Below are 53038 nucleotides of genomic sequence, written 5' to 3'. Positions count from 1 at the left end.
GCGCCTCGCGCGAGGCCGGCCACAGCCGCGTGCCTGCGCCGCCGCACATGATCAGGGGGATAATTCGTCGGTCCATTTGGTGCCTCTAGTTGCGCGCTGGTGCTGCACGCTGGATCAAAATCAACCTGGCGCCCTTTGCTTTTCCTTGAGATTCAAGCAAGAACGATGCCACCAAGATCGTCCGTCTGCGGGATCACCAAACCATTCAGCGGAACACCGATGGACGGCAACGAGGACAACATTATGAACTCGTCAGGACGGCGCCTTGATGACACTCAAGCGCCGCTGCTTATTGAGAAGTTATACTTCCCGAATTGTCCGCAACGGTATTGCCAGCCCTGGATACCTTGATCTCGGCAGCCCCGGATACCTTGATCTGGAGCGTAGAACTGCCCGGGTCGCGTCGATTTTTTCCCACGACAACGAGCGTGAAGCTATCCGATCCAGTAAAGCCTGGCTTGGCGAAATAACGGAACCCCGGCCCAACCAGAACGAGTTCGCCGCTCTTGGGTTTGTCCACGACGGAAACGTTGAAGATTTGCATCGTCGACCAGCGCAATCCCTGAATGCAGTCTGCTCCCGGCGCTATGGTCATTGACCAGTCCATAGTGTCGCCAGCGAGCCGATAAGGCTTGATATCCCGCATACAATTAGGAGTTGCGTTGGCCGGCGCCGATGCGCTCGCAGTCAGCAAGCCACCGATCAACCCATGGATGAAAAACCTGTACATTGCGCCTGCCCTTTGTTTTTTTGATGCTCAAGCATGCAGCACGGGAGTGAATGCACGGTTATGGGCGGAACGGCGCAGTTGAAATTGGTGAACGGTGGACTAACATCCCCGTGAACCCACTCGCCCCTCCGCGCCTCTCATTGACTGAAGTTTGGCCGGTTCGGCTCAAGTGGCTGCAATTTGAACGATCTGACTTGGAAGACGCGACATCGGCGTCACATCGCGGAGCTATCAACTGGAAAGCTGCGCCGGCTAACGAGACCTGAGGCCGCTTCAACAATGCGCTCTCCTGGTTTTTTGCGAAGCACCAATTTGCCGCATTTCCGTGGTAGGCTACTTACTGCGATCGGGTCCTCCACGATTTCTACGCATCGCTCAAGTGCACGGGTAACCGCTTATTTGCGCGGTATCACCTGAGTAGCCTTTTTAGTTTGGCGATAGTCGCAAATTCAACGGGGGTGCTGCGTGCTTGGTGTCTTGTTACTCTTGGTTACCGCCGTTCTGTCCTACGGAGCCGGCTACGCGACACGCGCCGCGATCTCACGAAGGCGCCGTAACGAATACCTCAAGCTCGAGCCCTATATACGCCCGAAGCGAATGAACCAGCCGCCGTCCGTCATCGTTCGTGGTCCCGCAAACATGGCCTCTCGGGTGTCACGAGGATCCAATTCGGCGGCGTAACCGGCACACCAAATGTTGCCGTCTCATCAGAGGTCGAATACTAGCCGCAGCAAACAGGCCACATGCTTCGCATATCAAGGATCCTCGATCGCCGCGGAATAGATTTGGACATTCCGCACTGCTCGACACGGCAGATCTGGCGGTAGACCGGACTACAGGACCCCTCTTAACCAACGCAATCGAACCGACAGCCACCCACTTGACGGGCGGTGAAACATTTTGCATCAGCGGGACATTGACGAAATCATTACTATGGTTAACGGGTTTGCATTTATGAACCGACGGCGGCAGGGTTTGATCCTGAAGGCAATTGTCGCGGCTTTGGCGACCGGCATGCTGGGGGAGGTCGCAACCGCAGGTCCCAGTGCCGAGGTCGCGCGCAAATGCATGAGCTTTTCCTACATCGTCTACCCATACAAGCGACCAGGATCAGTCCGCGGCAGCGGTGACCGCCAGGCCTACTTCAAGGATTGCATGGCAAAGGAGGGCAAGGTGGATGCCCCAACCCAGCCCGCGGAGCAGGCCGCAGTCCTGGTCCATCCGGTCGCGACGCCATGACCGATTTGGCCCTATTTTGACTGCCCCTCGTCAATCTTGCCGCCATTGGCAACACATTTGTTGAAGAAGGTCTGCTGATCGCGACCACTCCCCTTCACGCTGCCAGCCGCCGGATTGCCGGGTTCACGAGGCGGAAACTGCTTTGCCATAAGCGCGCTGCACTTCCTTGCGACATCGGCCGTCACTGCGGATGCAGGCTCGGCAGCAAAACCAAAAACAAGGCAAATCAGGCCAATTTGGCATCGGACAGTCATGACGCGCCTCCCTCCCCTGTCTCGGCGTAAATGATCCACACCAGCAACGCCCCCTTAGGAGATATTCCCTAATACCTTAGTTTCTTTTGGGGAAATTTGAACACTCAAATAGGATTGCCACCGTCCACGGGGTTGCCCAAATCGGATGAATTCGCGGGAATTGCGACAGCAGGACAGCGAAGGCGCGAGCCAGACCTCAGACGAGGTTCAGTTTGCGCTCGTAATCGCTCGCATGATCGAAACGGTGAAAGCCGACCCTGAGGTGATGCGTCAGGCCGTCTACGATCTGGCACGCCACAAGCTCCAGGAACAGCTCGTCGGTTCAAGTCCCGCGGATATCCAGACTGCCGAGCGTGCGCTGGAATCGGCAATCCATGGCGTCGAGGAGTTCTCTCGGCAGGACTTGCACCTCCCCGCACCGCCTCCGGTTCCCCAACTGGGTTCGGCCTCGCCACCCCGCAAGATCGGATCCGTTCCGTCGGGTTCGCGCAGCGAGCTGTGGCGGGCGGTCGAGATGGCCCGCCGCGCCCCCCTTTGGCCGGTCGTGACGCGAACCGGCCTGGTGCTCCTGATCGTGGGATTGATTGGAGGTGCCTGGATCGCAGTGCAACAACGCGAGCCGCTGGCTCTGCCGCAGGCAGCTCAGGGCAAAATGGCACCACCGCCGCTCCAGAAGGCCGTGACATCTCCTCCGGCACCAGTCGATAAGAAGCCGCCGATGCCGCCGGCCTTTCCACTGCCGACCGACTACGGCGTTTACGCATTGAGCGACAATGCCCTGACCGAAATGCAACTCCTACCGGGACGCCCGCCAGATGCCAGGGTCGCGATCTCAGCCGCGTTTCGGCTACCTGGTAAGGCTGAACTTCCAAACGGGCATCCCGAGTTTGTCGTCTTCCGACGCGATGCCGCAACCAATATCCCGGAGCGCGTTGAGGTCCGCGTGATCGCCCGGATCGCCCGCGACTTTTCGGCCGAGTCAGCCGGCAAGAGACCAGATGACGGCGATGCCTGGGTCATCCGAAATCTCTCCTACCCCTATCGCGCGTCTCCGATACCCGATAATCCGGAGATGTACCGGCTGCACAGCGAGGATCCCACGGTGCAGCTTCCAGCCGGCCGGTACGCCCTGATTCTCAAGAACCAGGCCTATTACTTCAGCGTTGGCGGCGAGATCACCGATCCCAGACAGTGCATCGAGCGTGTGGTCGCCACCAATGGCACATTCTACTCGGCCTGCAAGAAGCCATGACTTGCCAAGCCATCGATGGAACCTATCTTCCACAATGCCATTAGTTGTGTGCGGCTTGGAATGGAGGCTCTCGTGCGTAGCCTGAGTCTATTGCTGGTCATCTCAGCCCTCATCGCCACTATCCCGATCCTGACTGCTCCAACCCTAGCTCAAGGGACGCAGCAGAACGCATATGGCGGACAGCGACAGGGGCCCTCGCCCCAAGGTAGTTTCAGGGCTCCGGGTGCGCCGGTGGCGACCCGTCCCAGTGACAACCCCTTCCAAAATCCGATCGGACAGGGCGTGCCACCGGCAGTTTCGGCCAATCCTGCGCGGAACAGCAATCTCACATCTGCTCCACGCTAGAAGCAGCGAAGCATTTGCGCAATCGATCGGGTCAGCCCGCATGGTCCGCCAGGTCACGAGACCAGCCAGCTCACTCCCTTGCTGAGCAGCGTACCAAGCAGATACAGCCATCCGCTCATCGCCACGAACACTGCCGTAGCATAGGCAAACATAATCGCCCTTTGCACAAAAGCCGGTGTGGCCTCCACCTCGGCTGATTTGAGCACGTCAACCGGGGCGGGAACGGCATGATCAGATGACGAGAGAATAATGGCGACGCTCCCTCTTGGCTTGGACAAGACGCCAATGGTCTAGTCCAAGGTTGTCGTCGCGATTGTGTCTTGGTTCACTACCGCACCGACAAATCGTGCGTCGTCAGTACAATTCACTGTGAGGACACGCCCACCTCGATCGTCGAAGTGCCCGCGATATGCAGAGACGTTCCCTTGATCGCGATCTTGAAGTGATCATTGCCCTCGGCATCCGGATCGGCGAAATAGCGGAACGCCGGGCCTTCAATGACAAGGCGGCCCAGCTTCGGCGGGTCAACAATCGTGATCGAGTCGATCATGATCGTCGACCAGCGCAGTCCCTGGATACACTCCGCCCCGGGTTTGATCTTGATCGACCAGTAAACGCTATCCGACCTTAGCTTGAACGGCGATGGATGCAGGATGCAGGTTCCTCCCGCAGACACGGAAGCCGGGTACCATGCAAGAATCTGAATAAACAAACCAGGGATCATCAATTTGTGCACAAACGTCTTGCTCCATCGATCCCGTTTCAACTTGCTTCCGACTACCACGCTCCACTTTTGGCACCCGGAGATCCAACTCTCTTGGTTGCGACACCGGACAACTCATCATAGGCCACCCGAGTCCCCGACGAGTTAGCGGGCCGATCGCCGCGGGCTTGATTCGGCGGCTGTCGCACAGAGCAGGCAAGTTATTATTACCTCGAACCGGGAGCAAACCGACGTTTCAGGCGTGGAGGAAAAATCCATCGTGCGGCAGCGCGTGAAGCCCGTTCGCATGGTCGCTCTCAAGCCCCTGATGCAGGCTGGAGACAGGTTGAGTTCCGCCAACTGCCAGCGCGAACACGAACCTGTCGGCGGAGCTTGCAGTCTGAATAGCCGCCGCCGGAGCGGCCTGCGGCGCCGCAAGATGCGTGAAATTGAAGCTGTCGGCGGGCGGATCGATGACGAGTGTGCCGCCGCTATTGTCGCTCGAGAGGTTGAAGGTGGAATGGGTGTAGTCGCCGACCAGCGTGAGGTGCGCGACGTGGTTCTGCGAATCCGACACCGTCAGCACCCCGCCGGACGTCGTGCCGGAGAACGAGGCTTGTGTCCCGCTGCCGAACACGATGTCCTTGAGGTCGAGAATGTCCGAGTTGGTCTTGCTGCCGTCCCCTGACAGTCCCGAGATGCTGCCGGTGAATTGCGTCGCATGATCGAGCACCACCGTCCCGGTCGCGGCTGCGAACTTGACCGTGCCGGACACCGCACCGGTCAGTTCGAGCGTTGCGCCGGCCTCGATCGTCGCGGCCTGATGCATATTGCTGAGCGCGAGCACCTTGTTGCCGGTGATGTCGAGGACGGTCGAGGCCGTGTTGATCACACCGTCACCGTTCAGATCCTGCAGGAAGGTGCTCTCGAGGGCTCCCAACGTGCTGCTGGTCCCCGACACATGCACAAAGGACGTCTCGTTGCCGTTGTTGTCGGTGGTCCAGATCGAGTACTGGCCGCCGCCCAGCGACCACACCACCTCGTATCCGCTCGCGGTCTTCTCCGCCCCGAGCGGGGTGACGCGTCCGGTCGGGTCCACCACCTGGGCGACACCGGCAAAACTCAGTTCGGCGTGGTAGCCGGTCGCGGCGTTGCCGACGTAGAAATTGTTGCCGATCTGGGCCACCCCCGCCGAGCCGTTCGTCGCGAGCAGCGTCATCGGCGCTGCCGAAGCCGCGACCGGACCGATCACACCATCGCCATTGAGATCCTGCTGGAAACTCGTCTCCAGCGCCTCCAACGTGCTGCTGGTCCCCGACACATGCACATAGGACGTCTCGTTGCCGTTGTTGTCGGTGGTCCAGATCGAGTACTGGCCGCCGCCCAGCGACCACACCACCTCGTATCCGCTCGCGGTCTTCTCCGCCCCGAGCGGGGTGACGCGTCCGGTCGGGTCCACCACCTGGGCGACACCGGCAAACCGCAGCATGGCGCTGAAACCAAGGGTCTCGTTGCCGACGTAGAAATTATTGCCCATCTCGATCAGGCTTGCCGAGCCGACGGTATCGATCAACGTTCCGACCACGGGGTCGAGGACGGCGGACAAATTGCTCACATTGCCGGCCGCATCGGTCGCAGTCGCCGTGAAGGCATGTGCCCCGGCGGACAGCGATCCGGTGGTGACGCTCCAGGTGCCATTCGACGCCACCACCGTCGTGCCGAGCAGCGTGCTGCCTTCATACAACTTGATCGTGCTGCCGGCCTCCGCCGTTCCAGACACCACCACCCTGTTGGACGTGGTCAGCGTGTCCGACAGCAGAACCGGCGCGTTCGGCGCGACGGGATTCAATGCGACCGCGAGATCGCTACTCAGAGTGAGGTCCAGTGCCACCGAATCCTGACTTGAATTTCCGGCAACATCGGTAGCTGTCGCGAAGAAGTTGTGCGCCCCGCTCACCAGCGATCCTGTGGTGATGCTCCAGTTCCCGCTTGAGTTGGCGACGACGGTGCCTAACAAGGTGGTCCCGTCATACAACTTGACCGTGCTGCCGGCTTCCGCCGTTCCCGACACCACCGCCGTGTTGGAAGAGGTCAACGTGTCTGACAAGAGAACCGGCGCATTCGGCGCGACGGTATCCACCGTGACGTCAAGGGCACTCGACGCCGCACTGACGTTGCCGGCGGCGTCGACCGCCTCGCTGGTAAAGGCGTGGGCGCCGTCCGCGAGTGTGCCGGTCGCGAACGACCAGTTGCCGCTGGCATCGACCGTTGCGGTGCCGATCTGCGTCGCACCGTCGAAGACCATGACCTTGCTGCCCGCTTCCGCCGTTCCCGTCAGCGTCAGTTGATTGGCGTTGGTGATCGCGTCGCCCACCACGCCCGTGTCCGGGGAGAACGACGAGATGCTCGGCGCGGCAGGCGGCGTGGTGTCGACTGTCACATTCAAGGGAGTCGATGCAGCACTTACGCGGCCGGAGCTGTCGACATCCTGTGACGTGAAGGAGTGCACGCCATCGGCCAGCGTCCCGGTAACGAAAGACCATGCTCCGGTGGCATCGGCCGTCGCGGTACCAATTTGAACCGTACCATCGAACACCTCCACGGTACTGCCCGCGACTGCGGTTCCCGACAAGGTGAGTTGATTGGCATTCGTGATTCCGTCCCCGACGACATTGCTGTCAGGAGAGAACGACGCGACTGTCGGCGTCGCAACTGATACCGCACCAAAATATTTGGCCCATGCCGCCGCCTCGAGCGGCTTCCCATCGGACGCATTCGAGAACTCGTACTTCCCGCCTCCATTTGAGTCCCAGATGTTGACGAAACTGACATTGGCCCCCGACTGCTGCAACGTCTGCGACAGCCATTGCACGAATGTCGGATTGTCGACGAGACCGGCGCCGTCGGCCGTGTTGCCTGCACCTGTTTCTGCAATGGCGAACGGCTTGCCGGTCTCTTTAGCCAGGTCGATGAGTTGCTGAAGGGTCGTCGCATGTCCCACGCTACCGTCGAGCGACCATTGATTGGAGGCGGGATCGCTATAGTAGTGCATCAGGTTGATGGGATCGGACGCCCACTGTTGAAGGCTGGTGTCATAGACAGGATTGGGCGAGTTCAGAACCTGTCCGCTGCGATCCCAATCATACAGATGTGAAAGGTTGCCATAGGGATATACATCGCCGTAGACATCCGCTCCGATGATATCGACATACTGATTCCCGGGGTAGACGGTCTGGATCGCGTTACCCGAGGCGCTGTAGTTCGTTACGTCGGGATTCCACATCACCTGGAGGTTCACGCCATCCGCTGCCGCCGCTGCGTGGAGCACCGTGTAGATGTGCTGATAGGCCTTGACCCAATCAGCCTGCGTCTGGGCATCCGTCCCGGCATATGACGGCATGCTGCTGATGTTCATCTCCCAACCGGGCCGCCAGACCTGAGTCGTGAAGCCCTGGTTCGCCCAGGCCTTGACCATTCCCTGCAGAACGGAATCGTACTGCCCTGCCGCGAAGGCCTGGTAGAACTGGTCGGCGGTTCCCGAGCCCGCGGCCGTCGAACTCATCGGCAGGCCAATAACGGGAATGACATTCTTGAGTGCGGGTGTATTGGCGACGGAGGCGGCATCCCATCCCGCCTGTGAGACCCATTGGGAAATTGGCTGGGTCTGATCACCAAACTGGTCCAGATACTGCGGCCCTGATCCCATCAGAGACGAGAAGGCATTGAGGTTGGCTTCGAAGCTCGCCTGTTGGGTCGGATTGGAAATGTTGGGATTCCCGACGTCGACGCCCAGCGCGAACGGTAAAGCTTGTGACGAAGTCATGATAGTCCCTGCGTTCTCTATGCGAGGCGACCATCAACGAGGGCATTCAACTGCGACTTACAAAATTCCGAAAAAATTGAGCTATCGGGAAAATACGGGGATGCGTCGCTTAAGAACGCCTTAAAACTCGCGGTCGAACGATCGATCCAACTCACGGCTCCCCGTATTTTTGCGTGCTTTTGCAGACCCTCGCCAGCGCAACCGCTGAGTCCTGCTGCATCCACTGCGACGTAAGCTCGGACCGCCCCCAGGGTGATTGTGGCCGCGGTGAGCTGCTCCCCTGCAAAATGCCGCCCGAGCCGTTGAGGGCACCCGTCGATGACAGGATGAATCTGCGTTAAGCAATGCCGAATTGCGATCAAATTGCGATCACAGAACCTCGCGCAGTTCTCGCGAGAAGTCTTCGCCACTCCAGTCCATTACCTGAACACGCGGAAGCCAAAGGAAATTGTTCTCCGGATTGCGGAGGCCCTTCGCTTCAGCAGAGCACGCCCACTCAAATCCGCACTCTCGCGCCAATTGAGCCGATCGCTCGTCGAAATCTCCGTAAGGATAGGCAAATCCGGCAACGCCGCCGTCACTCATCTCCTCGCAGGCGGCCTTGCCATCGGCAATCTCCCTCCTCTGCTCGTCGACGGACAACGAGGGAAGCACCGGATGGTTAACCGTATGGCCGCCCAGCCCGATCGCGCCGTCAGCCAGCAGTTCCGTGAGTTGAGCGGATGACATGGGCAAATCCTGCTCTGACAGTGGCCTCGAACTGACCTTCGTACGCAATAACGTCATCGTCGCCCGGATCTCGGAAATGGGCCGCAGGCGAAGTTTCCCCCACACTTCCAGATAGGCTGCTCGTCGCGGCGTATTCGGTCCGGTCCACGTTCTCCAGTTTGCCGCATCGGTATCCCCGCCCGGCGGAATCCGCACGGCCATTGTATCGGCACCGACAGGGACCGTGATATCGATACCTTCGGAGTTGAGAAGGATGAGCCGGGCAAGCTCATCCCACCAGTACTCGGTGCGAGAGCCGACAGTCCCGGTGGCCAAAAACAATGTCGCCGTAAGACCGTGCCGGCTCAATATGGGCTTGGCCTCAACGAGATTGTCCGCATACCCATCGTCGAAGGTGATCGCGACCGCGTCGGACGGAAGCGCCCGGCGCCTGTATCGATCCACCAGTTCGGGGAGCGGCATCACGCTACGCGACGCACGAAGCAGCGCCATCTGCTCATCAAAATGGGAGGGACTGACAGCCAGCCCCCACGGATCAATCTCCGGCTCAGCCACCCGATGATACATCAGGATCACCGGCTTTGGACGAATCGACCGCAGCGCTCGAGTGAGGCGTTTGCGAATTGCGAGCATGCCAGCGTTCCTCACCGGTGCGCGAACTTCCGAAGGCCATTCTTGACGCGAACCACCACGGACCACATCGAATGTGACACAAACTCGACCAACCTATCGGAAATCCCGTATGCGCGGTCGGAAACCCGCAACAGGTTTCCATGCTCGGGGTAGCTTGCCAAGCACCTGCGCAGAGCCCGATCGATTGCGGGATCGCGCACCCCGCTTTCGGAGAAATGTTGCGCAACCCATTCGAGAAATTTCTTTCGAGCGGCGTGCGGCTCAAATCGATCATATAATCCGGCGTTCGATGCAATCGCGGATGTTGATGCCGGATGCTGGCGATAAACGGCCCGCGCCACGTTCGAAACCAACACAGGATGGCGCAAGAACAATCTCACCCACAGCGTCTGATCCTCGTACAGGGCCAAGCCCTCATCAAATCCCTGCCCGCCCGCAATGGCGCTCCGCCGTATCAGGACGCTGCATGTGCAGGGAACCTCTCCCTTCTGCAGCAGCAAAACATCCTTCAGCAGCTTCGGCGGCCGATGCAGGGTGCCGGCCTGGGCGGACATGTCCTCCACCCAGTCGCGCTGTTCTTCGCCGGGATACCACCAGCGGGTCGGGCCATAGAGCATCATGGCCGTGGGATTGGCGCGTATCAACGCCACATCTTCGGTCAGCTTGGTGGCATCAAACAGATCATCGGCGTCGAGGAATGCAACGAACTCGCCGTTCGCGGCTGCAATCCCCGCATTGCGCGCCGCCGCCGCGCCGCGGTTGGATTGAGCCGCATGATCGATCAACCGAACTCGATTGTCCTGGGCCGCAGCCGCCTGCGCAATGGCAAGGCTGCGATCTGTCGATCCGTCATCAATGAGGAGGAGTTCCCACTCCTGAAACGTCTGGCTCCGAACACTTGCGATCGCATCGCCGAGATATGCTTCGGCATTGAGGAATGGTGTGATGACGGAGACGGTCGGCATCACGGTCTTGATCCAGCCCGGTTTGCCTTGCGCACGTTCAGGGTATCTCGCCAGGCAGCCACAAACACACGCGAGAATCTCAGCCACGTACGAATTCTCACGCCTCGCCGCCGCAGCAGGTATCCGGCGGTCCACCGAAGGAATCTCAGGCGGGCGCTTTCGTCTGCTCCGGCGCTCTGCGACGCGACAGAGGCGCTGTCAGCATGCTGCCGGTATTTGGCCCACACGACATCAGACACGAACACCGGGGCGCTCATCATCACCTTGGCGAAGAACACTTGATCTTCGAACATCCCCTTGAAGGCATCATCAAAGCAGCCGACTTCAATGGCGACGCGCCGCGAAATCAACGCGTTGCAGGTGGTTGGCGTCTGATAGACGTTGCGCAGCAAATTCTCGAACAAGATCGGCGGATCGTAGGCCCGGCCCGGCGTGACGCCAAGTGCATAGTGGAAATCCTCGCCGGACGGCGGCGACTGCCAGGAATACCATATCGTGGTTCGCCCGTAGACCATACCCAGCGCCGGGTTCGCCTCCAGCACGGCAACCTGGTCAAGCAGCTTGTTGGGCAACCATTCGTCGTCGGCATCGAGGAAAGCTATGTATTTTCCGCGCGCCTGCGCAATCCCGAGGTTCCTTGCGGCGCTCATCCCGTGATTACGGCAATCCTCGTGCCGGACCAGCCGGATCTGATCCGGCCGCAACGCGACAAACTCCTCGGCAATCGAAGCACTCTGGTCGGTCGACCCATCGTCCACGACAATGAGCTCCCAGTCTGTCAAGGTTTGACCGACGATACTGGCGATCGCGTCGCGCAGAAACTCCGCCCCATTATAGACGATGACAATGGCGGATACCCTTCGATCAGCCATGGGAACGCAGCCGTCTCCATGCGCGCCGCGGCAGCTCGCGCCAACCGGGACTTTTCGCGGCTCTGATCGTAATCGTGACCGGGAAGCAAGGATCATATTCGGCCAGCTTTTCCGGATCGGCCTCTTCCGCCGCGAGTCCCTGCAGGAAGAGCGTCGCGGCGTAAACGTTGCCGTCGCTTTCGACCTCCACGTGCTTTTTCCCGAACACGTCGGCAAACAGCCGGTATGCCGACACTTCGGTCAGCGACCAGTACCACTCCTTGCCCCACCTTCCCCGATCGATCCTGGTAATTCCCGGCACAGTGACCAGCGCAACGCCGCCCGGCCGAAGTGCACGATACATTTCTTGCACAGCGGCTTGCATGTCGTAGATCAAGTGAAGTGTTTGGGTCAGTATCAGGCAATCGAATGCGGCCTCGGGCAGGACGCGCTTCTGCGAAAGATCACCGATAATGGTCGCGGAGGGATTTCCTTTTGCGACAAACAAGACATCTTGCCGGGTGATGCGGTCGGCCCCGAATCGTCTGGAGTAGCTGTCGTCTCCAACCTCGAGAACGCGTCCTCTGATGGAGACACGATTGCGACGCAGGAAATCCTCGATATAGACTCGATCGATGGGCGTGCCTCGATCAAACCCAAACTCGTCGCTGATGGGGGAGGTTCGTGCAAGATCGCCGACATCGACACTTGCCGGTCCTGGCACCGCCGCACGGCCCCCCTCCATCCTTGACCTGTAGTAGTTTCGCCAGGTCCGTTGTCCCTGGCGCCACGCCTCCGCAAGCCTTGGAGTCTTCGAGGCGACCGGCCATTGCCGCTCGTGGACCTTCGTGACCCACATCAGCATCCGGCGAGCATCATTCGACATGTTGGCGTCATGTTGACGATACTCGGCAACGAGCTCGCGACACACCACGATGGGATGGAGCTGCGCGAGCCGCAGATACACATCGTAGTCTTCGACCCGTGGCAGACTGACATCGAAGCCTCCGCTTTCGAGCAGCCGCTCACGAAAGTACATTACCGTCGCATGCATCGCGATCTGATTGCCGTGAAGCAGATCATGGTAATCGAGCGAGGCCGGAGGCCAGACGTCGTTGCCGATAGGTTTGCCGTCAACGTCGATACGCCGATATCCGCCGACGGAAAAAGCACAGTCAGGTCTCGCTTGCAGCGCCGCAAGCCCCGCTTCCAGCGCCTTCGGCAGGAGCCGGTCGTCGGCATCAAGGAAGACGATCAAGGCGCCGCTTGCGGCCTGCAAGCCGGTGTTGCGGGCCGCCGCAAGGCCCTTGTTCGACTGCCGGATCAACCGAACCTGATCGTAGCGGTCCAGCACGTCCTCGGGACGATCGTCCGATCCGTCGTCCACCACAATGACTTCATCTGCCGGACGGGTCTGCGCCAGCACGCTGTCGAGCGCTCCGGCGAGAAAGCGGGCTTGATTGTAGACATTGATGACGACGGCAATACGATCATATGGGGAACCGGTCTCCATTCGGGGCCGCTCGTGCGCAGTCTCTTGTCCTTCCCCGGTCATTCAAATGCCTTGGTTAATCGGGCCATGTCGCGAAATGAGCCTGCTCTGCTATTTCAATAGAGCACCGGAGCCGGTACTCTTTTCCAAGATTTACTCGAGATCAAAAATACTATGCATATCATACCGATAGGACAACCTGCAGCCAATCTCACCGTGCCAGGACAGTTAACTTGATCAATCGCATCCTGCGCGCCTTCTGGCCCGGAGTCGCGGGCAGCCCGCTCTGGGCGGTTTCCCGGCGCTACGCCTGGGCGGTCCCCGTGGTCGCGCTGCTAAGCTTTCTTGCGACCACGCTCGAGGGCCTGGGCATCGGGCTGCTCATCCCGTTGATGGGAACACTCCTCGCTACCCAGCCGACTGAGCCCACCGGCCTGCTGGCGACGACCATTCGACTGGCCGGCACGACCGACCCCAACACGCGGCTCGTCGTGTTCGGGGTCGTCATCCTCGGCTTCGTAGTTCTAAAAAGCCTCATCCAGGCCATCAACACGATGTTCATCGCGTGGGTCGATGGCCGCGCGGGAAACGACATTCGGTCAGCGCTGTCGCTCCAGCTGTTCAACGTCGGCTTTCCGTTCTTTCTTGACGAAGGTCGCGCTCGACTTTTGAACATCCTGTCAACCGAGGCCTGGCGCGTCTCCGATGCGCTGCGTACGCGCTTCAAGATCCTGGTCGACGCCATCTCAGCGCTCGTCTTTACTGTCCTTCTCCTGATCATCAACTGGAAGCTGACCCTCATCGTGGTGGCCGGCGCCGTGGTGATCCGCACGATTCAAGTCAACTTCGTGCGGCGTGTGCAGACAATGAGCGACGAGGTATCCTTGTCGAACGTGCACCTTGCTGAACGCATGGTGCGCACCATCGATGCGATCCGCGCCATACACGTCTTCAATCAGGAGGAGCAGGAGCACCGGAATCTCGCCGTTGCTTCCGAGGGTGTGCGCCGGTCGCTATTTGAGATCGAGCGACTGTCCGCAATCGCCTGGTCGATGCTCGAAGTGGCGCTGGCGGTGCTGTTCATTGGGCTGTTGATCGGCGCCCATCTCGCGGGTACGTCATTCCCGATCCTGTTCGCGTTCATGGTTGTCCTCTATCGTTTCCAACCACTGATCCGCGGCCTGAGCGGCGCCAACATAGCCCTTGCCGCCACGGAAGGATCCGTCAGGGAGGTCGAGTGGTTGCTCGACCCTTCCGGCAAGCCCGCTCCTCCGCGCGGCGCGCTCTCGTTTTCGAGGCTTTCCGGACCGATCGTGTTCGACAGGGTGAGCTTCACTTACGGTTCGGCCGGCAAGGCGCCAGCTCTCCATCAACTCAGCTTCACCTTGGAGCGGGGCCGTACGACGGCGTTAATTGGCCGATCCGGCTCGGGCAAGAGCACCGTGGTTGCCCTCCTTTGCCGTCTCATCGAGCCTGACGAGGGACGGATATTGATCGATGGTGTTCCGCTGAACGAACTCGATCCGAGAAGCTGGCGGGCGCATCTCGGCCTGGCCGGACAGGACGTCGATCTCATCGACGGCACCATCCGGGAAAATATCGAGTACGGCGAGCCCGGCGCAGCGCTGGATGCGATCGTCGAGGCTGCCCGAATGGCCGACATTCACGAGTTCATCGACGATCTGCCCGACGGCTATCAGACACGGGTTGGTACGCGCGGACTGGGCCTGTCGGGAGGGCAACGCCAACGCGTCGGTCTCGCGCGCGCATTTCTACGCCGACCCGACATCCTGATTCTCGACGAAGCAACAAATGCCATCGACGGCCTGTCCGAGGCCGCGATCCTTTCACTCGTTCGCGACAGCGGATGGCAACCGACCACCATAGTGGTGAGCCACCATGCCTCGACGCTCGCATTTTGCGACGATGGCGTTGTGATCGATCGCGGAACGCTGGTCGAGAGCGGCCCACTGCTGGAACTGGCTGCCAGCCGGAATATGTCGTTTGCGGCAGAGCTGAACGGTGTCCGACAACCGACGTCAAGACAAGCGCAGTAACCCAGGCCCGCCGCCGGTTCAGTGCTTTGCTTGCAGCAGCGTGCCCCGTCCAATCACGCCGGCGAAACATCGGTCGTCGCCGATCGTCGCTCGGCATGATCGATCACCCAGCGCCGATAATCGTCGGAAGCGACCAGAAAGCCGTTACCGAGCAATTCGTCTACGCGCGCGAATCGCACCGCGGAGTCCCGCTTGAGGGTCAACCGCGGCCGCTGCTGGAAACCGTCCAGGTACGACACGTACTCGTCGGTTGTCAGGTAACCATACCTTCCGCTTCTTACCGCCTCAGCAACCTTGGCTCCAAATGACTCGGTGAACGGAAAGTGCAACAAAACGCAAGAAATATCCGCCAAGCGCGCATGCAAGGCATGATGCCACGCGATGAACGGTTTGATCTTTCCGTCCATCAGGAACAGGGACACTTTCGAAAGACCGTTATTGGTTCCAAAGACCGTTTTCCTGATGCCGCCACGATGCGTCATGATCGCCGGATTCGACACCCTCCCGAATTGGTATGGTGTCTTGGCGATGTCGGAAAGATCGTAGAATGGATACTGCTCGATCAGTTCGCCATCCCCGTCGATGCGTGCATCCGAGATGGGACGGTCGCTAAACATATCGAGCATCTGCGTCACGACTGCATTGAAGCCGCGGCTGCTCAAATAGTTGATCAGTGACGTGAGACCGATCCTGGACGACCCCGGAAAATCGAATCGCTCATCGGCATCGACGCACAGGCACCAGCGACTGCTGCAAAAGCGCTCCGCGAGATATCGCTTCATCGTATTCTCATACGCATGATACGGCGCGTCAGTCTGCAGCAAGGTTACGTCCGGCTGCTGCGACAGGAGCCCTACCGAGGCATCAGTCGATCCATTATCGATGATCACGAAATGCCTCACGCCCATCCTGCGATGATGGAACAGAAACGATTTCAGCCATGCTTCGCTATTTCGCATGACGCTGATGACGATCACGTCGTTGGCATCGCCGCCGATCTCGATCGGTCCGTGAAGATGCTTCACCTTGGACGGCAACAGCATGCCTCGGAGGCCGAACTGAATGACATCCAGTTTGTTGAACCGACCGACAAGAGATCGAAGTATGCTCGTGATCATGACACCGGCCTAGTCTTTTACCAATCCATTCGAAGTCCGCGAGCACTCGCTCCCTGTGATGAAAGCCCGTGCCTCGAGTTGCCCTGCCTCCTTCGACAGGAGCGGATTGATGGCGACGGAATCGACTGCCATGCGAAGCATGCATTTCGCCGACTGCCACCAGGAAGGCGGTCGCGTGTCGTCAGCGGCAAACACAAGCCGCAACAGCTTCAGGCAACCAGGCCAGTTCAGAGCCTTCAGCTCGCGTTGGAACATCCATTCGATGTAGGATAGCCGCCCCAATCGAATCTGCCTTTCGCATTCTGGGTACAGGGCAAGACCCTCCGCGCGCACGAGTGCGTCTGATCTCAGCATCTGGTCGATATTCCGGGACATCGCGTCCGGCGCCAGACGATAGCCGGTCAGAAAGTCCGGCACCACCGCGAAATGCCCCGCTCTCGCAATTCGCAGATAGAGACCCCAGTCCTCGCAACCCTGGGCCTGGCGGGATCTCAAGGATGAATCGTAGCCACCGAGGCGTTGCACGACAGCCTTGCGCATGAGCGCAGTGCTTCCGTTTCCCACGAAGTTCCCGTAGCAAAGCACCGACAGGACGTCGCCAGTGAAGCTCGGACGGCTGTCCAGTCCGACGACCTTGCTACTCTGATCGATATGCGCGCTCCACGTGTACACGAGGTTTAGCTGCGGACCGCCGCTTCTCAGCACCTCAAGCTGCCGGGATATTTTGGTCGGCCGCCATAGATCATCCGCATCGATCGGCGCAATGATGTCAAATCGGGCTTCCGCTATTCCCCGATTTCGTGCCGCGGCAACACCGAGGTTCGGCTGCTGAACGATCTTGACGCGGCTGTCCGCAACACTGTGCTCGCGAGCCCGTCCGTAGGTATCATCGGTGGATCCGTCATCGACGACGATGATCTCAAGATTTTCATGAGTCTGCGATCTGATGCTCAGCAGAGTCTCGCCGATGGTGCGCTCCGCGTTGTAGGCAGGTACGACCACCGATACAGGATCGTCTGCGTCGCTCACCGGCCAACCCGACCATCACGCCATCGCAGCGCAGTCTCGATGATGAAATCGATCTGCGAACGTTGCGGCCGCCAGCCGAGCTCTCGCTCCGCCTTGGAGTAGGAAGCGACGAGCACCGGCGGATCACCCTCGCGCCGCGGGCCGAATTGCACAACTGGATCAGTCCCCGCTGCGCGCTTCACCGCTCCGATCAGCTCGAGCACGCTGGTTCCGACTCCGGTACCCAGGTTGAAGACGTGCGTCCCACCACGGTCGACGATCATTTCTCCTGCGTGCACGTGTGCGCTGGCCAGGTCGTTGACGTGAACATAGTCTCTGATGGCACTTCCATCGGGCGTCGGGAAATCGTTTCCGAACACCGTAAACGGGCGATCCGGCACACGTGCGGCTTCGATCAGCAGCGGGATGGCATGCGTTTCGGGTTCGTGCCGCTCCCCGATTTCTCCGTCCGGATCGCAGCCGGCGGCGTTGAAATAGCGCAGGGAGACCGACGCCAGGCCATAGGCGCGGCCATAATCCTCCAACATCCGTTCGATGATCATTTTCGACCAGCCGTACGGATTGATCGGTGTCTGCGGATGCGCTTCGTCGAGCGGCAGAGTACGCGGGATACCGTAGCTTGCGCAGGTGCTCGAGAACAGCAGATGCCGGCCACCGGTAGCGCGCATGGCCTCAAGCAGCGCAAGCGTGCCTGCAGTATTGTTGGCGTAATACAGCGCAGGATCGGCCACCGACTCACCCACATAAGCCCTCGCCGCGAAGTGGGCGACAAGGTCGGGTTGGTGCGCTTGCAAGGCGGCGCGAAGCCGCGGTTCGTCACGAATATCGCATTCGATCAGCGGTCCCCAGCGCACCGCGTCCCGCCATCCCCTCGAGAGATTGTCGAGCACGACGACATTCCAGCCGGCTTGGGCGAACGCTTTGCAGCAGTGCGAGCCGACGTAGCCCGCCCCCCCTGTTACCAGAACCGTTTTCATCAAGCGACCGCGCTTTCCCTGAGCAGGTCTTCGAAATGCGCGATCGTCTTGATCAGGCCATCACGCAACGGTACGGACGGAGACCAGGCCAGTGTTTCTCGCGCCCGCGTTATGTCAGGCTGGCGTTGTCTCGGGTCATCGGCAGGAAGCGGCTTGAATTCGATCGCCGACCTCGACCCGGTCAATTCGATGACAAGCTTGGCCAGTTCCATGATGGTGAACTCAGTCGGATTTCCAAGATTGATCGGTCCCGTGACTTCGTCAGGCGTATCCATCAACCGGATCAAGCCATCGATCAGATCATCGACGTAGCAGAACGACCGCGTCTGGCTTCCATCGCCATAGATCGCGATTGGCCGATTGCTGAGAGCCTGCACAATGAAATTCGAAACGACGCGCCCGTCGTTCGGCTTCATTCTTGGTCCGTAGGTATTGAAGATCCGCGCAACCTTGATCGAGAGTTTGTGTTGCCTTCGATAGTCGAAGAACAAGGTTTCCGCGCAACGCTTGCCTTCATCGTAACAGGATCGCGGCCCAATCGGATTGACCCGCCCCCAATAGTCCTCGGGCTGCGGATGAACTTCGGGATCACCGTAGACTTCCGAGGTTGACGCCTGCAGGATCGTCGCCTTCACTCGCTTGGCCAGGCCAAGCATATTTATCGAACCGTGAACGCTGGTCTTGGTCGTCTGGACCGGATCGTACTGATAGTGAACCGGGCTCGCCGGGCAGGCCAAATTGAAAATCTGATCGACTTCGACGTACAGGGGAAACGTAACGTCGTGCCGAAGCAATTCGAAGCGGGAACATTCCAACAATGCGCCGAGATTGCTCTTCGTGCCGGTATAGAAATTATCGACGCAGAGCACCTCGTGCCCCAAAGAAATCAATTTTTCGCACAAATGGGAACCGAGAAATCCGGCACCGCCCGTCACCATGACTTGTCTTGCTCGACCCAACAATGGACTAACCCTTTGTAATGAATTATAATTTACGATATTTTCGGAGACGGGCTGTAATACCACTAACTTCCGGCTAAATTTTAGCGTTTCGTATCCGTCAGTACAGTTCAAATTGCGATTAAGCATTAAGATAACGTCGTGGGTTCATCGCGTATTCTCAGTAGTGGGCTCGTTTCAGTGATCGTTCCCGCGTTCAACGCTGCGGACACGATCCGCGAAACCGTGTTGAGCGCACTGAACCAAACTTATCGTCGCATCGAGGTCATCATCGTCGATGACGGCTCTACCGATCGCACCAGCGCAGTTGCATCGACCCTCACAAGCAGTGATCCAAGGGTTCGGTACGTCTACAAGCAAAATGGAGGCGTAGCTTCGGCGCGCAACCGTGGAATTGCGGAGGCAACGGGCGACTTCATCGCGACTCTTGATGCGGACGATCTCTGGTGGCCGACCAAGCTTGCCCAGCAGATCGCGCGGTTTGAGACAAGCAGCCCGGACACTGCACTTGTCTATGCCTGGTGCTGCTGGATCAGTGACAGCGGCAACGTGACTGGGGCAGCTCCGCCTACGCGGCTCGAAGGCAGCATCTTCAGACAGATGTGCCTGGGCAACGTCATCATCAGCGGCAGCAATGCCCTGATCAAGCGCAAGGCCTTGATCGCTGCCGGTGGTTTTGACGAAACCCTCCGCGCACGCGGCGCACAGGGTTGCGAGGACTGGAAGCTCTATCTGCAAATTGCGGAGCGGCACGAAATTGCGATGGTGCCTGAATATCTCATCGGATATCGAATTTCGGCAGGCTCGATGTCCGATGATTTCCAGCAAATGATGCGGTCTCGTCGATTGATCGAGACCGAGTTCATCGCAGCCCATCCGGAACTGGCGGGTCAATTTGCGCGTGGTGAGGCGGTTCTGGCGTGCTCGTTGGCGCTGCGTGCAATTGAGCAGAGGCAGTTTCGTCACGCGCTTGAACTATTGACCAGTCTCACACGCGGACGATTTCAAACGGGCATTGCATCTCTGATCTGGCTGGTGGCCGGCCTGATGCGACGCATCCTGCGGCGACTCAATCATCGAGCGCCCCGCCAGTTCCAGTCGCCGACTCGTCGGGAGGATGGGCTGCACCGATCAGACGCCTGACCGGATTTGACGAGTTATTTGTCGCTACTCTGTGAGGGTTTCTCCGGCACCAGATCATCGCTTGGATAGAAGCGTGCCTGCCGAGCCTCCGCGAGGATCTTGCCGGTGTTGGATTTTGCTACCGCCGTAAATTGATACACGGCGGGACCACAAGGTGCATATGTTCGAATGCTGGCCGGAGGCAGTACGCCGTTTACCGGCATCGGGACTTCCTGCCCTCCCAATTCCCTGTTCCCCTGCGTCAGGGTCAACACGACCAGTTTGGCATCGGATGGCACGTTGCGGAAGCGGATTTCGGGGTTCGGAAAAAGCGTCACGCAGCCTTGCGCTCCGCGCCACGAGAACTCGATCGTCATCGGGTCGGCCAATGCCGGCACGATCGCCGCCTGCCAGACCAGCAATGCTCCAAGCAATGCCCTAAATCGCACAATGCCCTCGTCGGAGAATTCTGGCACATTGGTTGCGTCGGCCAGAGACGAAATAATGGCTGTCAGTATCGGGTGGCCGGACCAGGCTGCAGGACGCTAGCCGCAGGCGGAACTCGGAATCAAGCGTCAAATGCCAAAATGGAAGGCGAGATACAATTTTGCTTAATTTGCGCAGGCTCGGCCGAACGCCCGAGAAAAGTTGCTGCACCTGCCAAGTTGTTCAAAAACCGCCGCTATTAACGGTTAACACAGCCCCGGATAGACAATCAGCAGGTGATGGGCCATGAATCTTCGCATATCAAACAATGAATTAGCCGCCGTGGCGGGCAGGTACCCTGTGAAGATCCTGGTTCACGACTACGCCGGTCATCCATTCCAGGTTGATCTCAGCCGCGAACTCGCGTCACGAGGTCATCAGGTCACCCATGCCTATTTTCACGGCGATCACGGCCCAAAGGGACGGCTTGAGCGGTCGCCCTCCGACCCCGCCAACCTGTCCTTCAAGGGCTTAAGTCTGCCGCGTGCATACGACAAGACATCGTTCGTGCGGCGGCGGTTTGACGATGTGGCGTACGGGAAGGCAGTCGCAAGCCTTATTCGCACACTGAAGCCCGACCTGGTCATCTCCGGAAACACGCCGACGGAATCTCAGACTTCGATCGTGAAGGCATCGCGCAAGAGCGGCGCGGCCTTCGTGTTCTGGGTTCAGGACTTCTACAGCATCGCAGTTACGAAGCTGTTGAAAAAGAAAATGGGCACCGTCGGTGCGGCGGTCGGCGCCTACTACACGTTTCTCGAACGCGGGCAGTTTGCCAATTCCGACGCCATTGTCGTGATCACGGAAGCGTTTGTCGACGTGGCAAAGAAATGGGTCGATGGCGATGAGAAGGTCTTCACGATCGAGAACTGGGGCACACTGAACGAAATTTCACCGCTGCAAAAGAACAACGACTGGTCGCGACGGCACGGGCTTGCCGACACATTCAATTTCCTTTATTCCGGCACTCTCGCGCTGAAGCACAATCCTCAACTTCTGATTGATCTCACCAAGGAGGTCAAGGGACGTGCTAACGTCGTGGTTGTAAGCCAGGGCGTGGGAGTTTCCGACCTCGAGCGTGCGAAGCGCGAACAGGGAATCGACAACTTGATCCTGCTGCCGCTGCAACCCTTCGACGATTTGCCGAAAGTTCTCGCGACGTCGGATGTGACGGTTGCAACGATCGAACCAGATGCCGGCATGTTTTCCGTGCCGTCCAAGGTGCAGTCATATTTCTGCGCTCAACGCCCGGTACTGCTCGCCGCGCCGGCCGAGAATCTCGCATCTCAGGTGGTGAGGAAGCATGGAGCAGGCTTGGTGGTCGATCCGAGCGACAAAACGGGTTTCCTGCGTTCTGCGGTTCAATTGATGGATGATGATGCCCTACGCGTCGGCGCAGCCGAAAGTGGTAGGAAATTTGCCTTGAACAATTACGACATCATGCGGGTCACGGACCGTTTTGAAATGGTATTCCAGTATGCTATCCGTGCAAGAGATGCGAGAAAGGGAACTTCATGACTAAGACTGCCCTGGTTTGCGGCGCTGGTGGCTTCATCGGGGGGCACCTCGTAAAGCGCCTGAAGCGCGAAGGCTTCTGGGTCCGTGGCGTCGATCTCAAATTCCCACCATTTGCGGAAACCGAAGCCGACGATTTCGTGATCGGGGATTTGCGCGATCAGCAGTTCTGTCGGCAGATTGCGGACCGCAGATTTGATGAGGTGTATCAGCTCGCAGCAGATATGGGCGGAGCCGGCTATATCTTCACCGGCGAGCATGATGCCGACGTGATGCACAATTCGGCGACGATCAATCTCAACATGCTCGATGTCTGCCAGAAGCGGAACGTGCGCGGCATGTTCTATTCCTCGTCGGCCTGCATGTACCCCGAGCACAATCAAAAGGACCCGAACAATCCCAATTGCGCCGAGGACTCCGCCTACCCGGCCGCGCCAGACAGCGAGTATGGCTGGGAAAAGCTGTTCTCCGAACGGCTCTACCTCGCCTACAATCGCAACCACGCCATGCGCAATCGCGTGGCGCGCTACCACAATATCTTCGGCCCCGAAGGCACCTGGGACGGCGGCAAGGAAAAGGCTCCCGCAGCGGTATGCCGAAAGGTTGCCCAGGCGACCAGCGGCGGCGAGATCGAGATCTGGGGCGACGGAACCCAGACGCGCTCGTTCCTCTACATCGACGAATGCCTTGAGGGCACGATCCGACTGACGCGATCGGACTTCGAAGGCCCGGTAAACGTGGGCTCCGAGGAGATGGTCACCATCAATCAGCTCGTCGATATCGTGGCCGATATCGCAGGGAAAAAGCTTCACAAGAAGCATATCCCGGGTCCGCTCGGCGTGCGCGGCCGTAATTCGGACAACCGGCTGATCGGGCAGAAGCTTGGCTGGAAGCCTTCGGCCCCTCTGCGCTCCGGTCTCGAGAAGACCTATGAGTGGATCGAACGGCAAGTGCGTAGAAACTCGACCAGGGCGGCCGCGGCCTAGCGCCCTTTGCCCCTCTGCCCCATGGAGTGACGCAATCGCGCACTCCATGGCCGGTGGCAGCCGCGAACGACCATCGTGAGAGCGCCTGGAATTGCGTTCGTTACCTTGAACCGTCCAATTCCGAGGTTGTGAACTCGTGACGCAGCATCCGGCCAGTACCGGTGCCAAGATTGGGGTCGTAAACGGCTTGCGCGGCATCGCCATCTTGATGGTGGTGCTGCACCATCTCTTCATTCCCTTCGCCGGCTCCAATCCAATGCATCCCGGTCAGCTCGCAGCTGGCATTTTCTCGGCGTTCATCGCCGATGCGTGGCTCGGCGTGCATATCTTCTTTGTTCTGTCCGGCTTCGTGCTTTACCTGCCCTACCGACTTGGACGTCGCAGAATCGAGGCAGGCGCTGATGTCTGGTCGTTCTACCTGCATCGGGCCCATCGGCTCCTGCCGCTCTACTACATCGTCGTTCTGGTTTCACTCGCGCTGCATGCACAAACCACCATCGGCTCGCGCGGCTGGATGCTCGAGGCTTCGGGCCTGCTTTCGACCCTGTTTGTGTTCTCGCCTTACGGCTTCATGCCGCCGTCCAACATCGTGCTATGGTCGGTCGGCGTAGAAATCTGGTTCAGCCTGCTGTTTCCTCTGCTGATCATGGCGATCCGTCGATGGGGGATTGCGACAGTCGTGACCGCGACGGTCGCCGCGAGCGCATTCTTTATGTTCGTTGGCAGTTCGATTCCGGTTCCCCACGTCGGTACCTTCCGTCCATTCGTCAACGGCATATTCGGCACCTGCTATGAATTCGTACTGGGCATGCTGGTCTGCGACCTGTACGTGCGGCAATCCGAAGCTGCGAGCCGCCGCCCGATCCACAACTCGGTGGCGCTCATGTCGGCCGTTTTGCTGGGCGGACTGGCCCTGTACCTGATGCACAATTCGCCATGGCTCGGCGGCCGAGTGTTCGGCAACGTGCTCTTTTCGATGGCATTTGCAACGCTGCTTTTCTGCAGCCTGTCGGCCGGCAGACTGCTTCGAGCAGTGCTCGAAACCTGGGCGCTGCAGGTGCTTGGTTGCATGTGCTACAGCATTTATGCATGGCACGGAATCGTGATGAACGACATGATCCCGCCGGCAACGTCGACGCTTGCCGACACACTACGACTGGCGGCGCCGTTCACGCTGCTGATCCTTGCGCTGAGCGCGTTGAGCTATCGCTATATCGAGTTCGGCCACACGCGCGACTGGAAGGCACTGTTCCTGCTGCGCCGGGAAGACGCTCCGCCAAAGCCAGCGCGCGTCGGCATCAGTTTGCTGGCTGTGGAGCCCAACGAAAGGCCCGTCGAGAACCAGCCGGCGCCCTGATGCGCGCCACATCTCAGTTCCTGCGCAAATCCCGGTGCGCGACCTCGCGAGCGATCAACGCAATTATCGCTGCGCGAACTGGCGCTTTACCCCGTGCCGGGCACGATCGCAGCGTTGCTTGACATGGGTCCGCCGTCCGGCCGACAATCGGTTGCGAATTAAATTCGTCCCTCGTTCCCAGTGTTGATCATCATGGCTTCTGTTTCACGACTGCTCGCGCACGTCCTTCCGCCGTTGCCGAGATGGCGTGCCCAAGTCCTTGTCTTCACCATCAGGTCACTCGTCGAACGAGCGGCCCCGGTGGAGAGGAACTGCAATATCTGCGGCCGCGACGACCTGTTCAGGCCGTTCGGCTGGCCGATGCGCCCCGAAGCCATGTGCCCGCACTGCAGGTCGCTCGAACGCCATCGTCTTCTCAAGCTCTGGCTTGATCAAAACAAGGGCGACGTCGTCGGCAAGCGCATTCTTCATTTTGCACCGGAGACGACGGTCACGAACCTGGTGCGTCCGCTGGCCGGCAAATACGTTACCACTGACATCTGTCCCGGCTACGATCTTCAGCTCAACATCGAGAAGATCGATCTCCCAGACAGTTGCTATGATCTCATCCTCTGCTCGCACGTCCTTGAACACGTCGACGACCGCGCCGCGCTCGGCGAAATGCGCAGAATACTGACGGACAACGGCGTAGCGCTGCTGATGACCCCGGTCATCGAAGGCTGGTCCGAGACTTACGAGAACCCTTCAGTGGTCGCGCCTGACGATCGTGAAATACATTTCGGCCAGAAGGATCACGTCCGCTACTACGGATCCAACATTCGCGATCGCGTCCGGCAGGCCGGCTTCGAGATTGACGAATTCACGGCCGAAGGATCGCCGGTCGTAATGCACGGACTGATGCGCGGAGAGAAGTTGTTTGTCGCGCGCCGGCGAGCAGCCGCTCAATAATAGGCTGCGCCCACGTAGTCGCCGCCCGCAATCACGATCTGAGTCTTGTTGGAAAAGACGCCGCCGCATTTGTGGGCGATGTTCTTGTCCTTCAGGAGCGCCTGAATCGAATTTGCCAGCAACAGCTCGCCGTCCCGCTCAGCATCGTCGACCACGATGATAAATCGTGACGGATTGATCCATTCGACCAGATCGACCGCGCCGAGGCGGGCGAACCGGTTGGCTGCCTGCCCGGCCGGAGGCCCATCGACGATCAGCAACTCGACCGTGCTTTTCGGCAAGGGCGAGAAGTCGTAACCCATGAAGCGCCGCTCGTGCCAACACCTCGGAACCAGCGTGGTTGTGATGACCTCGTGCGAGACCGACGCGGAAATGCGGTCCGCCCACGTCTTGTCGTGCTCCAGGGTCCGGACGGTCGATTTCAGGACGCCGGCCTTCTTCATCAGATCCAGCAGAAGCGATGTCTGGCCGGCGCCCAGTTCCAGGACCTCGCCGAGAGGATAGTCCAGCGCAGCCCTCAGCAGGATGTAGAGCAGGCCATAATTCGCAGCAGACCCGACCGGATAAAACCGGATACCAGCGGAGTTTATCGAGGCAAGGTCGCGCTCGAAGATGCGCTGATACACCGATTCCATGCTCGCCGAGCGACTGCCGGCGTCCAACCTGTGAATGAGTTGCTTGATGCGCCCTCTCAAGGCCATGTTTCCCTCGCCCTGACTCGTCAGGCCTTCTTCAAGATGACGGCCCGCATTTCCGCGACAATGTCGCGGGCTCCAACCATCAGGAGCACACAGTAGATCACTGCACCAACCGGCACCAGGCACACCAACTTGAGCACCGCACTCGCGTCCGCCGGCACAATCAGATTCCCTGCCGCAACGATCAGCGCCGACATGATCATTGCGGCCAACAGCGGCCGCCACAGCGTGGCCGCCACGTCGATCAATCTACGATCAACCTGAGCGAGTGTATAGTGAAGATAGATCGCCGATGTGACAAGGTTGGCCGCGAAGTAAGCTCTTGCTACACCAACCGCTCCGTTTGGCAAGCCGATTACGAAGGACAGCACGTAGATCACCGCACAGACCATTCCGAGGTTGCGCATAAGCCAGGTCTTTCCCGTCGCAATCAGGACTGTGCCGGTCGTCGACACGACGGATTGAAGGAACCCGGTCGGAGCAAGCCACCCAATGATCGGGAACGACGCGCGCCACTTCTCGCCCAACACGACAAGAACGAATGGCTCTCGAACCGACCACAACCCAAACATCATCGGCGCCGTGATGACGCAAATGAATTGCAGCACCCGCAAGTAATTCCTGCCTATTAAGGCGGGATTATGCTGCTGACCGCTGAAGATCGGCAGGAACGCCCGGTTCAGGACGAACGTAAGATTTTGCAGTGGAAACAGCATGATCCGGTACGCGATGTTGTACACACCAAGTTCAACCGGACCGAGAACGCGACCGATGAGCATCCCGTCAGCGTTCCGGGAAAAGTAGTTTATGATGTTGAACCCGACCAGATTGCCGCTGAATCCAAGTATCCCCAGCAATTCCGCGCGACTCCAGTGTCCGGTCGGACGCCATCCTGACACGGCCCAGAATAGGATCGACGACAGTGCCGTTCCGATCAGGGTCTGCAAAACCAGGCTGACCACGCCGGCCCCGTGCATGGCCGCGACAACGCCGGTGACAACGCCGCATGTCGTCGAGAAAATCTCAATGATGGCAATGCTCCGAAACCAACTGCCGCGTTCGAGCAATGCCAAATGCGGCGCGCCGGACGAGCCAAGTGGAAACGCCAGCGACAGATACATCAGCAGCGGCTGGATGGCCGGCTCGTGGAATGCCCGCGCGGTGAGCGGCGACGTCAGTGCGACAATTCCGCCCAGCAACACGCCAAACAGGACGTTCGACCAAAATACGGTGTCCAGCAGTTCGTTCGAGAGTTCGCTTCTCTGGATCACCGCAGCCGACGTCCCCATGTCGCGGATGATCGACGCGAAGTTTGTGACAATGGTGGCCATGGCCAACAGGCCAAAGTCCGATGTTGGAAGAATTCTGGCGAGGATCGTTATGCCGATCAGCGAAAGCCCAACCCGCCCGATTTGTGCCGCTGCGGCCCATTGAAAATTCGAGATGGCCGAGCCGGATTTTCTGGTCATGAGAACTCATCGAAGAAGCAAAGTGCCACTTCGGGCCATATAGCAGGACCTGCGAGGAAGGGGCTAGCTGCCGCGGCTACGCTGTTGAATTATTGTGTCAAACCTGTCGGAGACGCCGGGATCGGCGAGGTTCGGTGCCCCCACGCGTTCCCCTCGATGGGAGATCACCAGATCGCCGCATTCTCGGCCGGAAAACGGGCTTCGTCAGAGTCAGGACAAACATTAGGTTAACATCGCTGACGCGACATGGTAACAGGCCGTCCCGACGCGTCCGAAGCGAAGTGGATCGACGTCAGACGCGGTGAGGACATTGACCATCTCCGTCTACATCCCAACCCGCAATCGGGTTGACCTGCTGGCAGCCGCCGTGGCGTCCGTGCTTGCACAAGAATTCACCGATATCGATTTGATTGTCGTCGATGATGCCTCGACCGACGGCACGGCTGCCTATCTCGAGTCCGTCGTGCGCTCGGACCGGCGAGTCCGCTTCATTCGCAACGATAGTCCTTGTGGCGCGCCAATCTCCAGGAACAAGGCGATCCGGCAGGCGGTCGGAGAATTTGTCACCGGGTTGGATGACGACGACCAGTTCACGCCACGACGACTCGGCGAGTTGCATGATTTCTGGATCGCCCTCGCGCGGTGCGGTACCGCCGCTTCGTGCATCTATGCGCAGGACATATTGATAAGCGGCGGCCAGGAGATCGGCACGACGAAGAAGCAGGGCTCAGTGGACTTCTCCGATCTCATCAAGTCAAATCAGATCGGCAATCAGATCTTCGCGCCGAAGCAAACCTTCGAGGCCGCCGGACTGTTCGACGAGCGGTTGCCGGCCTGGCAGGATCTCGAGCTATTCATGAGGATCGTCAAGAAATTCGGCCCTGCGCGACTGCTCGACATACCGCTGTATCGGTTCGACGTGACACCGTCGCGAAGCAGGATCTCGTCGAAGCAAGAAAAGGTCAGGACCGCCTACAAGCTGGTTTCAGACTTGCACTGCTCCGACGATGTCAGAAGCAGGCAGCGGCTGATGCTCCAGCAGTTTTCTCCGTATTACGGCATCCGGCCGACGGCGGCGGACTTCGCCGAATTCGCGCGCCTCGGTTTTTATCCGCGCGGCCTCGCTGCATTGGCAGCAAGATTGCTGCGCATCTGAGCCACATGCCCCTCCTGGCGTCGACTACCGCCCCTGTACCTTGAGCGAAACCAGGCGGCAGGACAACGCCTTGGGCGGCTGGACTATCCCGGTGCTGCATGCGACCGGGCTTGGCGTAATGCTTCGTGCTCCCTTGTCGCCGGAGACTTCTGAAGTCAATTTTGCCGCCAGAACATAGGATCCCGCGCGCGGCAGGGCCGGCACCGCCAGATCCACGATGCTGGCCCCATCGGGTCGTTTCCTCAGCGCTGACGGGTCCACCTTGGCACTGGCGACCGCCACGGTGCTCCCGGTCGCTTCATCCACCACCCAGGCCTGCAGTGTCCTGTTCGAAGCATAGTCCTCGGGAATCTTGAGCGGAATTTCGACGCTTACAGGATCGGTTGTACCGAGCGATGCAACGCCCGCACTGACCTGCCTGCCGGCGACCTTGCTGATACTCTCGAAGATCGGCTTCGGCATGTCATTGATGGTCGTCGTGTATCCGAATTGCTTCGGATCGGGCGTCAGGCTTCCCGGACCACACTGCCGGGCTCCCTTGTCGGAATTTGTGTACTGGCAGACACGCACGTAATCAATCTTGAACGCCTGCGGAAACGCCGCCTCGTCGATGCCATGCCGGCCAGCCCATTTGCTACCGCCGACCGCAAAATTGAGGTCGACATGCGCGGGTGGGCCGAGCTGACCATCATTGCGCAGCCATCGGTAATTCCGGGTGTAGATCAGCTTGCCGTCCCAGAAGAACGAGACCTTGTCCGGCGCCCAGACGTAGCCGACGGTGTGCCAACCGAGATTGAGATCCTCGCTCCCGTACAAGTTCTGAAACTTGAGCAGGAAATTCTTGTCGACGTAAGTGTATTCCTTCTCGCTGAAGGGGGCCACAACGTTGGAGTGCAGGGAATTGGCCTTGTCCTCTACCCCGTTGATGACGAACTCGAAGATGTCGGCTTCCGGCGGGTGCCACGTCTTCCCGTCGATGTCATAATCGGCTTCGAGCCAGAATGCCGGCCACACACCTTTTGCGTTGGGGAGAAACACCCTCGCCTCGTAATAACCATAGTAGAATGTCCGGTGGCTTCGGATCATCGCCGACTCGAAGAGGTTCGGGCCCTCCATCTTCTTGGCGATCAGACTGAGCACGCCATCCGAAACGACATGATTGTCGCGATAGCGCTGGTTCTCATCGTTGAAGTGATCCATCGTCTCGTGATTGTAGATGTAGCGCGTCGCCCATTTCGTTCGGTCGAGCTTGTTGCCATCGAACTCATCGGAAAATACCAGTTCCCAACCCGCAGACCATGCCGGCTTTATGGGCAGGGCGGCTGAAATCATCATCGCTACCGCAAGGGCGTGTTTGAGGATCTTGGTAAACAAGGTGGAGTCACTCACTGAGGTCGCAGCTCCTGCAGACGGATTGTGGACGCCAAGCGCACCTACATTGGCAGCGTCCCGCACACCGGACAAGCTGGCCGATGCAGAGCGCCGTAACCTCGTTTGTATGAACCGCCGCGGCGCGATTGGAGAAACCCACGCGACGTGCCATAAGCTCGGACTGCGTCAGAAAGATGCCAGGGACCACACGCGCTCCGATGAATTCCGACCTCAATGTGACCGTCATAAGCTTTACCGATTCCCCGCGCAGGGAACGGGTGAACGCGAACTTGAGCGCTCTCGGCCTTCCGTGGCGCTATTTCGACGCAATTCGCATTCCCCCGGCGCACTTGCCGCAATATGACGAAGCCCAATCCGTTCGCTTCTGGGGTCGCACGCTATCGCGCTCAGAGATTGGCTGCGCCGCCAGTCACATTGCTGTGCTGGCTAAACTCGCGGCGTCGCACGAGGAAACCTGGACGCTCGTGATAGAGGATGACGTCGCACTCGACCCGGCGTTCGACTACAAGGCGCTGGTGGCTCTCTGCAGGACTGCCGGTCTCGGCTTCCTGCGATTATATGCGCGGCACATGCCCCGGCTGAGAAACGTGACGTGGCTCGGGCAACGTGAATTGATACGGTTCAAGAAGGCCCCCATGGGCACGCAGGCCTACCTGATCTCCAGCAGCAAGGCCCGTGCGTTCATAGGATCGTTGGGTACGATCAGCCGTCCAATCGACTGGGAGATGGATCGGTTCTGGCACAACGATCTGTACAACTACGCACTGTTCCCGTTCCCATGCATTGAGTTGACGACCGCCTCTTCGATCAAAAAGCAGGCGGAATCGGACAAGAGGTCCACAGCGTTCGACAAGATGGTCTGGTTTGCATGGAAATCCAAGGAGGCCGGTCGACGGCTTGCCGCAAACTTGCGGCTGCTTCGCCAGGACCGGGCGATCCGAACTTCATTCGAACACCATCCCCTTGAATTCTAGTCGCGATGGCGCGCTTCGCGCTATCGGCTGCGCGTCTGGCGTCCGTGCGGCCGCTCTCAAAGCCAGGCGAAGCATGCAAGGTGAACGCAAGTTGAAGAAATTGAAGAAAATACTCTGGATCTGCGGGCGGCTTCCCTCTCCGCTGTTCAGCGGCGATGCGCTCTACTCCGCTGGCGTCTTGAGGGCGTTGGCGGAGACCAACGAGGCCGCCATCACGCTGGTAGGGACCCGCCGCAGCGACCAGTCGGTTGGTGAACATATCCTCAATCTGCCGAACCTGATTTGCCTCGACGCAGCGCCCGCGCGCCCCACGGGCTTGCGTAGCCTCCTTTCACCTTTGCCCCGCGACGCCTTCAACCTCGGCACGCCTGAACTTCAGCAGTCGTTGCAAACCCTTCTGCAGCAGCATTGGGATTCGCTCGTCATCGATCACGCCTATTCCTCCGGTCCGCTGCCCGAGATCCTGCGTCAACGCGGACCAAGCTCGATTTGCTATGTCGCCCACAACGCCGAAGGTGCCATTCGCCCGCAGATTGCAAGCAGCTTTGGCAATCCGATGCGTCGGATCCTGATGCGGTTGGACGCCGAGAAGTATCGCAAACAGGAGAACCGGGTCCTGCAGGCTGCGGACGTGGTCACATGCATCTCCGAGGAAGACGGCTCCTATTTCCGAGGCTTCTCGAACAACGTCCATATCGTTCCGCCGATCTATTTTGGCGATGCCAGTCCGCCGCGCCAGATTTCATCAGCCAGTCCTCGAACGTTGTTGCTGGTCGGATCATTCGAATGGGTCGCCAAGCAACGCAATCTGGAGTTGATCGTCCAGGGCCTGCTACCCGGTCTGCAACGCAATGGAATACGACTTGATGTGGTGGGAACCGTGCCGCAGCACTTCCGCGATCGCTTCGACCACTTCCGACCGCATTTGTCGTTCCACGGCCGGGTCGACGACATCTCGCCCTATGTCGCGGCTGCACGCGGCGGACTGGTGCCCGACCTCCTGGGCGGCGGCTTCAAGCTCAAGGTTCTGGACTACGCCTTTCAGCGACTGCCCATCTTTGGCTTGCGCAACGCACTGGCCGGTACCACGTCCGAGGAGCAGTCGGCGATGTTCCTCGCCGAGAACCTGAATCATCTTGCCGACGTAATTGCCCGCAATATCGACGAAATCTCCGCACTGAACCAGAACCAGACGGCCTTGTTCGAGCTGTTCTCCGCCCGCTTCGGCGTCGAGGCCGGAACTCGCCGTCTTAGAAGGGTCTTTCTGTGACCGGAACGACGTCGTATTGTCCACGCCGCTTGATCCGGGCGCATGACCTGCCGGATCCGGCGCACAAGGCCTGCTAGCCAGAGAACCCCGACACTGAATGAGTGCAACAGCCGCCAATACGATCGATGCAGCGACCAGCCCGGCCTACGGGATCCCGTCCGAGCTCGAACTGAACCGGATTGCACGGTTCCTGGTCTGGTTCGCGATTATCTCGGTCCTGTTCCTGGGCCAGATCGCATATAACATCGGCGAGTTTCCCCTTGCCTCCGACCTGCTCAGCTACGCCCTGATCGTAATATATCTTCTGTTATCGGGATATGCGGCCTTAAGCGTTCCCTCGCTCTTCATTTACATCAGCGCCGTCGCGATCGCCGCGCTGCGGGTGCCATTTGCGACTTCCACCACATCGTGGAGTTCGTTTCTGCTCTTGTGCGTGCTCTACGCACCCTTCATGTTTCGCCTTGTCCGGCGTCCCGGCCTTGGTCCGGTTCTGGACTATGTCCTGAAGGCCTATGTATTGGCGGCCACGATCATCGCGGTAGTTGCAATCGTGCAGCTCGTCGCAGTCAACATTACGAAATTGGACATCCTGACCAACATCTACTTTGTCCTGCCGAAGGAGGTGCGGGGTGCCGGCACGTACACCTTCTATCGTGAGGGCGGCGGCGGTCTCGTGAAAGCCAATGGATTCTTTCTTCGCGAGTCCGCGGACCTCTCACTGGTAACCGGCCTCGCCTTGCTGATCGAGTATCGCTCGCAAAGAAGGTTGTATTACCTGGCGCTGCTTGCCGCCGGCCTGCTCAGCTCGTTTTCCGGCTCCGGAATGATTGCTGTGATTGCGGGATTGTTGTTGCCGAAGAGCTGGAGCCGGACGCCGGTCTTCGTCGCCTATGCCTGTGGCTTCGTCCTCCTGATCGTCGTGCTCTCCAGCCTCGATGATCCCTTCCTCAACATCTGGCTGGGGCGCTTCTCCGAGTTCGGCAAACCGAACACCAGCGCATATGCCCGATTTGTTGCGCCCTGGGAGATGGTGCAGAACAGCTTCAACAGTGGACTTTTTGCAACGTGGCTGGGTAAGGGCGCCGGCAGCTATTTCCGCGACCTCGCGACGTACAGATATACGTATGAGGTTGCCGATCCGACATGGGCCAAGGTCACGTACGAATACGGCGTTGTTGGATTGTTGCTGTTTCTTGCCCTGGTGATCGTCCGGCTCTACTCGAGTTCCATGCGAATTGAAGCATGCCACTTCCTTGTGGTGAGCTGGATCGGATTTTCGTTCCTGCTGAAACCGGGATACGCGCTCTTGATCTGGCTGCTGACGCTGATCCCGAAGGCCGCGATCGCGCCAGGTGCACCCAGACACGAACAACCGCCGTGACCGGGGTCTAGCGCACCACCTTGAACAAATTGAGCGCAGTCTTCATCAGCCTGGGACGGCTGGTTGGCGCATAACGCCAGCTCACGAGTGAGCGCGACAGATGGCCCGGTCCGAACAGGACGCACAATGTCCAGAGAAACAGCGAGGCGCGCTGGGAGATTGTAAACCCTTGCGGGTAGCCGAGAGCCCGGAAGCTGTCGGCCATGATCCGCATCGAGCTATCTTGCTCAATGGGATGACCGTTTGGTTGCAGCGCGTAGGATGCGGCCCGCAGGCACAAGTATAGCATGTTCCTGCTCAACGCCTCGGGGTCAACGGCAAGCCCGACGCTCCTTGCAATCTCGGTAAAGAAATTGAAACGTCGCCGCGTGACGTCCACTTCCCGGGCAAAGCGGCTGTCATCCAGCTGCAGGAACGCGCCGTGGTTCTCGCCATGAACGCGATAATCCACCAGCGGCTTTGCGATGGTGATCACGTCTCCCAAGGCGGGTGCTGCAGTAACGAGATAGCTATCCGGGGCCCGATCGACAAAATCGGACTTGAAATTGAAAACCTTTTCAACGAGCCATCGCGGATAGGCATTTCCGGAGCCGGGCGGCGTGGGATAGACGCCCGCGGTTATCGCCCATTCCCGTATCTGCTGCGGCGTCGGGGTCTCGAAGAATTGTGGCTGGACGCTGCCCGTCGCATGCCCGGCGGCATCGATCGCCCGCATCTGAAACTGGAATTTGCTCGCCTTCTCGGACCAGGCTGCCGCAACTTCTCGCATGATATCGGGATGCAGCGCATCGTCGGAATCGAGAAAGATGACGACATCTCCCGTCGATCGGCGAAAGCCGTTCACGCATGATTGCATCTGCCCGACGTTCGTCTGGCTGACGGCAACGATTCTGTCGGCAAACGCTGAAATGACCTCCATTGAGTTGTCGGTCGATCCGTCGTCGACAACGACGACCTCTACGCGAGGCCACCGGATATCGAGCGCGCTTTGAATCGCTGTTCCGACGTACCTGGCGTAGTTGTAGTTGGGTATCACGACGGAGAGGGTTAGCTCGCCCGACAATTGGTCCTCGCGCATTGTAACCTTAATCCAAACTACCGGTTCAGATTTGACGGTCGCTACCGTATTCTCCATATAGATTCACTGTATAAATCTAATTCTACGTATAACCCAATTGGGCAGATGGCCAAGAACACGCCATCAAACTGTCGAATTATATTCGAACAACATGCTTACATTATCGGCTGGATTTTCCCCCATGGGTGCGGCAGCTTCGCTCCGTTCGCCGCCAAACACGAGCTGAGATCGACTGTGTCTGCAGAACTTTATAGAGAACTGTCGTGGCTTCCAAGACCGCCCGATGACTTCGCCACCAGTTGTAAGCAGCTGACGAAGACGGAATCCGAGGTCGGCAAGCAGATCCGGTTTCTCGCAACCCATGCGCTCGACGAACGCCAGCTCTCGCGACTCGGACGCGCCATTGCCATCGTGCGCGAACAGGGACGCTCGCTCAAGCCCCTGGTGCCGTTCAAGCTTGGCCTGGTCGGCAACGGCACCCTCGACCTGATGGTTCCCGTTCTGGTTGCGACAGCTGCGCGCCACGGCTTTGCCCTCGAATGCGTCACCGGCGCCTACGACCAGTTCCTCCAGGACTCGCTACAACCGGATTCGAGCCTCAACACCTCGCGACCGGACGCCGTCCTGATTGCGCTCGATCACAGGGGCCTCGCCCTCCAGCCGAGTCCGGGCAACGAGGAGATCGCGGCGCAAACGGTCGATTCGGCCATCGGCCTCGTGAACACCATCCGTGCGGGGTTCGCCCGCAACAGCAATGCGGTCTGCATTCTGCAGACCCTCGCGGCCCCGCCGGAGGGCCTTTTCGGATCGTTCGACCGTGCGCTGAAGGGGACAGCCAGGAACCTGGTCGATCGCTTCAACCAGGAGGTTTGCCAAGCCGTCCTCCAGTCGACCGACCTGCTGCTCGATGTGGCGGGTATCGCCGAAACGGTGGGTCTTGCGGACTGGCATTCGCCGGCGCAATGGAACCTGGCCAAGCTGCCATTCTCCGACGACTTCGTCCCGCTTTACGCAGAGCATGTCTGCCGGATTATCGGGGCCCTGCGCGGCAAGAGCCGCCGATGCCTCGTGCTCGACCTCGACAACACGGTCTGGGGCGGCGTCATCGGCGACGATGGCCTCGAGGGGATCCAGCTCGCGCAAGGCGACGCGACGGGCGAGGCGTTTTTGTCTGTCCAACAGCTCGCCCTCGCCTTGCGCGCACGCGGTGTCGTTCTGGCGGTAAGTTCGAAGAACACCGACTCGATCGCCCGCCGTCCCTTCAAGGAGCATCCCGACATGCTTCTCAGGGAGGATCACATCGCCGTGTTCCAGGCCAACTGGGACGATAAGGCGACCAACATACGCGCCATTGCCAAGGAGCTGTCGCTCGGGCTCGACTCCTTCGTGTTCCTCGATGACAATCCTGTCGAACGCGGCCTGATCCGTCGAGAAATCCCCGAGGTGGCCGTTCCCGAGCTCGACAGCGACCCCGCCGGCTACGCGCGCACCCTTGCCGCAGCCGGTTATTTCGAGGCGATCGGCTTTTCTGACGAAGATCGTGCCCGTGCCGACATGTATCAGGCCAACGCCCGTCGGCTGAGCCTCCAGGGCCAGACTTCCGACCTGCCGTCGTACCTGCGGTCGCTGGAGATGCGCATCGTGTTCGGCGCCTTTGACCCAACCACCAGATCGCGCGTTACCCAGCTGATCAACAAGAGCAATCAATTCAATCTGACCACGCGCCGCTATACGGAGGCGCAGATCGAACAGCTCGAAGGCAGCGACGACGTGATGACGCTGCACGTTCGGCTGTTCGACAAGTTCGGCGACAACGGCATCATCTGCGTCATCATATGCCGCCCCTCGCGTCCGGGTACCTGGACCATCGATACCTGGCTCATGAGCTGTCGGGTGCTCGGGCGCTGCGTCGAGCAGGCGGTGCTGTCGGAGATCCTGAATCGCGCGCGGGCGGCGGGCATTTCGACCCTGGAAGGTCGCTATATTCCGACCGAGCGCAACGAGATGGTCCGCGAGCATTACGGCAAGCTCGGATTTACCCGGGTCGAGGAAGGCCCCGACGGCAGCAGCCGATGGGAGCTCAGCACCGATACCGAACTCGGTGACCTGCCGATGACAGTGGAGCGGGAGCAGCCACAGCTGCAGCCTGCATGAGTCAACCCTTTCCCACAGGCCGTTGGGCCCGAGCTGATCGCCGATGAGCCTTACATCGCCACTTTTTTTTGCGTTCCTTGCCGGCGTCGTGCTTGCGTTCAACGCGAGCCAGTCGGTGACCTATCGCAGGCTCGTGCTGGGGCTCGCCAATGCGATCTTCATCGCCAGTTACCTGACCGACTACACCCAGATCCTGCCGCTCCTCGGCTTCCTTCTGCTCGGCTATGTGTGCGTCTCGATTCTGTCCGTCTGGAAGTCTTCGCTCGTGCTCGGCCTGGGGATCGTTGGCGTACTGGTCTCCTATGTCTTCCTGAAGCGTTTCTCCTTCTTCGAGGACCTTGGCCATCTTCCCTTTCCGTATCTGACGATCGGCCTCTCCTACATCCTGTTCCGCATCCTGCACATGATGATCGACGCACAGTCGGGAGATCTCGACGAGCGTGTCGGCCCGTTCGCGTTCTTCCGCTATACGTGCAACTTCCTGTGCTTTGTCTCGGGACCGATCCAGCGCTACCAGGATTTTCGCGCAGCCGACGGAACCGCTGTCGTCAAGCTCGACGCAGATTCGGTGTTTCTGGCCTTTTCCCGAGTGATTGCCGGCTACGCTAAATTCGTGATCATCGCCGCCGTGGCGGAGTACGGATTCTCGTTCCTGAAGCCGCAGCTCTTGCAGGCCGGCGAGTTGTCCTTCGCGAAGCTCTGCGTGCTTTATGGCGCAGCCGCCTCGCTTTATGCTGTTTACCTGTACTATAATTTCTCCGGGTATATGGACATCGTCATCGGCAGCGGCGTTCTGCTTGGTCAACAATTGCCGGAAAACTTCGACAAGCCGTTCTCTGCACGCAGCTTCCTTGAGTTCTGGCAGCGCTGGCACATGACGCTGTCGCAGTGGTTCAAGTTCTACTTGTTCAATCCGCTGGTCATGCTGCTGATGTCCTGGTTCCCGGCCCCCGCGCTGAACGCCTATCTGGGGGTTTTCGCCTTCTTCGTTACGTTTCTCGTCATGGGTATCTGGCACGGCACCACGGCCGTCTTCGTCGTTTACGGTCTTCTGATGGGCGCCGGCGCGAGCATCAACAAGCTCTGGCAGGTCGCCTGCACCGAGCGCCTCGGCAAGAAACGCTACCGGACGTTGACCGAAACCCCGAGCTACATCTACTTTGCGCGGGGTGTGACGATCAGCTATTTCGTGCTGGCTCTCACCTGCCTGTGGTTGCCGGAACTGTCCGACTTTACCCACCTGCTAATCCGGCTGGGGCCAGGCGGAATATCCGTCGCCTTCGTCGGAATAGCGGCTGCATTCGGGCTATTCTGGTTCGTGGCCGACTACATTGCGCCCCGTTTGACGGCGCCGGCCCTGCTGACCACGGTGCGCGACAGCTTGATCGGACGCAACCTGACGCTGGCCAGCCAGATGATGGCCATTGTCGCGGTTGCCACGTTGCTGCACAAATCTCCCGACTTCGTCTACAAGGCGTTCTAAGTTGAGATTCATCCTTCGACAGGCCGCGCTGACACTGGCATCGTTTGTGTTTCTCTATGTCTTGATTGGCGCCCTCTCCTTCCTCGTGTTTCCGGACCCCTCGCACGGCGGTCCCCGCGACTTTCAAGCAGCGGGCCGCTCGCTGTTCATGACAGTCCCCAAGTATGTTTTCCTGGGTCGCAGTGTACTTGACACCCAGGAGAGCAAGGTCCTCATCGTCGGAGCATCCAACACGGCCGTTGGCTTCATCCAGAAGGTGATCCAGCCGAAACTTGCTTGCGCCAACGTGAGCAACCTGGCGATGGGAGGTGCCAATATCTCCGAAGTCGCCCAGATCATCGATCTGGTGCACGAGACGCAGACTACTCCCAATCGCGCACCCAACACGTTCGTCATCGGTGTCTGGTACGGCATGTTCGCCGATTCCGACATCAGGTTTGTCGATCCCGACCGCAACCGGGGAGAGAGCGATCTCGATATCGAGAAGTACCGCTACGGTTTCTACCGGCGGAGCGCCAGCGGCCCCGTCGCGGTTCTGCCGTCCAAATGGCTGGACGCCGGCGTCATGGCGCTGCGTCCGCTTCTTCTGGTCGAGAAGGTCGCCCGCGAGGCGAGAGCAGGCATCAACCTTCTCCTGACCGGCCGCGTTTCCGCCCAACGCACCGAAGCTGAGCGCGAGGTTGCTGTGATGTCGGACCAGGAGAAGAAGAAGGCCCTGGATTATTGGCGGGAGAACATGGGGAAGGACGGGATATCAGTTGCGCAGTTCGATCTGCTCAAGACCACGGTCGCATCGTTGCTGGACTCGGGAGAACGGGTCGTGCTGGTTGATCTTCCGATCCCTGCCTGGCATCGCGACGCCAGTCCATTTCAAGCGGACTACGAGCAGAGGTTTCAGGCATTGACCCAGCAATTCAAGGTCAACCCGAACTTCGTCGCAATGTCGATGGCCGATCTTGACGGCGACCTGGACTACTCGGACGAGGTGCACGCAAAGCGGCATCTGGCCAACATTTGGTCGAACAGGCTGGCCGACGTCTTGAGCTCATTCACCTGTCAAGAGCACCGGTCCAAATCACGGGTCTCGTCCAGCGCTCCAGAATAGGCTACAGCGCCATCACGTGTGGCCATTGAGTGATACCAGGAGTCGATATGCGACAATCGACGGGAAAGGATATGATGATGGACCAAGCTCAGATCTATACCCAGCTCACGTCGGTCTTCCGAGACGTGTTTGATGAGGATGACCTCGCGCTCAAGCCGCAGACCACGGCTGACGACGTCGACGGCTGGGACAGCCTCACTCACATTCGCCTCGTTCTTGCGGTTTCAAAGGCCTTTGGCGTGAAGTTCTCTGCGTCCGAGATCGGCAGCTTGAAGAACGTCGGAGAATTCGTCGACCTCATTCAGAAAAAGACGTGAGAACCCAGGGTGCCCCACTCTGAACAGCAGATCGTGCCCGCCTTGGCGAACCTTGGCTTTCACCATTTGGGCCTCGCTGTCGCTACGCCGGACGAAGCCTTTCGCTATCTGGCATCGCTTGGCTACTCCGAGGGGAACTGCGCATTCGATCCGTTGCAGCGCGTCAACCTCGCCATGCGTCATCATCCGACCATGCCAGACGTGGAGGTGATTTGGCCTGGCGATGGTCCGTCTCCGATCGACAAGTTCATCAAGAAGTCGGGCACGATGATCTACCACCTGTGCTATACGTGCGCCGATACTGACGCCGCGTTGGCCGCGCTTTCATCTGCCGGCGTCGAGATTATACCGGTCAGCCCGCCGACGCCCGCTGTCCTGTTCGGCGGACAGCACGTCTCATTTTATCACGTCGCAGGCTTTGGACTGATCGAGATGCTGCATACCGAAACGCTGCCCGGATCGTGAACGTCAGCACGGAGATTTGATGCAAAGGCGCCCCGCACCAGGAATCATGGCCCAAATTTGGCTGGCGGTCGGCCTGTCGGTCGCGGTGCAGCTTGCATGCATTGGATTGGCTGTGGCGCAGGCCCCCACGTTCGGACAGAAGACCGCGCCGATCGCAGGCGGAATGGGGATCGCAGCGAAGCCCGCAAACCCCTTCCTGGGAATGAGCGGCACCTACGCGCCCACCCACAAGACGCCGGACGGACGGGCTTGCATTGCGGTCACCCCGATGACGCATCCACAAATCATCAATCCCAAAATTATCGACCAGATCGTTCTCGTGAACAACATCTGCGGCCAGTCGATCAAGGTTCAAATCTGCTATGCGGGCAGCACCGATTGCATTATTGTGCCGCTGACCGGGTATCAGAGAGTCCAGAGGATTCTCGGGGTTGCTTCTGGTTCGACTGTTTTCAGATATGAGTATAGTGAACTGTACTGAGTTTCCGGACGTTCCGTTGGCGTACTCCTGGTCTCAACTTGTGCACGATTTTCTTGACGCCGACTCTTAAGACCAAGGACATATTTAGAAACTTATGATGGGTAGTCGGTCAGGTTCCCGCAGATTCCGATTAGGCCTGCCGCTGTTCGCGGGATTGGTTATCGTCAGCACGCTGGCAGCGCTTATTCTTGTGCGACAGAGACCGACCCGAAGCGAAGCGTTGACGGCCAAGGCCGTCCCGATCCAGTACACGCTGAAGCTCGGCGGTCCCGTTTCACTGACATCGGCCGGAACGATCATGGCGATTGCTGACGGCCTGTTCCTGCGCGAAGGCCTGCAGCTCCGCCTGGTTGCGGGGTCAACCGACGGCGATGCCATATCGGCGGTCGCATCCGACGAACACACTATCGGTCTGGCGTCGACCGCGGCATTCCTGAAAGCCCGTGCCGAGGGGCTTCCGATCGTCGCGTTCGCAGCATCCTACGCGGTCAGCCCGGTGGAATTCTTCACCATGCCTGACGTAGCGCTGTACACGCCGACGGATCTCGAGGGAAAGCGAATCGGCTACCGCTCAGGGCCGGAGACTGCTGCCATTCTCTACGACTTCATCAACAGGAACGCGGTGGCACAAAGCAGGCTGCATCTCGTCGAAAGCGACACAGCATTGCAAGACCTCCTGGACCGCAAGATAGATGTGCTGCTTGGTCGTCGAGACATCGATGGTCAGGAACTCGAACGTTTGAATATCGAGTACAAGGTGTTCAGCCCGGAATCCTACGGCGTTCATGCCCCCGGTCCGGTCTACTTCGCCAATGAGCGCGCCTTCGACCGGTTGCGCAATCTCGAGAAATATCTGATTGCCACCGCCGACGGCTGGACTGCGGTGTACACGGACTACAAGAGAACAGTTCCCGTCATCGCCAAGTCGATCGAGACGCCGCTGGCTGTTCCTCTCCTGACCCGCCTGCTGGAGGAACAACGTCGCTTCCTGCGTCCGTTTGGCACGAGATTTGGAGAGCTGGATCCAAGGCCGATCCGCCTCTTACAGGAGCAACTCTTGCAGCGCCGCATTATCGAGAATACCGTCGATCTGACGCGTGCCGTCAACTACGACGTCGTGAGAGAGGCGTATCGCCGAGAGGCGAACAGCCTGAGCCGGATCGAGCCCTGATCGCAAATGTCTCCGCAAGCCATCATCTTCGGCGGTGCCGGCTTTATCGGCACTCATCTAGCGGCGCGCCTCGTCGCATCGAATCAGTACAACCGGGTCGTCTCGGTCGACATCGGCAAGCCCAGAGCAACCATAGCGGGCGTCGAATATCTGCAACACGATGTGCGCGAGCCGATCGATCCGAACATCGCAAAGGGCGCACCGGCCGACATCTTCAACCTCGCCGCGATCCATGTCACGCCGGGACATCCTGACGGCGACTACTATTACACGAATATCCTCGGCGCCGTGAACGTTTGCAAATTCGCCAACGAGACGGGTTCGCAAAATGTGGTCTTCACCAGTTCGATTTCGATCTACGGGCCGAGTGAAGAGGCGCTGGACGAGGATGCCACGCCAGCGCCCGTCAGCGCCTACGGGCGCTCCAAGCTCTCCGCCGAGAAGATCAAGCTGCTTTGGCAATCCGAGGCGGCCGGGCGCAAGCTCACCATCGTTCGTCCGGCCGTGATCTACGGCCTCTACGAACGAGGGAATTTCACACGCCTGTCCCGAATGATGGAGAGAAACGCGTTCATCTATCCGGGACGTACGGATACGATCAAGTCCTGCGGTTACGTCAAGGACCTCGTGTCCTCGATGCTCTACATGTCGGATTGCAACACCACCGGTGTCTCCATCTACAATTTCTGCTTCGAGCACCGGTACACGATCAATGAAATCTGTACGGGATTCTCGCGCGTCGCTGGTTACAGCCAGCCGCGATTGACCATTCCGGTCTGGTCGATGAATCTCGCGGTGCTGCCTTTCGAGGCGTTGCATGCCGTCGGCATCAAGACCGGCATCAATCGTGACCGCGTGAAGAAGCTGTGGTTCTCGACCAACATATTGCCGAAGCGGCTGGTCGCGAGCGGCTTCAGGTTTTCATACGATTTGGAAAGCTCGCTTGCGGAGTGGAAGCGCGAATCGGGCGTCAAGGACTTCGATTGATGATGCTTCCCGACCGCGCGCAACCTCGATCGTTCCGCGGCGGATCCGATCCACCAGAAGATATGAGCGGCGGCTACACGAAAGCGGCGCTTCGCCATGCCGGGACCGGGGCGACGCTTGGCCTGTGCGCCGTGATCGCGTTGGCACCGCTGCCTTTCGGCTCGACGGATGCGCGGGTCATCGCCGTGTGGGTGTTGCTGCTTTCCCTGGTGCTGCTACTGGCAAGCGTCCCGGCCCTCGGCCCGAAGGATACGGGCTTCCTGTGCGGATTTGCAGTCGTTTCGCTCGCCTGGGTGGTGGTCGTCGGCGCCCAATTGAGCCAGCCGCCGGCGTTCGGCCGCCTGATGCCCCCGATCTGGGCGCAGGCCTCTGCCCTGCTCGGGGAGCATCTGCAAGGCTCGATCTCGATTGCACGCAACCAGCCTTTCTTCTCGGCCGGATCGCAGATTGCGTGCCTGCTGTCCATGCTCGGCGGATATCTCATCGGCAGAAAGAGGCATGATGCGCGAATGCTGCTGATGGTGTTTCTCGGCTCGGCGCTGGTGTACGCAGTCTATGGGTTGCTCGCGCTCGCCTTCTGGCCAAACTATGTGCTCTGGCAGCAGAAATACAATTATCTGAACTCGGTGACGGCGACTTTCGTCAACCCGAACGTGGCAGCGACATATTTCGGTGCCGCCACCCTGGGCTGGATCATTCTGCTTGCCGGCGGGAGAAGCAAGCGCCCGGAAATTTCCCGGCTTCCCTGGCTCGAGTGGATCAACTTGCAGTTGAACGCCGCATCCCCGCGAACGATGATTTGCCTGCTGATATGCTTTGTGATGCTTTCCACGACCATGCTAACGGGGTCTCGCGCAGGATCCGTGCTTTCCTTGCTCGCAATTGCCGGCGCCGTGACGACCTATTTCCGCGAGGAGTTGCGTAAGCGTGGATTGCTCTGGATCATTCCGATCGTCACAGCAGTTCTGGTCGTCGCCGCGATCACGATCCTTTCGCCCCGCGCCAATCAACGGTTTGGCACAGAAGGCTTCTTCGATCCGGGGCGCTGGTCCACCTACAAATCGACCATCAAGATGATCGCCGACTATCCGTGGCTGGGGTCCGGCCTCGGCACGTTCAAGTGGAATTTCCCTGCGTATCGCAGCGGCGACGTCCCGTCATACGGCGTATGGGAAGAAGCCCACAATACCACCCTCGAGATTGTCGCCGAGATGGGTATCCCGTTCGCCCTCGTTGTCGGGATCGCCTGGCTTGCTGTTCTCGTGGTGCTGGGCCGTGGCATGCTGAGTCGAAACCGAGATGCAATGCTGCCGACGACCGCGTTCTGGATCGGCTTACTGGCGGTCGCTCACTCTCAGGTCGATTTTCCCCTCCAGATTCCCGGCTTTTCTCTGGCCGTTTGTCCCATTTTGGGCATGGGGATGGCGCAATCCCGCTCGAGCAGAAAAGCTGTTAACAAAGCCTGTTAACCTCGACCAAGGAGAGAACGGGCGCGACTATACATTTGCCTAATTTTCATTTAAAAATATGCCATTAGTACCTATCACGCATCTGCACGCGAGAGGCGAAAACGTATGAAGAGTCCAGAACGCTTGTGGCCATCGAGGGTGGTCCTCCCGGCCCTGTTCTGTGCTGTGGCGCTTGCCTTCCCGGCAGGCGCGTTTGCTGCTTGCGTGAACGATGCCGATGCGGCCCAGAAGGCAGCGAGTTTCACCACCAACCCGTCGACCCTGCTCGATGGTCCCAACGGGCCGCGCAGCGCCGACGAGATCGCCGCAGACGTACAGACTTTCGTCGCCTCCTACCCGCCGGCGCTGCCGGCCGTGCTGGGCATCCTGAAGGATCTCACGAGCAAGGGAACCTCGACCGATGCAATCCAGAAGGCGATCGGCACCGGTCTCGGGAAGGCGGCAAACGTCTGCAAGACGACGGATTTGACGTTCTCGCTGGAGATCCAGGGCGAACTCGGCGCAACGGGCTCGACGGACGCCAATGCGCAGTATGCTGCGCTGACCGGCAACGATCCAACGCGCAGCGTCGCGCTGTCGGGTGCTACGACCGGCTCCGGAGGCGGCTCGGGCGGTCAGACCACGCCACTTGGTGGCGCGGCAAGTTTCAGTTCGCCATTGCAGACGTTTGTCGCCAACAGCGTTTCGAATAAACCGACAAATTTTTTTACTTCGAGCACAAGCGGCGGCGGTTCGCTACCGGCCACCACGACAACGAACACCCCTATTACCATCATTGTGTGCACGGTTTCTCGTTCCTGTTAGCGGGTCGTCGTTTGCGGACGGAATTGTCATCTGGCTGTCCGAATTTGTCTCTCGGATAGACTCTGGTTTTGTTAGCCGCTTTGCTTTTGCGTTGCTGCGGCTTCGATTGACTCAGGTAGGCGTGCCGAATGCTTCAGACACGAATCTCATCTCCTCCCGCGGTACCGATCCAGGGAGCCGAGCATACTTCGCTTAACCATAGCGTCACGTCTGCAATCGGCCTGATCAGCCGGCAATATCCGGCCATGATCCTGACACTGCTGCTCTGCCTGGGCCTCGTGGGCGCATACCTGATGGTAGCTCCGAAGCGCTTTACCGGCACTGCCGTGCTGATGATCGACAGCCGAAAGATGCAGGGCCTGCAGACTCAGGGCCAGACGCCCGTCGACAATCCCATCGATTCCGCCATGGTGGACAGTCAGGTCGAGGTGCTGAAATCCGAGACGATCGCGTCAGCCGTCATCAAGGACCTGCATCTCCTCGACTCACCCGAATTCATGCGAGCCGACGATGGGCTGCTGAGCGGGCTGTCAGGACTGTTCGATGACCTTTTTCCGCAGGAGAAGCCGAGCGACCGCGAATTGATGCAAAACGCCATCTGGAAGATCCAGGGCGGCCTCACCATCAAGCGCGTGGGCCTCAGTTACATCATCGAGATTGCCTACCAGTCCACGTCAAAAGATCTCGCGGCACGGATCGCCAACGCGGTCGCGGAGAATTACATCACCGATTCGCTCGAATCGAAATATCAGGCATCGCGGCGTGCCGCGGTATGGCTTCAGGATCGATTGAAGGAGCTTCGAGCCCAGGCGTCCGCCGCGGAGCGCGCCGTAGTCGACTACAAGGCCAAGAACAACATCGTGGATGCTGGCGGCCGTCTGCTTACAGAACAGCAACTGGCTGAACTGAACAGCGGCCTGACCGAGGCCCGCAACAAGCGCGCAGAGGCGGAGGCCAAGCTGCAGCGTATCACTGCGATCCTCAACGCCGACGAGAGCGACTCGCGGGTCATCCTGAACGACCTTGCAACCGTGAACGACTCGATGGCGAATCCGGTCATCACCAAGCTGCGTCAGACCTATCTCGATTATGCGGCACGCGCATCGGACTGGGCCAACCGCTACGGCCAGAACCACCTTGCCGTGGTCAATCTGCATAATCAGATGCGGGAGATTCGGCGTTCCATTATCGACGAACTCCGGCGCACTGCCGAGGCCTACAAGAGCGATCTCGAGATTGCCAAGGCGCGAGAGGAAGCGGGCCAGAAGAGCCTGAATGACACGATCGCGGTATCGAACGACACGAGCCAGGCCCAGATCGTTCTGAGGGACCTCGAGAGCAACGCGCAGAGCGCGCGTGCGCTGTCCGACAACTTCCTTCAGCTCTACATGGTCTCGGTGCAGCAGCAATCCTTCCCGATCACCGAGGCGCGAGTCATCACGCAGGCCTCAGAGTTGTCCTCGCCCAAGACGTCTCCCAAGACGCTTCTGGTCCTCCTTGCCGGCGTGGTCGCGGGTTGCATTCTGGCGGGCCTGGTCGCGCTCCTTCTGGAAGTGCTGGATCGCGCATTCCGAACCGTTCATCAGGTCGAAAGGCTGCTTCAGGTCAACTGTCTGGCATCAATTCCTGCCGTCGGGCTCGATTCGGACGGCGTGACCAACAGTTCGCTGGGATTCATCAGGAGACGGTTGCCATTGTGGGCCAGGCGCAAGGGGCAAGGTCCGCAGGCGGAGGTGGGCGCCGACCGCCAGGGCAGGAGCGCCGCAGCGGGCAAGGTTGATCCGAAGGAGCGTGGCCAGCGCTTGCTTGACGTCAACAACAGCGTCGGACGGTTCACGATAAACTCGCCGTTTTCGCGTTTCGCGGAGTCGTTCCGCTCCATCAAACTCGCAGCCGATCTGAGCAATTTCGGGAACCCGCAGAAGGTTGTCGGCATCACTTCCGCCCTTCCCAACGAGGGCAAGTCGACCATCAGCGAGGCCTTGGGCCAAACGACGGCGCAAAGCGGACTGCGCACGCTCTTGATCGACGGTGACCTGCGCAATCCCAGCCTGACCTATCGCCTTGCGCGCTCAGCGGAAGCGGGATTGATCGACGTCGTGTTCGGCAAGGTTGATCTGAAGGACGTGCTCTGGGTGGATCCCCAGACCAACCTTCATTTCCTGCCCTGCGTCGTGTCTTCGCGCCTTTCGAACTCGAGCGACTTCCTGGCATCGCCGCAAATGGAGAAGCTCTTCGCACAACTCCGCGAGCAGTACGATCGTATCATCCTGGACCTCAGTCCGCTGGCGCCAGTGATCGATGTTCGTGCGACCGGCAGCCTGGCCGACTCCTACATCCTGGTCATTGAATGGGCCAAGGCGAAGGTCGATGTCGTCGAGCGCGTGCTGAGGGAAAACCCCCTCGTTCGCGACCACTTGCTGGGAGCTGTTCTGAACAAGGTGAACCTTGCGGCCATGAGCCGCTATGACTCCAACAGCGCCGGCTATTACCGCAACCAGCATTACACCCGCTACGGCTACGTCGACTAAGCGTGCTGGCCGATGGCTCTCGCCGGAAATGCCGTCGGCAAGCTGTTCACCATCCTTCTTGCCGTATTTGCCGCTGGCTGGGCCACGTTCCTGCTGTCCATCCCAAATCAGGATGTTCAGCTCAGCCGGATTGCCAATACCGTTCTCTCGGGCGCCGCTTTTCAACGGAGTCCTGTTCCAGAGACGTCGCTGTGGGCGGCAGAAAATCGCACGCTGTGCAATCCGCGTGAGATCCGGGCCGCGTCGATCATACGGCTTCGCCTCTACGAGACGGAGGTCGATTCACTCGATGCCCATGCTGCGGCCGTGCGACTAAACGCTCTTCGACAGTCGGTGCAGCGGGCGCTCGGCTGCGTCCCGACAGACGGCCTGCTTTGGTTCATCGCGTACTGGAGCGCGATCAACCAGGGCGGGCAGGTCAGCGAGAACCTGGACAAGCTGCGCATGTCATACCGCCTCGCACCGTATGAAGGCTGGATTGCACTCCGCAGCCCCTATGTGCTCGCAATCTACGACGTCCTGCCGTCCGATCTCCAGGAACGCGCGCGCAAGGAATTCGTGTCCATCGTGCGAACGGGGCTGATCCGGGACGCGGCGCGAATCCTGAAGGGAGCCGGTTGGCGGCACCGTGAGGCGCTCGTGGCTGGCCTCGACACGGTCAGACTGGAATTCCGTCTTCAGTTCGATCGCTCTTTGCGTGCGGCAGATGCGCCGGTCGACATTCCCGGGATCGAACCTCCCGAGTTCAGACCCTGGAGGAACTAGCTGAAGGTCGCGCGACTAGGCTCCGGATTGCTGAACGGGGTGTAGGGCGCAAGGTCCCCTCCCCGAAGGCCTCTCTGCGCTCGAATGGCCGGCCTACGGCCCCGAAAACCATCTGATGCTGTGATCCGCCGGGGACCGCGGCACGCCAACCAGGAGCCACCGCTACGCCCGGAAACGACCAATGTGCACCGATGGCGGTTCCATCGGCCATGGGTCGATCACATGGGTCGATCACATGGGTCGATCACAAGTCGATCAACTGCGGATACCCTGAGCCTTGGAGCCCCCCTTGGAGCCCCCCTTGGAGCCCCTGCCACCGCGGCACTGCGACGAGATCGACATCACCTCTCCGTCGCCATTCGGCAAGTCCTGGTTTGTGACCATCGCGGACCGGGCCCCTGGGCCCAATCCGTCGCGCTCTACCTGGGCCACCTTCTCATCGGGAATGGATCGAACCAGCAAATGACGCGCTACTGGCGAGAATATATCCTGATGAGCTGGGCGTTTTGCGTCGCAACTTCAGTGTCATTCGCGGTCGCGATCACGACACGAACGAACTGAAGGAACTTCGCGGTATCGACCGTCGCCGCGTTGGCAGCGAACACCACGTCCTTGTCCCGCATGTCGAACTTGGATGCGAGGAAATAGGCAGCCGGATCGCGGAAATCCGCATTGTAGACGATCGGCACTGTCGGCCCAACGTATTTGGAGCAATCGACGCCCAGGCGCTCTGCAAGCTCGCGCGGCTCACGACGGTAGACATACACACCGCTCGGCTCGGCCTGGGCATCCAGGAGGCCGCCCGCTTTGGCCATGGCCTGGGTCAGTGAGATCTTCCACATGTCGAACGGGAACTGCCCTTGCGACCCCGAGGCTCCGAAAGCGAGGAATATCTGGGGCTCGCGATAGACGTAGATCGTATCGCCTGGATGGACCCACACATTGTTCGCCGGAGAGTAGACCAAGGCTCCGAACGGGACCGTTGCTCGCTTTCCATTGCGTTCAAGCGTTACCCAGGTCTCCCATCCCTGTCCCTTGATGCCGCCGGCACGCGAGATCACATCCATGATGCGTTCACCCGCAGCGTTGGCGGTCAGGCGCGTCGGTGCATTGACTTCGCCCAGGACGCTGATCAGAGACGTATTCTGGGTGATGAGCGAAACGACCACCTGCGGCTCGATCGCGCGGTTGCCGATAGCCTTGACAATATCCGACTGGATCTCGCTCGGCGTCCGACCCGCAGCCTTGATCGCTCCGGCGTATGGAACCGTGATGAATCCGGCAGAGTCGACGTTCTGGTTCGGCAGGGCGACAAAGTTGCCCGGGCGCACGCCGGCCTCGGCAGGAATGAAGAGACCGCCCGCGGCGGCCTCGAAGATCGAAACGGCAACCACGTCGCCAATTCCGAACTTGATCGACGGCGGTGGTCGATTGTCCGGGAATGAACCAGCGATGGCGCCAGGGCCATATTCCTTCAGGATGTCGACGACAGTGGGTGTCAGCTTCACGAGCCCGTATTCAGGCCCGCTCCTGGTTATCTCGCTCTTGATGACATGATCTTCCGGGCCCGACATTGGCATGATCGAGCACCCTGCTGAACTCAGCAGAACCAAGCTCATCACACCCCAGAAAAATGCACCTCGGCTCACGCAACTGTCCCCCGATCCAGACGGCACCGTTGGCGAATTCCGTAGTTGTGTCAACGGAGTTAGGCTCGGTTGCCCGAATATGCTTTTCGGTGTGGCAATGCAGCTACAGTCGCCAAGCCTACGACATACGAAATCGCCTAAATAAGCGTAAATTGCCGCCTAATAGGCGTTCGGGCTGCGGAAGAGTTCCAGGCAGGTCAGGACTATGATCTTCAGGTCGAGCATCAAACTCCAGTTGTTGATGTACCAGAGATCACAATCTACTCGTCCCTTCATCTGCTCGACCTTGGCCGTCTCGCCGCGGAAGCCCCTGACTTGGGCCCAGCCGGTGATCCCCGGCTTCACGTGATGACGGAAAGCATAGTCGGACAGCAAATCCCCGAAGTGATTGTCATGGGCCAGGGCATGCGGACGGGGGCCGACGAGAGACATTTCCCCCTTCAGTACGTTCAAAAGCTGAGGCACCTCGTCGATACTCGATCGCCGCAGCAACCTCCCGACACCCGTCACGCGGGGGTCGATGCGCTTCGCTTGCTCGACCGTTGCACCGTCCTCCATCACGGTCATGGTGCGGAACTTGAAGATCGAAAACTGCTTGCTGTTGAAGCCGTTTCGCCGCTGCCGGAAGAAGACGGGGCCAGCCGAGTCGAATTTGATGGCGATCGCGCTCACGAGCATCAGTGGCGCAAGCAGAACCAGTCCGAGCGAAGCTCCGACGATGTCGACAAAGCGCTTCGACGTCTGTTCCAGCCGCGTCAGGGGGCCGCGCTGAATTTCTACCGACAGGGAGGTCTTCAGACTGAACGACGGATTGCCCGCCAGCGAGCGAATTCGGCGATCGGGCAATAGTTGAACCGGCAGCGGCGAAATGCGCAAGCGGTCGCGAACCAGTTCGAGTTTCCGCGTGTCGCTCCAGGGAAAGGCGAGCACGATCTCGTCGACGCCCCGGTCGCGCGCAATCCTCAGCGCCCGCTCCAGCGACGCCGCCTCCTCCTCCGTCATGGCAAATCCGCCGCTTCGGCCACTCGGGAAGTCGATCCGGTCCATCTCGCTCAGGCCGAACCTTTCAAGCAGTTCCTCGGTGCCAAGCGACGCCAGTTCTTCACGTGTGCCGAGCAGGATCGCGCGATGTCCCCGGACCTGGCCGTCCTTCACCCAGCCGGCAACATGGCGCTTCGACAGGCGCCGACCGGCAAGCAGCAGCACCAGCGCGAACACTTCGAAAAAAATCACCGAACCGCGCGAGAAAACCGCACCGCTCTTCATGAGGAAGGCGAGCAGCGCCAGCAGCAGGCTGACCAGACACCACAGCGCTACGATGTGCCCGGCATCGCGCCTTCGCCGGGAGAACAGTTCCCGACGGTTGTAGAGACCGCTGGACTGTCCGATCAAGACGTATAGCAACGCCGCAATCGTACCCACCCCCAGCAACGGCTGGATGTGATCCAGTTCGCCATTTGCGCCCAGCTGATAGAGTTCGCCTCCGACAACACTGGCGAACATGATGGCGGCTGCATCGAACAGCGCGATCAGATATTGCAACGCAGAATAGGGAATCTTGATTGATCGCCGGGGCCGTTTGGTTAACGGCGCAGGTGCGGGAAATTCGCTAGCCAGTTCCCTGGCCTTGTCGACGTCTTGAGATATTTCCTGGACCTCCTGACCGGGAATCGGTGACTCATCCAAGGATCCGGGAGGGGTCGACGACTTGTCGGGAACGGAACTTTGAGGGATCAAAATCGCCTCCAACGCCAAATAACCACGATCAAATCAGGCATACCATCAAAGCAAACATTGAATGCCGCGTCGCAAACTGAAAAATTGCGCACCGCACTAAAACCAAATATTAAGCTTGTGCCAACCACCAGGCGGTCTGTCAAGAAACTCAGAGTCTAATAGTTAAGTTCAGCGTCTCGCCAAAGCGCAACGGGCCATCGTACCCTTGCAGTTCCGGCAATGACGTACGCACAACCAATGATTCCTCGCCCCGCACTTCTTTCAACGCCCATTCTGTTGTCCCTGGTGGCATTCGCTCATGCCGATCCTCCGCAGACCGGCTTGCGCACGTGCTCGCCCGGGCTTGGTGCCGAACAGAAACGGAGATGCGACGAAGAAGCGCTCAAGCAGGTCGAGGCCGGAAGTCAGTCGATTTCCCTCGAACAGGGATGGCGCTTTGTGAGGGCAAGACATCCCGACGGTGGGACGGACTCCATCTCGGTCATGCATGTCGCCGATACAGCCAGATCCGACCCCGGCCTGGCGGGCCTCGTCCTCCAATGCGGAGTTACGGGCGTTGATGTTGCGCTGATCATGCTGCAGCCATTGCCCCCTGACGCACGGCCCTTGGTCAGCCTCACCGGCGGCACGACATCGGTGCGATTCCAGGCGACCGTGGCGCGGACCGGCGCTGTGTTGATCTTGCCGCAAGACGCCTCGCGCCTTGCGGCGGGCGAGTGGCAGCACGCAGGCGAGTTGGCGGTCGATGTCCAGGCCCAGAAGGAGCCCATCCGGGGAGTCATCTCCATCGGCGGACTCGGCGCCGCGCTCCGCTATTTGTCGCCAAACTGCACTGCCAGATAGCTAGACTTGCAAATCTGAACTTCATCGTTTCTTAGAACGATTCGGTGAAAAGGTGACCTGAAGGGGCACCTATGTTTCAGACATCCATT

The 53038-nt window shown here is 59.5% G+C and carries 46 protein-coding genes (1 of these 46 only partly in view); 26 read left to right on the top strand and 20 right to left on the bottom strand.

What is annotated here, in order from left to right; genetic code table 11:
* Both JQ586_RS16410 and JQ586_RS16405 read right to left on the bottom strand, forming a co-directional pair.
* Nucleotides 1-76, bottom strand: a 76-nt coding sequence (locus JQ586_RS16410) for a sugar phosphate nucleotidyltransferase (RefSeq protein ID WP_212395637.1), incomplete at its 3' end; no start/stop codon positions are given.
* A gap of 213 nt (nt 77-289) precedes the next feature.
* On the bottom strand, nt 290-730 hold the full coding sequence (locus tag JQ586_RS16405; protein ID WP_212395627.1) for an Ig-like domain-containing protein: 441 nt from the start codon (nt 728-730) through the stop codon (nt 290-292).
* A 954-nt stretch (nt 731-1684) separates the two neighbouring features.
* Here JQ586_RS16405 and JQ586_RS16400 point away from each other — a divergent pair.
* Entirely contained in the window at nt 1685-1969 is a 285-nt protein-coding gene (locus JQ586_RS16400) for a hypothetical protein (protein ID WP_212395626.1), read from the top strand.
* An 11-nt stretch (nt 1970-1980) separates the two neighbouring features.
* On the opposite strand, the gene JQ586_RS16395 is transcribed toward JQ586_RS16400, so the two are convergent.
* Nucleotides 1981-2223 carry a hypothetical protein gene (locus JQ586_RS16395; protein ID WP_212395625.1) on the bottom strand — a complete coding sequence of 81 codons (243 nt, stop codon included), beginning with the start codon at nt 2221-2223 and terminating at the stop codon, nt 1981-1983.
* A gap of 145 nt (nt 2224-2368) precedes the next feature.
* Between JQ586_RS16395 and JQ586_RS16390 the strand changes: the two genes are divergently transcribed.
* Nucleotides 2369-3475, top strand: coding sequence for a hypothetical protein (locus JQ586_RS16390; protein ID WP_212395624.1), 1107 nt, complete (start codon nt 2369-2371; stop codon nt 3473-3475).
* Nucleotides 3476-4184: 709 nt separating this feature from the next.
* On the opposite strand, the gene JQ586_RS16385 is transcribed toward JQ586_RS16390, so the two are convergent.
* From JQ586_RS16385 to JQ586_RS16360, 6 genes are all read right to left on the bottom strand, one after another.
* Nucleotides 4185-4556, bottom strand: a complete 372-nt coding sequence (locus JQ586_RS16385; protein ID WP_212395623.1) for a hypothetical protein — start codon at nt 4554-4556, stop codon at nt 4185-4187.
* 223 nt (nt 4557-4779) lie between these two features.
* Entirely contained in the window at nt 4780-8346 is a 3567-nt protein-coding gene (locus JQ586_RS16380; protein WP_212395622.1) for an Ig-like domain-containing protein, read from the bottom strand.
* A 369-nt stretch (nt 8347-8715) separates the two neighbouring features.
* A complete protein-coding gene (locus JQ586_RS16375) occupies nt 8716-9708 on the bottom strand; it encodes a polysaccharide deacetylase family protein (RefSeq protein ID WP_212395621.1) in 993 nt (330 codons plus the stop codon).
* A gap of 11 nt (nt 9709-9719) precedes the next feature.
* On the bottom strand, nt 9720-10673 hold the full coding sequence (locus JQ586_RS16370; RefSeq protein WP_212395636.1) for a glycosyltransferase: 954 nt from the start codon (nt 10671-10673) through the stop codon (nt 9720-9722).
* Nucleotides 10673-11545: a glycosyltransferase family 2 protein gene (locus tag JQ586_RS16365; RefSeq protein WP_212395620.1), complete on the bottom strand. Its 873-nt coding sequence runs from the start codon at nt 11543-11545 to the stop codon at nt 10673-10675. Before JQ586_RS16365 ends, JQ586_RS16370 begins: the two co-directional genes overlap by 1 nt.
* Nucleotides 11538-13037 carry a glycosyltransferase gene (locus JQ586_RS16360; RefSeq protein ID WP_249147651.1) on the bottom strand — a complete coding sequence of 500 codons (1500 nt, stop codon included), beginning with the start codon at nt 13035-13037 and terminating at the stop codon, nt 11538-11540. Before JQ586_RS16360 ends, JQ586_RS16365 begins: the two co-directional genes overlap by 8 nt.
* 212 nt (nt 13038-13249) lie before the next feature.
* Here JQ586_RS16360 and JQ586_RS16355 point away from each other — a divergent pair, with 212 nt between their 5' ends.
* Entirely contained in the window at nt 13250-15073 is a 1824-nt protein-coding gene (locus tag JQ586_RS16355) for an ABC transporter ATP-binding protein (RefSeq protein ID WP_212395618.1), read from the top strand.
* Nucleotides 15074-15126: 53 nt separating this feature from the next.
* Here the strand turns inward: JQ586_RS16355 and JQ586_RS16350 are convergent, their stop codons facing one another.
* Genes JQ586_RS16350 through JQ586_RS16335 form a run of 4 tightly spaced genes read right to left on the bottom strand, consistent with a single transcriptional unit; the run spans nt 15127 to nt 19135 of the window.
* Complete coding sequence (locus JQ586_RS16350) at nt 15127-16191, bottom strand: glycosyltransferase family 2 protein (RefSeq protein WP_212395617.1); 1065 nt, start codon at nt 16189-16191, stop codon at nt 15127-15129.
* A 9-nt stretch (nt 16192-16200) separates the two neighbouring features.
* On the bottom strand, nt 16201-17220 hold the full coding sequence (locus JQ586_RS16345) for a glycosyltransferase family A protein (RefSeq protein WP_212395616.1): 1020 nt from the start codon (nt 17218-17220) through the stop codon (nt 16201-16203).
* Nucleotides 17217-18200 carry a UDP-glucose 4-epimerase GalE gene (galE, locus tag JQ586_RS16340; protein ID WP_212395615.1) on the bottom strand — a complete coding sequence of 328 codons (984 nt, stop codon included), beginning with the start codon at nt 18198-18200 and terminating at the stop codon, nt 17217-17219. The genes JQ586_RS16345 and galE overlap by 4 nt, the downstream gene beginning before the upstream one ends.
* Nucleotides 18197-19135, bottom strand: a complete 939-nt coding sequence (locus JQ586_RS16335) for a UDP-glucuronic acid decarboxylase family protein (RefSeq protein WP_212395614.1) — start codon at nt 19133-19135, stop codon at nt 18197-18199. The genes galE and JQ586_RS16335 overlap by 4 nt, the downstream gene beginning before the upstream one ends.
* Before the next feature lie 201 nt (nt 19136-19336).
* On the opposite strand from JQ586_RS16335, the gene JQ586_RS16330 reads away from it, so the two are divergent.
* Nucleotides 19337-20299, top strand: a complete 963-nt coding sequence (locus JQ586_RS16330; RefSeq protein WP_212395613.1) for a glycosyltransferase family 2 protein — start codon at nt 19337-19339, stop codon at nt 20297-20299.
* 14 nt (nt 20300-20313) lie between these two features.
* On the opposite strand, the gene JQ586_RS16325 is transcribed toward JQ586_RS16330, so the two are convergent.
* Complete coding sequence (locus JQ586_RS16325; protein ID WP_212395612.1) at nt 20314-20754, bottom strand: hypothetical protein; 441 nt, start codon at nt 20752-20754, stop codon at nt 20314-20316.
* A gap of 256 nt (nt 20755-21010) precedes the next feature.
* Between JQ586_RS16325 and JQ586_RS16320 the strand changes: the two genes are divergently transcribed.
* From JQ586_RS16320 to JQ586_RS16305, 4 genes are all read left to right on the top strand, one after another.
* Nucleotides 21011-22282: a glycosyltransferase family 4 protein gene (locus JQ586_RS16320; RefSeq protein WP_212395611.1), complete on the top strand. Its 1272-nt coding sequence runs from the start codon at nt 21011-21013 to the stop codon at nt 22280-22282.
* Nucleotides 22279-23265 (top strand): NAD-dependent epimerase/dehydratase family protein, encoded by a 987-nt coding sequence (locus JQ586_RS16315; protein ID WP_212395610.1) that lies wholly within the window; start codon nt 22279-22281, stop codon nt 23263-23265. The genes JQ586_RS16320 and JQ586_RS16315 overlap by 4 nt, the downstream gene beginning before the upstream one ends.
* Before the next feature lie 136 nt (nt 23266-23401).
* The gene (locus JQ586_RS16310) at nt 23402-24622 is read left to right on the top strand and encodes an acyltransferase (RefSeq protein WP_212395609.1); all 1221 of its coding nucleotides are present in this window, start codon (nt 23402-23404) and stop codon (nt 24620-24622) included.
* 192 nt (nt 24623-24814) lie between these two features.
* A complete protein-coding gene (locus JQ586_RS16305; RefSeq protein ID WP_212395608.1) occupies nt 24815-25570 on the top strand; it encodes a methyltransferase domain-containing protein in 756 nt (251 codons plus the stop codon).
* On the opposite strand, the gene JQ586_RS16300 is transcribed toward JQ586_RS16305, so the two are convergent.
* Both JQ586_RS16300 and JQ586_RS16295 read right to left on the bottom strand, forming a co-directional pair.
* Complete coding sequence (locus JQ586_RS16300) at nt 25564-26271, bottom strand: hypothetical protein (protein ID WP_212395607.1); 708 nt, start codon at nt 26269-26271, stop codon at nt 25564-25566. The genes JQ586_RS16305 and JQ586_RS16300 overlap by 7 nt on opposite strands.
* Nucleotides 26272-26291: 20 nt before the next feature.
* Entirely contained in the window at nt 26292-27737 is a 1446-nt protein-coding gene (locus JQ586_RS16295; RefSeq protein ID WP_212395606.1) for an MOP flippase family protein, read from the bottom strand.
* Between the two features lie 310 nt (nt 27738-28047).
* Here JQ586_RS16295 and JQ586_RS16290 point away from each other — a divergent pair, with 310 nt between their 5' ends.
* Nucleotides 28048-28893: a glycosyltransferase gene (locus JQ586_RS16290; protein WP_212395605.1), complete on the top strand. Its 846-nt coding sequence runs from the start codon at nt 28048-28050 to the stop codon at nt 28891-28893.
* A 24-nt stretch (nt 28894-28917) separates the two neighbouring features.
* Here the strand turns inward: JQ586_RS16290 and JQ586_RS16285 are convergent, their stop codons facing one another.
* The gene (locus JQ586_RS16285; protein ID WP_212395604.1) at nt 28918-30282 is read right to left on the bottom strand and encodes a family 16 glycosylhydrolase; all 1365 of its coding nucleotides are present in this window, start codon (nt 30280-30282) and stop codon (nt 28918-28920) included.
* A gap of 200 nt (nt 30283-30482) precedes the next feature.
* Here JQ586_RS16285 and JQ586_RS16280 point away from each other — a divergent pair, with 200 nt between their 5' ends.
* From JQ586_RS16280 to JQ586_RS16270, 3 genes are all read left to right on the top strand, one after another.
* Nucleotides 30483-31259, top strand: a complete 777-nt coding sequence (locus JQ586_RS16280) for a glycosyltransferase family 25 protein (RefSeq protein WP_212395603.1) — start codon at nt 30483-30485, stop codon at nt 31257-31259.
* 91 nt (nt 31260-31350) lie between these two features.
* Nucleotides 31351-32529, top strand: coding sequence for a glycosyltransferase (locus JQ586_RS16275; protein ID WP_212395602.1), 1179 nt, complete (start codon nt 31351-31353; stop codon nt 32527-32529).
* Between the two features lie 97 nt (nt 32530-32626).
* Nucleotides 32627-33910 (top strand): hypothetical protein, encoded by a 1284-nt coding sequence (locus tag JQ586_RS16270; RefSeq protein WP_212395601.1) that lies wholly within the window; start codon nt 32627-32629, stop codon nt 33908-33910.
* 7 nt (nt 33911-33917) lie between these two features.
* Here JQ586_RS16270 and JQ586_RS16265 read toward each other — a convergent pair whose 3' ends face one another.
* Complete coding sequence (locus JQ586_RS16265) at nt 33918-34988, bottom strand: glycosyltransferase family A protein (RefSeq protein ID WP_212395600.1); 1071 nt, start codon at nt 34986-34988, stop codon at nt 33918-33920.
* A 105-nt stretch (nt 34989-35093) separates the two neighbouring features.
* On the opposite strand from JQ586_RS16265, the gene JQ586_RS16260 reads away from it, so the two are divergent.
* The 12 genes from JQ586_RS16260 (at nt 35094) to JQ586_RS16205 (ending at nt 48720) form a co-directional block, all read left to right on the top strand.
* Nucleotides 35094-37142 carry an HAD family hydrolase gene (locus JQ586_RS16260; protein WP_212395599.1) on the top strand — a complete coding sequence of 683 codons (2049 nt, stop codon included), beginning with the start codon at nt 35094-35096 and terminating at the stop codon, nt 37140-37142.
* A gap of 43 nt (nt 37143-37185) precedes the next feature.
* Complete coding sequence (locus JQ586_RS16255; RefSeq protein WP_212395598.1) at nt 37186-38625, top strand: MBOAT family O-acyltransferase; 1440 nt, start codon at nt 37186-37188, stop codon at nt 38623-38625.
* The gene (locus tag JQ586_RS16250) at nt 38567-39730 is read left to right on the top strand and encodes a hypothetical protein (RefSeq protein WP_212395597.1); all 1164 of its coding nucleotides are present in this window, start codon (nt 38567-38569) and stop codon (nt 39728-39730) included. The genes JQ586_RS16255 and JQ586_RS16250 overlap by 59 nt, the downstream gene beginning before the upstream one ends.
* A gap of 71 nt (nt 39731-39801) precedes the next feature.
* Complete coding sequence (locus JQ586_RS16245; RefSeq protein ID WP_212395596.1) at nt 39802-40047, top strand: acyl carrier protein; 246 nt, start codon at nt 39802-39804, stop codon at nt 40045-40047.
* Between the two features lie 9 nt (nt 40048-40056).
* Nucleotides 40057-40512, top strand: a complete 456-nt coding sequence (locus JQ586_RS16240; protein WP_212395595.1) for a VOC family protein — start codon at nt 40057-40059, stop codon at nt 40510-40512.
* A 46-nt stretch (nt 40513-40558) separates the two neighbouring features.
* A complete protein-coding gene (locus JQ586_RS16235) occupies nt 40559-40993 on the top strand; it encodes a hypothetical protein (protein WP_212395594.1) in 435 nt (144 codons plus the stop codon).
* A 220-nt stretch (nt 40994-41213) separates the two neighbouring features.
* A complete protein-coding gene (locus tag JQ586_RS16230) occupies nt 41214-42164 on the top strand; it encodes an ABC transporter substrate-binding protein (protein ID WP_212395593.1) in 951 nt (316 codons plus the stop codon).
* Between the two features lie 6 nt (nt 42165-42170).
* Nucleotides 42171-43151: an NAD(P)-dependent oxidoreductase gene (locus JQ586_RS16225; protein ID WP_212395592.1), complete on the top strand. Its 981-nt coding sequence runs from the start codon at nt 42171-42173 to the stop codon at nt 43149-43151.
* A complete protein-coding gene (locus tag JQ586_RS16220) occupies nt 43151-44620 on the top strand; it encodes an O-antigen ligase (protein ID WP_212395591.1) in 1470 nt (489 codons plus the stop codon). The genes JQ586_RS16225 and JQ586_RS16220 overlap by 1 nt, the downstream gene beginning before the upstream one ends.
* 204 nt (nt 44621-44824) lie before the next feature.
* On the top strand, nt 44825-45424 hold the full coding sequence (locus JQ586_RS16215; RefSeq protein WP_212395590.1) for a hypothetical protein: 600 nt from the start codon (nt 44825-44827) through the stop codon (nt 45422-45424).
* 128 nt (nt 45425-45552) lie between these two features.
* Nucleotides 45553-47955, top strand: coding sequence for a polysaccharide biosynthesis tyrosine autokinase (locus tag JQ586_RS16210; protein WP_212395589.1), 2403 nt, complete (start codon nt 45553-45555; stop codon nt 47953-47955).
* A 12-nt stretch (nt 47956-47967) separates the two neighbouring features.
* Entirely contained in the window at nt 47968-48720 is a 753-nt protein-coding gene (locus JQ586_RS16205; RefSeq protein ID WP_212395588.1) for a hypothetical protein, read from the top strand.
* Between the two features lie 470 nt (nt 48721-49190).
* Here JQ586_RS16205 and JQ586_RS16200 read toward each other — a convergent pair whose 3' ends face one another.
* Both JQ586_RS16200 and JQ586_RS16195 read right to left on the bottom strand, forming a co-directional pair.
* Complete coding sequence (locus JQ586_RS16200) at nt 49191-50294, bottom strand: polysaccharide biosynthesis/export family protein (protein ID WP_249147649.1); 1104 nt, start codon at nt 50292-50294, stop codon at nt 49191-49193.
* 234 nt (nt 50295-50528) lie between these two features.
* Nucleotides 50529-52106 carry an undecaprenyl-phosphate glucose phosphotransferase gene (locus JQ586_RS16195; RefSeq protein ID WP_212395587.1) on the bottom strand — a complete coding sequence of 526 codons (1578 nt, stop codon included), beginning with the start codon at nt 52104-52106 and terminating at the stop codon, nt 50529-50531.
* A 219-nt stretch (nt 52107-52325) separates the two neighbouring features.
* Between JQ586_RS16195 and JQ586_RS16190 the strand changes: the two genes are divergently transcribed.
* Entirely contained in the window at nt 52326-52949 is a 624-nt protein-coding gene (locus tag JQ586_RS16190; protein WP_212395586.1) for a hypothetical protein, read from the top strand.
* A gap of 71 nt (nt 52950-53020) precedes the next feature.
* Nucleotides 53021-53038 carry the 5' end (the start) of a hypothetical protein gene (locus tag JQ586_RS16185; protein WP_212395585.1) on the top strand. 279 nt of this gene lie beyond the right edge of the window, so 18 of the gene's 297 nt are visible here — the first part of the coding sequence; the start codon lies at nt 53021-53023; its stop codon lies beyond the right edge, outside the window.

This window comes from Bradyrhizobium jicamae, assembly GCF_018130215.1.
In the GTDB taxonomy this organism is placed as follows: Bacteria; Pseudomonadota; Alphaproteobacteria; order Rhizobiales; family Xanthobacteraceae; genus Bradyrhizobium; species Bradyrhizobium jicamae_A.
The sequence above is the reverse complement of the archived record's forward strand: the minus strand, read 5'-3'. Positions and strand labels throughout refer to the sequence as shown.

Excerpts from the sequence above, each read along its gene's own strand:
- JQ586_RS16350 (WP_212395617.1), bottom strand. The coding sequence starts at position 16,191 with ATGATCACGAGCATACTTCGATCTCTTGTCGGTCGGTTCAACAAACTG.
- JQ586_RS16370 (WP_212395636.1), bottom strand. The coding sequence starts at position 10,673 with ATGCCGACCGTCTCCGTCATCACACCATTCCTCAATGCCGAAGCATAT.
- JQ586_RS16295 (WP_212395606.1), bottom strand. The coding sequence starts at position 27,737 with ATGACCAGAAAATCCGGCTCGGCCATCTCGAATTTTCAATGGGCCGCA.
- JQ586_RS16320 (WP_212395611.1), top strand. The coding sequence starts at position 21,011 with ATGAATCTTCGCATATCAAACAATGAATTAGCCGCCGTGGCGGGCAGG.
- JQ586_RS16210 (WP_212395589.1), top strand. The coding sequence starts at position 45,553 with ATGCTTCAGACACGAATCTCATCTCCTCCCGCGGTACCGATCCAGGGA.
- JQ586_RS16380 (WP_212395622.1), bottom strand. The coding sequence starts at position 8,346 with ATGACTTCGTCACAAGCTTTACCGTTCGCGCTGGGCGTCGACGTCGGG.
- JQ586_RS16305 (WP_212395608.1), top strand. The coding sequence starts at position 24,815 with ATGGCTTCTGTTTCACGACTGCTCGCGCACGTCCTTCCGCCGTTGCCG.
- JQ586_RS16405 (WP_212395627.1), bottom strand. The coding sequence starts at position 730 with ATGTACAGGTTTTTCATCCATGGGTTGATCGGTGGCTTGCTGACTGCG.
- JQ586_RS16255 (WP_212395598.1), top strand. The coding sequence starts at position 37,186 with ATGAGCCTTACATCGCCACTTTTTTTTGCGTTCCTTGCCGGCGTCGTG.
- JQ586_RS16300 (WP_212395607.1), bottom strand. The coding sequence starts at position 26,271 with ATGGCCTTGAGAGGGCGCATCAAGCAACTCATTCACAGGTTGGACGCC.
- JQ586_RS16375 (WP_212395621.1), bottom strand. The coding sequence starts at position 9,708 with ATGCTCGCAATTCGCAAACGCCTCACTCGAGCGCTGCGGTCGATTCGT.
- JQ586_RS16390 (WP_212395624.1), top strand. The coding sequence starts at position 2,369 with ATGAATTCGCGGGAATTGCGACAGCAGGACAGCGAAGGCGCGAGCCAG.
- JQ586_RS16220 (WP_212395591.1), top strand. The coding sequence starts at position 43,151 with ATGATGCTTCCCGACCGCGCGCAACCTCGATCGTTCCGCGGCGGATCC.
- JQ586_RS16235 (WP_212395594.1), top strand. The coding sequence starts at position 40,559 with ATGGCCCAAATTTGGCTGGCGGTCGGCCTGTCGGTCGCGGTGCAGCTT.
- JQ586_RS16225 (WP_212395592.1), top strand. The coding sequence starts at position 42,171 with ATGTCTCCGCAAGCCATCATCTTCGGCGGTGCCGGCTTTATCGGCACT.
- JQ586_RS16315 (WP_212395610.1), top strand. The coding sequence starts at position 22,279 with ATGACTAAGACTGCCCTGGTTTGCGGCGCTGGTGGCTTCATCGGGGGG.
- JQ586_RS16205 (WP_212395588.1), top strand. The coding sequence starts at position 47,968 with ATGGCTCTCGCCGGAAATGCCGTCGGCAAGCTGTTCACCATCCTTCTT.
- JQ586_RS16365 (WP_212395620.1), bottom strand. The coding sequence starts at position 11,545 with ATGGCTGATCGAAGGGTATCCGCCATTGTCATCGTCTATAATGGGGCG.
- JQ586_RS16280 (WP_212395603.1), top strand. The coding sequence starts at position 30,483 with ATGAATTCCGACCTCAATGTGACCGTCATAAGCTTTACCGATTCCCCG.
- JQ586_RS16245 (WP_212395596.1), top strand. The coding sequence starts at position 39,802 with ATGATGATGGACCAAGCTCAGATCTATACCCAGCTCACGTCGGTCTTC.
- JQ586_RS16360 (WP_249147651.1), bottom strand. The coding sequence starts at position 13,037 with ATGGAGACCGGTTCCCCATATGATCGTATTGCCGTCGTCATCAATGTC.
- JQ586_RS16190 (WP_212395586.1), top strand. The coding sequence starts at position 52,326 with ATGACGTACGCACAACCAATGATTCCTCGCCCCGCACTTCTTTCAACG.
- JQ586_RS16395 (WP_212395625.1), bottom strand. The coding sequence starts at position 2,223 with ATGACTGTCCGATGCCAAATTGGCCTGATTTGCCTTGTTTTTGGTTTT.
- JQ586_RS16400 (WP_212395626.1), top strand. The coding sequence starts at position 1,685 with ATGAACCGACGGCGGCAGGGTTTGATCCTGAAGGCAATTGTCGCGGCT.
- JQ586_RS16265 (WP_212395600.1), bottom strand. The coding sequence starts at position 34,988 with ATGCGCGAGGACCAATTGTCGGGCGAGCTAACCCTCTCCGTCGTGATA.
- JQ586_RS16200 (WP_249147649.1), bottom strand. The coding sequence starts at position 50,294 with ATGTCGGGCCCGGAAGATCATGTCATCAAGAGCGAGATAACCAGGAGC.
- JQ586_RS16270 (WP_212395601.1), top strand. The coding sequence starts at position 32,627 with ATGAGTGCAACAGCCGCCAATACGATCGATGCAGCGACCAGCCCGGCC.
- JQ586_RS16335 (WP_212395614.1), bottom strand. The coding sequence starts at position 19,135 with ATGGTGACGGGCGGTGCCGGATTTCTCGGTTCCCATTTGTGCGAAAAA.
- JQ586_RS16260 (WP_212395599.1), top strand. The coding sequence starts at position 35,094 with ATGGCCAAGAACACGCCATCAAACTGTCGAATTATATTCGAACAACAT.